Origin of the sequence: Micromonospora sp. NPDC049004 (assembly GCF_040649315.1) — a bacterium.
In the GTDB taxonomy this organism is placed as follows: domain Bacteria; phylum Actinomycetota; class Actinomycetes; order Mycobacteriales; family Micromonosporaceae; genus Micromonospora.
This window is the reverse complement of sequence record NZ_JBEZFG010000014.1, coordinates 1-55,773: the sequence shown is the minus strand read 5'-3', so window position 1 is coordinate 55,773 and position 55,773 is coordinate 1. Positions and strand designations below refer to the sequence as shown.

The following is a 55,773-nucleotide window of genomic DNA, read 5'->3' as shown; positions in this document are numbered from 1 at the left end:
TCATCCAGAACCCGCTCATGCAGAACAAGATGCTCAAGCCGAAGCAGGCTGCCGAGATGGGCATCGCGGACGTGCTGCTGGAGCCGGCCGACTTCCTGGAGCGGTCCCTGGAATGGGCCGCCGGTGTGGTGCGGGGTCAGGTCACCGTGACCCGGCCCGAGGTCGACAAGGACATGTGGGCGGGCGTGCTCTACTTCGCCCGGGAGACGCTGAACCAGCGGCTGCACGGCGCGGTCCCGGCCGCGTACAAGGCCCTGGACCTGCTGGAGACGGCGAAGGACGGCGACTTCGCCGCCGGCACCGCCGCCGAGGACGAGGCCCTCGCTGACCTGGTCTTCTCCGAGGAGCTGCGCAGCGGCCTGTACGCGTTCGACCTGGTGCAGCGGCGGGCCAAGCGGCCGGCCGGCGCACCGGACAAGGGCCTGGCCCGCCCGGTCACCAAGGTCGGCATCGTCGGCGCCGGCCTGATGGCCAGCCAGCTGGCGCTGCTGTTCGCCCGCCGCCTCCAGGTGCCGGTCGTCATGAGCGACCTGGACCAGGCCCGGGTGGACAAGGGCGTCGGCTACGTCCACACCCAGATCGAGAAGGCCGTCACCAAGGGCCGGATGGACAAGGGCACGGCCGCCAAGCTGTACGGCCTGGTCAGCGGCACTGTCGACAAGGGCGCCTTCGCGGACGCCGACTTCGTCATCGAGGCGGTCTTCGAGGACCTGGGCGTCAAGAAGCAGGTCTGGGCCGAGCTGGAGAAGATCGTCTCCCCGGAGGCGGTGCTCGCCACCAACACCAGCTCGCTGTCCATCACCGAGATGGCCGCCGAGCTGGAGCACCCGGAGCGGGTGGTCGGCTTCCACTTCTTCAACCCGGTGGCCGTGCTGCCGCTGCTGGAGATCGTCCGGGGCGAGCGGACCGACGACGCCACCCTCGCCACCGCGTTCGCGGTCGGCAAGCAGCTCAAGAAGTCGAGCGTGCTGGTCTCCGACGCCCCGGCGTTCGTGGTGAACCGGCTGCTCACCCGCTTCCTGGGCACCGTCTTCGCCGCCGTGGACGCCGGCACGCCGCTGGACGTGGCGAACAGCGCACTGGACCCGCTGGGCCTGCCGATGCGCCCGCTCGCCCTGCTTCAGCTGGTCGGGCCGGCAGTGGCGTACCACGTGGGCGGCACCCTGCACGCCGCGTTCCCGGACCGGTTCGGGGTCAGCGAGAACCTCAAGCGGATCGCCGACTCGGGCCAGCCGATCGTGGTCGACGACCAGGTGAACGACGAGGTGGCCAAGCTGCTCGTGGTCGGTGACCAGCCGCTGACCGCCGAGCAGGTACGCCAGAACGCGCTCGACGCGCTCGCGCAGGAGATCCGGCTGATGCTGGACGAGGGCGTGGTCGCCGAGGCGCAGGACATCGACCTGTGCATGATCCTGGGTGCCGGTTGGCCGTTCCACCTGGGCGGCGTCACGCCGTACCTGGACCGGACCGGCACCAGCGAGCGGGTCACCGGCCGGCGGTTCCTGCCGCTCGGAGCGGCGAGCCTGCCCGCCTGACACGTCCCCCGCACCACCGTCGCGGTGGCCGGACCGTCCCTCGTGGACCGGGCCGGCCACCGCGCTCGTTGGTGGCCGGCCACGGCGTGTGCCGGGCCTGGGCTGAGGCAACGCCGGGGCGGTCGCCGGGTTACGATCACGCGCTTTGCACACCCATCCTGGAGCTGACTGATGTCCCAGCCGCCGGCCAACCCCTTCGGCCCGCCGCACGATTCCCCTCACCCGCCGCAGCAGCCGGGCCAGCCGGCCGTGCCGCAGCAGCCGGGCCAGCCGCAGCAGCCCGGCGGTTGGCCGCCGCCGCAGCAGGGCTTCGGGCCGGCTCAGCCGGGCCAGCCGTACGGCGACCCGAACCAGTTCGGCGGCCCGCCGCCGGCGAAGAAGTCGAACGTCGGCAAGATCATCCTGATCGTGCTGGCCGTGGTGCTCGTGCTCTGCCTCGGCGGCGCGGCGATCACCTGGTTCGCGGTCAAGGACGAGGTGGGCGACGTCGTCGACGCCACCAAGACCCGGGTGGTCGCGCCGGCCACCCTCGCCGGCCGGGCGAAGAACACCGACCCGCAGTTGCAGTCGGTCGCCGACCAGATGGTCACCTCAATGAAGGCCGAGGTGCAGAACGAGACCAGCACGATCGGCGCGTTCTACGGTGACCCGGCCAAGCAGGACCTGATCATGGTCACGGCGGTGTCCGGCGTGATGGCCGACCCGAAGAAGGAACTGGACGAGGCCGTCACCGGGCTCTCCAGCGAGCTGTCGGTGACCAACATGGCGGTGGTCGAGGCGGGCCCGCTGGGCGGTGACGCGCGCTGCGGCGACGGCAAGACCGAGGGTGTGCCGCTCGGCGTCTGCGTCTGGGCCGACCGGGGCAGCGTGGGCCTGGTGGTCATGTACTTCAAGTCGGCCGAGGAGACGAAGGCCGAGTTCGTCACCATCCGGGGTCAGATCGAGCAGCGCTCCTGACCCGTGCACGACCGGGGCCCCGGCCACCTCAGGGTGATCGGGGCCCCTGCCGTACCGCACCGATCGCTCAGGAGACCGGTTCGGCGTCACCCGTCGCCGCGACGACAGCCGGTGACGCGGCCCGCTCGGCCGCGCTGCGCAGCACGCAGAACTCGTTGCCCTCCGGGTCGGCGAGCACCACCCAGCCCGAGCCGTCCGGGCGGATCTGGTCGGCGACGTGCACCGCGCCGATGCCGAGCAGCCGCTCGACCTCGTCGGCCCGCGATCGGTCGGCCGGCTCCAGGTCCAGGTGCAGTCGATTCTTCACCGCCTTGCCCTCGGGCACGGCGATGAACAGCACCTCCGGCCCGCCCGGCGGCAGCAGCATCGCCTCCGGGTCGCCCGGGAAGTCGTCGGGCTGCCGGGGGCAGTCGAAGACCTGCGACCAGAAGCCGGCCAGGGCGTACGTGTCGCGACAGTCGAAGCTGATGTTGTGGATCGTCGAACTCACTGTTGGTCCTCCGAAGTGGTGGTGACGACACGTTCCCTGGCGCTGCGCAGCACGCAGAACTCGTTGCCCTCCGGGTCGGCGAGCACCGCCCAGCCCGTGCCGTCGGCATGCCGACGGTCGGCGACCATCGTGGCGCCGAGGCCGAGCACCCGCTCGATCTCCTCGTCGCGGGTCCGGTCGACAGGTTCCAGGCAGATGTGCTGCCGGTTCTTGGTCACCTTGTCGTCGGGCACCGCCTGGAAGAACAGGTTCGGGGTGGCCTCGTCCGGCGGCAGCAGGACCGCCTCCGGATCACCCGGGGCGTCCTCGCCGTGCCGGGCGTAGCCGAGCACCGCCGACCAGAAGCCGGCCAGGGAGTACGTGTCGTGGCAGTCGAAACTGATGTTGCGGATCCGTGGATACACGGGTGGTCCCTCCATGGTCGGATGGGGACGCTCCGCTGCCCGGGGTCAGCCGGCGAAGACCCGGGGTGCGGAGCCCTGATTGGTGGACATCGACGCACCCCCTTTCGCTCTCGAGCTGACGTGGGTGATCTTGCCATCGGGCGAGCGCCGTCCGCAACCCTCGCGGCCGCGCCGACCGCTCAGCCGGCAGCGGGCACCGGGCCGGTCACCGCCGGGGCGTCCGCGGTCGGCAGGGTGACGGTCACCTCCAGGCCGCCGCCGGGCTGGGCGATCACCCGGACGGTGCCGCCGTGCGCCTGGCAGACCGCCCGGACGATGGACAGGCCCAGGCCGGAGCCGCGCGCCCCGGTGCGTTCCCGGCCGCCGCGCCGGAACGGCTCGAACAGCCCGGGCACGTCGGCCTGGTCGACCTCGAACCCGGTGTTGCCCACGACCAGCCACGAGCGGTCGCCGTCGGTGCCGGTACGCACCCAGAGCCGACCGTGCAGGTGGTTGTAGCGGACGGCGTTCTCGATCAGGTTGCCGGCCAGCCGGTCGAGCAGACCCGGATCGCCGACCACCGGCGCGGATTCCAGCGACGTCTGCACGCGCAGGCCGATCCGCTCGACCTCGCGGCGCATCGCGGACAGCGCGTTGGCGGTGCCCGCCGCGAGGTCGCACTCGGTGCGCCGGCCAAGGCGCCGCCCGGCCTGCGCCTCGCTGCGGGCCAGCACCAGCAGGGCGTCCACCAGGCTGTTCGCCCGCTCCGAGGCGTCCCGGACGACTGTCGCCATCCGGCGGTACTCGGCGGCGTCCGCGTCGTCGTCGCTGAGCGTCACGTCGATCTCGGTCCGCATGACGGCGAGCGGGGTCCGCAGCTCGTGCGAGGCGTTGGCCACGAAGCGCTTCTGCGCCTCGAACGCGGACGCGATCCGGTCCAGCATCGCGTCGAACGTCTTGGCCAACTCGGCGACCTCGTCGTCCGCGCCCGAGTAGCCGATCCGCTGGTCCAGCGTCGCCTCACCGAGTCGCTGTGCGGTCGCGGTGACCTGGTGCAGGGGTCGCAGCGCCCGGCCGGCCACGGCGTACGCGCCGGCCACCCCGACCACGCTGATCGCCAACAGCGCGACCAGGCCCTTGGCCAGCAGCTCCCCGGAGGCGGCGTCGACCAGCTCCCGCTGCCACTGGGCGGCGTCCATCCGCCCACCGTCGGAGAGCACCACCGTCGTGCCGGGCAGCAGCTCGTCGGTGGGCCGCAGCGCGTCCCGGACCAGCAGCCAGGCCAGCAGCACCAGGATCGCGCCAGCGCCGACCAGCAGCACCCCGTTGAGCAGCGTCAGCCGCAACCGCAGGGTGGGTCGCAACCGCCCCGGCCGGCTCACGGCAGGACCTCGGCCGTGCGGTAACCCGCCCCCACCACCGTCTCGATCAACGGCGGGTCGCCGAGCTTGCGGCGCAGCGTCATGACCGTCACCCGGACGATGGTGGTGAACGGGTCGGTGTTGGCGTCCCACACCCGCTCCAACAACTCCTCGCTGGACACCACCGCGCCCCGGGCCTTGAGCAGCTCACTGAGCACGCCGAACTCCTTGTTCGTCAGGTCCATCGGCACACCGGCGCGGGTCGCGACCCGGCGGGCCGGGTCCAGCACCAGGTCCGCCAGTTCGAGAACCGGCGGCGCGGCGGGGGTGGCCCGCCGACCCAGCGCCTGCACCCGGGCGACCAATTCGTCGAACGCGAACGGCTTGGGCAGGTAGTCGTCCGCCCCGAGCTGCAACCCCTCCACCCGGTCAGCCACGGTGCCGCTCGCGGTCAGCATCAGCACCCGGGTCAGCGCCCCGGAGGCGGCGAGGTCGGCGCAGATCTGGTCGCCGTGCACGCCGGGCAGGTCGCGGTCGAGCACCACCACGTCGTACCGGGTGACGAACGCCGCCTCGTGGCCGGCGTCGCCGTCGTACGCCACGTCCACCGCCATGCCCCGCTTGCGCAGCCCGCGCGCGATCGCGTCGGCGAGGTTGCGTTCGTCCTCCACCACCAGTACCCGCATCCCGGCCTCCTCGCTGCTGACCACCGACAACCTAGTGCCGGCGGGCAACAATCCTCCCTCGCCGCCCGGACCGACCCCGCCGGTGGTCAGCGGGGCAACCGCCACAGCCCGTACGCGTTGTCGCGCCGCCGGCAGAGCAGCCGCCCGGTGAGGGCCTGACAGTCCCCGGTCGCGTCCCGCAACACGTCGAGCGTCCGGGCCCGGCCACCGGTGACGTCCAGCTCGGCGACGAGCAGACCCCCGTCGGGATGGCGGCGTACGCCGATCAGCGGGCCGCCGCGGGCGAACTGCGCCAGCTCCCACCGACCCAGCTCGGCCAGCACCCGGCCGGTCGGTGGGTCGAGCACGACGATCTCCTCCGCACCCGGCCCGGCGCTGCTCACCGTGGTGGCCACCAGCCGACCGGCGTAGGGCCAGACCCACCCCCAGCGGTCGCTCGCCCAGAGGTCCCGACCGGTGGCGGCGTCGAGCGCCCGCAGCCCGCCGGAACGGGTCTGCACGCAGATGACGACGCCGCAGTCCGACGCGTACAGCGCCTCGCCGGCAGGCACGCGCCACCGCTGGCGCAGGTCGTCGAGCCCGTACGCGGTGGTCGTGGCCGTCGCGCCACCGATGGTGAGCAGCAGGTCGTCCGCCAGTTGCACCGACACGCCGGACGCACCCCCGCCGGCGTCGAGGTCAGCGCGGGCTAGCACCGCGCCGGTGGTCGGGTCGCGGACCTCGGTCGACCCGCGCAGGCGGACGACGAGCAGGCGGTCCACCCCGTGCTCGCCGTCGCGGAGGACGAACATGCCGCCGGGGCTGATCGGCAGCTGCCAGCGCACCGTCCCGCAGCACAGGTCGACCCCGCGCAGGGTGTCCCCCTGGTCGTCACCGGCGGTGGACCACATGAGGAGGTTGCCGTCGGGAAGCGCGGCGGCGTTGCCGGGCTGCTGCCAGCGGTACGTTCCGGTCCGGCGGTCCAGCGCGATCGTGAGCGTCCCCTGATTGTCCGGGCCGACCTCGTGGCCGGTGACCAGCAGCGTCTCGCCCTGCTGCGCGACCCCCCAGTACCGGCCCTCGGTCGGCAACGGCACCTGCCACGCCGGCTCGCCGCCGGGCAGCCGGGTCGCGGTGAGCCGCCGCTGCCCCGTCCCGCCGAGCGGCTCGACGAGGACGAAGAGGTCGTCGGTGACCAGCGCCTCGGCGCCGAGCTCTGCCGGCAGCGTCAGCACCTCGCGCCTGTTGAACGGCCCCGAACCGGCGAGGCCGGCGAGCACCAGCAGCAGAACCAGCGCGCAGCGCAGGGGCCGTTGCCGCGCCAGCGGCGGGCGGGGCAGCCGGATCGGGTCGGGGTCCGGCCCGTGCCGCAGCTCCCCGAGGTCGATCACCGGACCGCTCACCGGGACAACCGCCACAGGGCGCTCGAGCCGTCGAGGCGGCGGCAGAGCAGGACGGGCAGCGCCACCTGGCACCCGCCGACCACGCCCGGGAGCACGTCCAGGAGTCGCGTCCGGCCGGCGGTGAGGTCCAGCTCGGCGACGACGAGCCGGCCGTCGGGGGTCGGCCGTACGCCGATCAGCGGGTCGTCGCGGCGCAGCTGGTCCACCAGCTGCCACCGGCCCAGCTCCGCGCGTTCCCGTCCGGTCCGGGCGTCCCGCACCGCGTACCGCTGCTCGGGCGTGGTCACCAGCAGCATGTCCCGCCGGACGTCGACCAATGTGTCCGGCCCGGGGTCCGACCAGCGAACGGCGCCGGTGGCGGGGTCGATGGCCTGGATGGCGCCGGTCTGCTGGACGGTGCAGAGCAGATCTGCGCACGGCACCGCCCAGGCCACCAGCGGCAGCGAGGACGTCCACACCGGCTCCAGTCCGGGCAGCCGGAAGGCGACCAGCCCGGTGCTGCCGGGCGGAACGAGCAGCACGAGGTCGTCCACCACCTGCACCCGCTGGAACGCCGACCGGGCGCCGGGCAACGTGTCCACACTGCCCACCAGGTCGCCGCTGCCGGCGTCGTACACCTGCAGCTCGCCGGTCGGCTGGACGAACACGATCTGGTCGACCTGGTTGACCGGTCCGTGGTAAGCGGGGCTGCCGGACGCGATGGGCACCGACCAGAGCACCCGGCCGGTGTCGGGCGCCACCCGGGTCACCGTGCCCGGCCCGTCGCCCAGGTCGTTCGCGAGGAGCAGGCCCCCGTCGGCCGTTCGCTGGGCGATCCCCGGCTGGCGCCAGCGCCGCTGACCCGTCCCGGCGTCGAAGGCGGTGGTCTCCAGCACCCCGTCAGCGGTGCTGGCACCCACCGCCAGCAGCATCCCGCGGTCGGCCCAGACCGCCAGGAAGTCACCGCTGCGTTCCAGCGGTGCGCGCCACCGGCGCCGCACGGTGTCCCCGACCCTCGGCCCGGGACGGCTGTACGCGGTCAGGTACCTGTCGCCGACGGGGGTCGACGTGTCGACAACGACGACGGCGTCCTCGGTGAGGTACACCGAGGCGCCCGGCGAGGCCGGCACCGACGTCACGATCCGTTGCCGCACCGGGGTCGCGCCGGCCAGCGTGACGAGGGCCAGCAGCAGCACCGCCGAGCTGCGCAGCCGGCGGCCGGCGGCGCGCGGTCGACGGACCGTCGGCCGCGATTCGGGCTCGTCCCGGACCTCGCCCAGCTCGATGATCGACAAAGATGGTCCCTCCATCACCGGCGGGGTCGGCCGGGGGCCCGGCAAACCGGCCGGGGGCGTACCGGCCCGGCAAAAGCGACGCATCCTCGCCTGTACGATGGCGCGTCGTGGCTGTGCCGGTGGTAGACCCCTCGTTGAATCCCGTGACCGACGCCGAACTGGCCGAGGTCGAGCCGACACGGCGACCTCGACGCCGTCCGGCCCGAGCCGACCTGTTGGCCCTCGGAGCCTATGTGGTGCTGGGCGTCTTCGTCTGCCTCCACTACTGGGGGGACGTGACCGGTCGGGTGTCCTCGCACCTGCCCACCGACCACAGCTGGTTCGAGTGGCTGTTCGCGCACGGCGCGTACTCGGTGCGGCACCTGGAGAACCCGCTGTTCACGGCCCGGCAGAACGCCCCGGACGGGGTGAACATGATGGCCAACACCTCGCTGCTCGGGGTGACCCTGCCGCTGTCGCCACTGACGATGCTGGTCGGCCCCCAGGTCACGTACGCGCTCTACCTGGGTGGCGCGCTGGCGGCCACCGCCGGCACCGCCTACTGGATGCTCTCGCGGCACCTGGTGCGCTCCCGGGCGGCGGCCTTCGTCGGCGGCGCGTTCCTCGGCTTCGCGCCGGGCATCATCCACCACGCCAACGGCCAGCCCAACTTCGTGTCCAACTTCCTGCTGCCGTTGATCGTGGTGCGGGTGCTGCGGATGGGCGAGCCGGGCCGGTGGCGGCGCAACGGGCTGGTGCTCGGGGTGCTGGTGACCTACCAGATCTTCATCAACGAGGAGATGCTGCTGCTCACCGCGCTGGCCTGCCTGGTCGTCGTGCTGGCGTACGCGGTGCAGCGGCCACGGGCGACGCGCGCCGCGGCCGGGACGTTCCTGGCCGGGCTGGGCGTCGCCGGTGGGCTGGCCCTGCTGCTGGCGGCGTACCCGATCTGGTTCCAGTTCAACGGTCCGCAGTCCTACCGTGGGTTGCAGGGTGGCGTCTTCCACAACTGGGGCGAGGACCTGGTCGCCTTCGTGACCTTCGCCCGCGACACCTGGGCGGGCGATCCGGCGGTCGAGCAGACGATCGGCATGACCGAGCAGAACACCTGGTTCGGTTGGCCGCTGGTGCTGCTCTCGGTGGTGGCCCTCGTGCTGCTGGTGCGCCGTTCGCTGGCCGCCCGGATCGTCGCGGTGCTGATCGTGGTCTTCACGGTGGCCTCGATCGGGCCAAAGGTGCGCTTCGACGGGGTGGAGACCGGGGTGCGCGGCCCCTGGTCGTACGTGCCGGACGATCTGCCCCTGGTCGAGATGATGATGCCGACCCGGTTGACCCTGGTGGTCGCCGCCGCGGTGGGCGTACTGCTGGCGCTGACCTGGGACGCCGCGGCCCGCCACGGCCGTCCGGTGGCCGCGCCGGCCCGCGTGCCGGCCCCGCGCGCCGCAGAGCCGGCGACCGCCGCAGAGGCGGCGACGTCCGACGACCAGGGCGCCACCGCGCCGGTCGCGACGCGACGCCGGTGGCTGCGCCCACTGGGGTACGCGGCGGTCACCCTCGCCCTGCTGCCGCTCTTCCCCCGGCCGCTGCCCGCCCAGCAGATCGACCCGCCGCCGCACTTCATCACCGCCGGCGGCTGGCGGCCGTACGTGCCCCAGGGCCGGACCCTCGTGCCGGTGCCGATCCCGAGCAACGTGCACGGCCTGCCCACGCTGCGCTGGAGTGCCCTGACCGGGCAGGAGTTCCCCGTCCCGGGCGGCTACTTCATCGGCCCCAACGAGCTGGGCGAGGGCGTCTTCGGCGCACCGAACCGGCCCACCAGCAGCCTCATCTACTCCACGATGGACGCCGGAGCGGTCCCCGTCCTCACCGACGAGAACCGCCGCCAGGCCGTCGAGGACCTCCGGTTCTGGCGGGCGTCGGTGGTGGTGCTCGGCGCCCACCCGCGCGAGGCGGTGCTGCGCGAACTGGTCACCGCCCTGATCGGGCCACCGCAGCGCGTCGACGACGTCTGGGTCTGGGACGTCCGCGCGCTTGTGGATCAGCGCTAGCCGACCAACGTCCGGACGTCCCACGCCCACCCGCCGTCGACCGGGCGGCCGGGGCCGAGCAGTTCCTCGACGGTCCGGCGGACCGGTTCGTCGTGCGTCGACCGGCCGAGCACCACCACGGCGGCCCGCCAGTGCCGCAGGTCGTCGACGGCCTGACCGCGGTCGGCCTCGGTGAGCACCGGCACCGCGCCGGTCTCGGCGACCCGGCGCAGCAGCACGGCTGTCGGTAGGTCCGGGGCGCCCCAGCGGGCCGCCGGGTCGTCCGGGCCGCTCGGTCCGATGAAGTACCCGCCCGGGGCGCGGAACGCCAGGCCGGTGCGGGCCGACCAGAGCATCACCGGGCTCAGCGCGGCGCCGGTCACCGGGGGCACCGCCACCACGGTCCGCCCCGGAGGCACCAGCTGCCGCCACCCGCCGTCGGCGACGAACCCCGGCACCGGCGCGACCGGCACCGCCCGGATCGGCGTCGGCGTCAGCGGCAGCAGCGCGGCGGCCACCGCGCCCGCCCCCAGCAGTCGTACCGGCAGGCCCGGCACGGTCGGTGACCGGCGGGCCGCCCGCACCCGGTCCACGAAGAGCGCCACCAGGACACCCAGCACCGGCACACAGACCAGCGCGAACCGAGCCGGCACCGCGAGGTCGAGCAGCGGCAGCCCCGCGACCAGCCGGTACGGCCCCGCGACGCCTGTGGCGTTGCCGTCCACCCGCAGGTCGGTGCCGAGCGACAGCAGGGCGAAGACGATGCCGCAGCCGGCCAGCGCGCGGACCAGCGGCCGTCGCCACAGCCAGATCACGGTGACCACGGCGAGCACCAGCAGGCCGGGGCCGAAGAACGAGTTCTCCTCGGTGGGGTTCGGTGCGAGCAGCCCCGGTAGCCAGTCGTCACCGAGCACGGTCTGCCGGGCCGACGCGGTGAACGACGCGGCGTCGAGCTGGAAGCCGTGCGCGGCGAACGCCATTCCGGTGTAGTGCTGCGGCCCGTGGAACTGGAACCACAGGGGGTACGCCAGCAGCGTCACCGCCACCACGGCCGCCACCGCGAGCCGGCCGAGCAGGGTCGGCGCGAGCCGGCGGGCCGCGGCCCGGTCGGCGAGGGCGTAGCCGAGCGCGAACACCCCGGCGGCGAGCGCCAGGAAGACGAGCACCTCCTCGCCGATGAACACCTGCCACACGAGCAGCAGCCCGAGGCCAACGCCGGGCCGCCACACCCCGCGCGGGCCCGACCCGGGACGGAACACCAGGGCGAGGATCGCCGGTAGCAGGAACTGGGCGGCCACGTGCAGATGCGCCCCGGCCTGGGCGATCATGCCGGGGGCGAAGCCACAGACCAGGCCCCCGAGCGCCGCCGCGCAGCGGGCGGTGACCAGTCGACGGCGCAGCAGCGCGTACCAGGCTGTGGCGGTGCCGGCGAGGCAGCAGACCACCGCCACGCAGAACGCCGCCTGCGAGCCGAACAGCAGCGTGACCGGGGCCAGCGGGACACCGAGGCCGAGCACCGAGGTGTTCGCCATCAGGTTGACGCCGTCGGGCGCGTTCAGGGCGGTGCTGTAGAGCGGGTTCTCCCCCGCGACGACGGCGTGCGCCGCGTGGGCCAGCATCCACTCGAAGAGCACCTGGTCGCCGGCCTGGTGGAACAGCCGGCCGGGGCGGCCCCACTGGGTGCTGGTCAGCAGCACCGCGAGCCCCAGGTAGCCGGCGATGACCACCGCGTCCGGGAGCCACGCCGGCCGGGGTCGGCGCGCGGTCGGCGGACCGAGCGTCGCTGCCGCCGTCTCCGCCGGCGACGACGTCGTTCCCGTGGACATCAGACCGAGCGGTCGGTAAGCGTCCGAACGTCCCACACCCAGACGTCCAGCTCCTGTCGGCCGGGGCCGACCAGCTCCTCGACGGTACGCCGCAGCGGTTCGACGTGCTGCTGACGGACCGGCAGCACCAGGATCGCCGCGTGCCAGTGCCGCAGCTCGTCGGTGAAGCGCCGACGCTGCCGGTCGTCCAGCTTGGGGGTCCGGCCGGTGGTCGCGACCTCCTCCAGCAGCTGGCCCACCCCGCTGGGCCGGCCGCCGAACCGACCGGGGTCACCGGTGTTGCCGTTGCGGGGGGCGAGGAAGTAGCCACCCGGGATCTTGAAGTCGAGGTTGGTGGCCGCCGCCCAGCGCATGCCGTGCGTGTTGCCCATGCTGGGCACCGGGATCGGCACGAGCGTCTGGTCCGGGCCGACGTACTGCCGCCAGCGGTCGGCGGTGATGAACTCCGGCACCGGCGGCCGGGAGACCATCCGCAGCGGCATCGGGGCGATCGGCAGCAGCGCGAACGCCAGGCCGGCGGCGGTGAGCGTCCGGACGGTACGCCGGTCGGCCGGGCGCAGCGCCCAGGCCCGCTCGACGGCGAGCGCGAGCAGCAGACCGATGACCACCGTGGTGATCAGGCCGAACCGGGTCGGCACGACCGCGTCCAGCAGGGGCAGGTGCACCAGCAGTTCCCACGGCCCGGTGAGGAGCTCGCGGTCCCACCAGGAGATCCGCTCGCCGAGGGAGAGCAGGGCGAAGAAGCCACCGGTCGCGGCGAGCGCCCGCACGACCATCTCCCGACGCAGCCACACCACTACGGCGACGGCGAGCAGCGACAGGCTCCACCCGAAGAAGGCGTTCTCCTCGGAGTAGTTCGGGGCCAGGTTGACGTTGGCCCGCTGGTTGCCGCCGAGGGTGGCCGAGCCGGGGGCGAAGAAGGCGGCGATGTCGTTGCCGTAGTCCTGCACGGCGTCGCTGAGCCCGTGGTACGCCATCGGCCCGGCGAACTGCACGTACAGCGGGTACGCCAGCAGCGCCCCGGCCAGCAGCGCGCACGCGGCCAGGCCGGCGGCCAGCGGTCGCCACGCCGCCCGCCAGCGGGCCGGTTCCTGCGCCACCACCGCGAGCAGGAAGATCCCGCAGGCCAGCGCCGTGAAGAGCAGGATCTCCTCGTTGATGAACGCCTGGGCGGTGACGAGCAGGGCCAGCAGGGCGCCGTCGAGGACCGGCCGGCGCGAGCGGGTGAGCACCAGCACCCGCCAGACGATGAACGGCAGCAGGAACTGACTGATGATGTTGGGGTGCCAACTGGCGTGCGAGAGCATCGCCGGGGAGAACCCGCAGAACCAGCCGCCCGCCGCGGCGGCGAGCGGCGTACGCACGACGTGGCGGCGGAGCATGAGATACCACGCCATCGCGGTGCCGGCGAGGCCGAGCGTCACCAGCACCACGAAGGACACCGCCGGCCCGAACAGCAGGGTCACCGGCACCATCGGGATGCCCAGCGCCAGCACCGCCGTGTTGGCCATCAGGTTGACGCCGTCGGGATAGTTGAACTGCTCGGTGTAGAACGGGTACTCGCCGTGCAGCACCACTCGCACCGAGTGGGCGAGGAAGAACTGCACCTGGGCCGGGTCTCCGGTGTAGAGCGACGCCACCCGCCCGGCCGGGTCCAGCCAGATCCGGCTGGTCACCCAGAGCGCGGCGAGCAGGAACAGCGCGCCGACCGCCAGGTGCTGCCGTCGCCGGGTCCAGCGGGCCCACCGACGCCGGCGCGGCCCGGCGGTCCCCTCGTCGCCGTCGCCCTGGGCAGGTACGCCGGCCGGGGCGACCTCGACGGGTACGCCGGCCGGGGTGGCAGTGGCGGGCGGCGCTGGCGGGGTCTCGACCGCCGGTGAGGCCTCGGCCGGCGCTGGCGGGGCCTCGGCCGGCGCTGCCGGTGGGGCTTCGGCCGGCGCGGCGGCGACCGCCGTCGTGGCGGGCTCGGGCTCGCGCCCAACGGTGCGTACGCGGGCGCCGGCATGGGAGGCCGGAGCAGCGGTGCCGCCGGGAGCGCCGACGGCCGTGGCCCGGGAAGCGGTGGGAGTGTGGTGGCTCACTGTCTCGTCGGGGCCGGCCGCCTCCGGGTGCGGCGCGGACAGGGCGCGGGACTCGGCAGGCGTCACAGTCGGCGGAGTCTACCCGAGCGGCGAAAAGGCACTAAAGCCCCGGTGACGTCCATTGTGGTGGGTGCGGGACCGGCCAGCGGCGGCGTCGCGTCGGACATCTCGTACTATGGCGCTTTCCCACAACGACGGCGAGGCGATCGGGGGCGGATCAGGTGACTCCGGGCCGCCGGCACGGCAGGGCGCTCAGCGTCCTGCTGACCGCGCTGTTGACCGCCACCGCGTGCGGTCCCGTCGCGGAGCGCACGCCCCGCGACCTGCGGGTGGGGTACGACAGCCTCGACGGCACGCTTGCCGTGTGGCCGCCCCGGGGCGACCTGGCCGGTGACGCGGCGGCGACGGCGGCGGTCACCAGGGCCGTCCGCGACTGGCGCTCACCGGCCGACGACCGGGCGCACCTGCCCTCGTCCGGCATCCTCTTCTCGGGCCGGGTCGACGGGGCGCCGGTGGCCCTGGTCGCGGCCGACGTACCCGGCGAGAGCGCGTCCTGGCTGCTGCAACTCGCCGGCGACGGCGGCCGGTACGCGATCGCCCGCGCCACCGAGTACACCGACCCCGGCTACCTGGTCTACTCCGACGTGCTGCCGGTGCAGACGGCCGGTGGTCGGCGCTATCTGGTCTCCGCCCGCGTGCAGCAGTTGCTCGGCCCGCAGGGCCGGGCGCTGACCGTCGCCGACGGCCTCAGCGCCCCGGTCGACGTGCCGGCCTGCACGGCGGTCGGCGTGACGGCGACCCTGCGGGCCACCGAGTCGCTGCCCCGTGGGCGGGCCGCCGACCGGCTGCTCGACCTGGGCACCGGCACGACCGACCCGCGCTATCCGCTGATCCGTGACGAGTCCGGCGCGGGCCGGCGGGCGCTCACCGGCCTGGACACCTGCGTGCTGGCCGGCGAGCGGGGCCCGTTCGGCAGCATCCCGCGCCGGATCGGCGACCGGGACGCGCCGAAGTCGGTGCCGACCTCCTGGCCGATGGCGAAGCTCTCGGTCCGCTCACTCGGCGAGGTGGCTCTGGGCGGTGGCGAGCCGGCCGAGTTGCAGCAGCTCAGCTGGGACACCGACGCCGGCATGATGACCGCTGTCGTCTACCGGCCGGCAGACGGGAGCGCGCCGGTGGTCTCGCCGGCCGACCGGGCCACGCCGTTGCAGACGTACCAGCTGCCGGTGCCCGGCCAGCCCCTGGTGGTGCTCAGCTGGCGGGCCACCCGGGACAGCTCCCTCTCGGTGCCGCCGGGCACCCCGCTGCTGGTGGAGCGTCCCGGCCTGGTGGTCGTCCCCGAGCCGGACAGCACCCAGACCTACAGCCTGGCCAACACCGACAAGACCCACTACCGCTCGGTAAGCCCCCGCCCCCGCTAACCCCCACACCCCCCAACCGGTCGATCATGAACTGGTGGTGGGCGTTGAATACTTATTCACCCCTTTTGCGAGGGACCACAACTCCATGATCGACCGGTCCGGGGCGGGGAACGCCGGCGGCGGGCGCCCCGTGGGGGTGCCCGCCGCCGGGTCGAGCTGGACAGTCGAGCTAGTTCTGGGCTGCCGTGTCGCTGGGGGTCAGCCGGTCCGGGGTGGCGTCCAGGCCGGAGATCCAGCCGGTGACGTTCCGGGCGACGTCCTGGGCGGTCAGGCCGAGGTCGGCGAGGATCTGTGCACGGGTGCCGTGCGGGTGCCAGTCGGCCGGTACGCCCAGGTCCTTGAGCGGCACCCGGACGTCGGCGTCGCGCATGGCCTGGCCGAGGGCGTCGCCGACACCGCCGACGCGGACGCCGTCCTCGACGCTGACCACGAGCCGGTGCCGGGCGGCCAGCTCGACCAGCTCGGCCGGCACCGGGCGGACCCAGCGGGGGTCGACGACGGTGACCCCGTAGCCGTGCTCGGCGACCCGGGCCGCGACCTCCATGCCCAGCTGGCCGAAGGAGCCGACGGCGACGAGCAGCACGTCGGTACGCGCCGACTCGGCCAGCACGTCGACCGGGCCGACCCGGCGCACGGCCGGCAGGTCCGCGGCGACCGTGCCGGTGGGGAACCGCACGACTGTCGGGCCGTCGTCGACGGCCAGCGCCTCGCGCAGCTCCTCACGCAGCGTGGCGGCGTCCCGGGGAGCGGCGATCCGCAGGCCGGGCACCACACCGAAGACCGACATGTCCCAGATGCCGTAGTGACTGGGGCCGTCCGGGCCGGTGATGCCCGCGCGGTCCAGCACGAAGGTCACCGGCAGCTTGTGCATCGCCACGTCCAGCAGGACCTGGTCGAAGGCGCGGTTGAGGAAGGTGGCGTAGACCGCGACCACCGGGTGCAGCCCACCCAGCGCCAGACCGGCCGCCGAGGTGGCGGCGTGCTGCTCGGCGATGCCCACGTCGTACACCCGCTCGGGGTACTTGCGGGCCAGCTTGGCGATGCCGGTCGGCTCGGCCATGGCGGCGGTGATGCCCACCACGTCCGGGCGCTCGTCGGCGATGGCCAGCAGCTCGTCGGAGAAGACGTGGGTCCACTTCACCGCCGGGGCGGCCAGCAGGGCGCCGGTCTCCACGTCGAAGGCGCCGCCGGGGCCGTGCAGGCAGTCGGCCTCGTCCTCCTCGGCGGGGCGGTAGCCGTAGCCCTTGCGGGTGACCGCGTGCACGATCACCGGGCCGCCGAAGTTCTTCGCCGCGCGCAGCGCCGACTCGACGGCCGCCACGTCGTGCCCGTCCACCGGGCCGACGTACTTGATGCCGAGGTCCTCGAACATGGCCTGGGGGGCGACCGCGTCCTTGATGCCCTTCTTGACCGCGTGCAGCACCTCGTACATCGGCTTGCCGACCAGCGGGGTGGAGCCCAGGGCGTCCTTGACCGTGTCGAGGACCTTCTCGTAGCCGGGGTTGAGCCGCAGCGAGGAGAGGTGGTCGGCCAGACCGCCGATGGTCGGCGAGTAGGACCGCCCGTTGTCGTTGACCACGATGACCAGGGAGTTGCCGGCGGTGGCGATGTTGTTCAGCGCCTCCCAGCACATGCCGCCGGTCAGCGCGCCGTCACCGACCACTGCCACGACGCTGCGCGCCTCACCCCGCAGGGCGTACGCCTTGGCCAGGCCGTCGGCGTAGGAGAGCGCGGTGGAGGCGTGCGAGTTCTCGATGAGGTCGTGCTCGCTCTCGGCCTGGCTGGGGTAGCCGGAGAGGCCACCGCGCTGGCGGAGCTTGTCGAAGCCGGCCTGGCGCCCAGTGATGATCTTGTGAACGTACGCCTGGTGGCCGGTGTCGAACAGGAGCCGGTCCCGGGGGGAGTCGAAGACGCGGTGCATGGCCAGCGTCAGCTCGACCACACCGAGGTTGGGTCCGACGTGCCCGCCGGTGCGGGAGACCTTGGCGATCAGGAAGTCGCGGATCTCCGCGGCGAGCACATCCAGCTCCTCGCCCGACATCCGCTTGACGTCCTGCGGACCGCGGACCGTCCCCAGCAACCGGCCGTGGTTGGCCGTGTCCTCTTCAACACTCATGACCGGAGAGTCTATCGGCCGTCCGACACTCCGCAGCCTGGCCCGAGCCGTACGCACCGCAGTGGGCCGCTGAGCGCCTGGTCAGGGCCGGTCCACATCAGGAGCGTCGACCGGCAGCAGGAGGCCCACCAGCTCGACGTGCTGGGTCATCGGAAACAGGTCGAAGCCGCGCAGCGCGGCCAGCCGCCAGCCCAGCTCGGCGAAGGTGCGCACGTCCCGGGCGAAGGCGGCCGGGTCGCAGGCCACGTACGCGACGGCCCGCGGACCGGCGGCGACGATGTCGCGCACCACCGGGGCGCCCGCGCCGGAGCGCGGCGGGTCGAGCACCACCACGTCGACCGGGCCGGTGATCCGTCGGCGGGCCAGCGCGGTCTCCACCCGGGCGGCGACCACCTCGACCCGGGGCAGGTCGGCCAGGTTCACCCGGGCCGCGTCCGCCCCGGTCGGGCTCGACTCGACAACTGTGACCCGCGCGTCGCCGACCCGGCCGGCGAGGGCCGCCGCGAACAGCCCGGCCCCGCCGTAGAGGTCCCAGGCCACCTCGCCCGGCCGCGGGTCGAGCAGCTCCAGCACGGCAGTGGACAGGGTGTCCGCCGCGGCCGGGTGCACCTGCCAGAAGGCGGACGCGGGCAGCGCCCAGTCCCGTCCGGCGGCCACCTCGCGGACCTCGGTCGGCCCGCTCACCGGCGTGGCCACCCCGTCGCGGACCTCGGCGACGCTCACGTCCCCGCCGGTGCTGGCGACGGTCTCCACCGCCTCGGCCGCCGGCCAGCGCGTGCCGGTCGGGGTGAGCACGGGCAGCTGCTGGATGGCCGGGTGGGCGATCCGGCAGCGATCGATCGGCACGACCTCGTGCGAGCGGTGCTTGAGCAGGCCGGCGCGGTCCGCGGCGTCGACCGCGTAGCGGACCCGCGAGCGCCAGCCCAGCGACCCGCCCGGCAGCGCCTCGACCTGGACGCCCAGCCGGTCCAGCTCGGCGTCGGCGAGCCCGCCGAGGCGGACCAGCTGCTCGCGCACGACCGCGGTCTTCCAGGCCAGCTGCGCGTCCGGGGCGACGTGTTGCAGGTCGCAGCCGCCGCAGGCGCCCGGCCTCGCGTACGGGCAGGGCGGCTCCACCCGGTCCGGTGAGGGGTCCAGCACGGTCACCGCGTCGGCCCGGACGAACCCCCGGTGCACCTCGGTGACCTCGGCGATCACCCGCTCACCGGGCAGCGCGTGCCGGACGAACACCACCTGCCCGTCCACCCGGGCCACGCAGTGCCCGCCGGGAGCTACGGCGTCGACTGTCAGCTCGACCCGCTCCGCCTCCGCCAGGCCCCGTTCGGTAGCCGCCGTCACGGACGGCGTGGTCCGCTCAGTCACGGCCGTTCCCGACCGTTTCGCTGTCCACCGGGCCGGACTCGTCCGGCGGCGGCGCGGTGACCACTGGTGGCACGGTGCCCCGCGGCCCGCGCGCGGGCGTACGGGAGAGCGTGGCGTCCAGCCGGTCCAGGTTCTTGCTGGCGGTCGAGGCGAGCTGCCACGGGACGCTGACCACCATCACCCCCGGTTCGAAGAGCAGTCGACCCTTGAGGCGCAGCGCGCTCTGGTTGTGCAACAGGTTCTCCCACCAGCGCCCCACCACGTACTCGGGGATGAAGACGGTGACGACGTCGCGCGGTGACGAACGACGGGTCGAGGCGACGAAGTCCAGGATCGGCCGGGTGATCTCCCGGTACGGCGAGTCGACAACTGTGAGCGGGATCGCCATCTCCCGCCGCTCCCAGTCGGCCTGCAGGTCGCGGGTGTCCTTCTCGTCCACGTTGACGGTCACCGCGGTCAGCGTGTCGGGCCGGGTGGCCCGGGCGTACGCGATGGCCCGCAGCGTCGGCTGGTGCAGCTTGCTGACCAGCACGATCGCGTGGTTCCGGGCGGGCAGCACGGCCCGGCCCTCGTCCGGCGGGGTCAGCTCGGTGGCGACCCGGTCGTAGTGCCGGCGGATGGCCAGCATCAGCGCGTAGATCACCGCCATCGCCGCGATCGCGATCCAGGCGCCGAGCAGGAACTTGGTGATCAGGACGATCACCAGCACCGTGCCGGTCAGACCCATGCCGAAGGTGTTGATGGCCCGGGAGCGGTGCATCCGCTTGCGCGCCTCCGGGTCCCGCTCGGTGCGCAGGCGCCGGTTCCAGTGTCGGATCATGCCGGCCTGGGAGACGGTGAACGAGACGAAGACACCGACGATGTAGAGCTGGATGAGGCGGGTCACCTCGGCCTGGAACCCGACGATCAGCACGATCGCGAAGAGGGCGAGCGAGGTGATGCCGTTGGAGAAGGCCAACCGGTCGCCCCGGGTGTGGAACTGGCGGGGCAGGTAGCGGTCCTGGGCGAGGATCGAGCCGAGCACCGGGAAACCGTTGAACGCGGTGTTCGCGGCCAGGAAGAGGATGAGCGCGGTCATCCCGGCCACCACGTAGAGCAGGAACGAGCCGGAGCCGAAGACCGTCTCGCCGAGCTGGGTGGTCACCGTCTTCTGCACGTACCCGTCGGGGCCCGAGACGATCTGCAGGGCCGGGTCCTCGACGAACTGCAGGTGGGTCAGCCGGGCCAGCCAGATGATCCCGACGAGCAGGCTCACCGCGATCGCGCCCAGCAGCAGCAGCGTGGTGGCGGCGTTGCGGCTCTTGGGCGCCTTGAACGCGGGCACGCCGTTGGAGATCGCCTCCACGCCGGTGAGCGCGGCGGCGCCCGAGCTGAACGTCCGCAGCAGCAGGAAGACCAGCGCGAACCCGGTCACACTGTGCTCGGCCTGGATGACCAGGTCGGCGCTGGGCGCACGGAGGTCGTCACCCAGGACGAAGACGCGGAACAGACCGGTGAGCAGCATTCCGCCCATCACGATCACGAAGCCGTACGTGGGGATGGCGAACGCGGTGCCCGACTCGCGCAGTCCGCGCAGGTTGACGGCGGTCAGCAGGACCACCGCGAGCACCGCGATCATGACCTTGTGGGTGGCCACGAAGGGCACCACCGAGCCGAGGTTCGCCACGCCGGAGGAGACCGACACGGCCACGGTGAGCACGTAGTCGACAAGCAGGGCACTGGCCACCCCGACCCCGAACTTCGGTCCGAGGTTGACCGTGGCCACCTCGTAGTCGCCGCCGCCGGAGGGGTAGGCGTGCACGTTCTGCCGGTAGCTGGCCACCACCGTGAGCATCACCACGACCACCGCGAGGGCGATCCACGGGGAGAACAGGAACGCCGACGCCCCGGCGATGGAGAGGGTCAGCAGGATCTCGTCAGGCGCGTACGCAACGCTGGACAGCGCGTCGGAGGCGAACACGGGCAGCGCGATGCGCTTCGGCAGGAGGGTGTGCTGCAGTCGGTCGGACCGGAACGGTCGACCGAGGAGCAGTCGCTTCAACAGCGAGGTGGGTCTGGCCACGAACGCCAAGGGTACGACCACCACGGTCCGAACGCGGGGGTGGGCGATCACGGGTGGCAGACAGGACGCGGTACGGTCGGTCCCGCTGTCGACCCGGACGTGGCAGGCTCGGACTCGGAGCCACCGGCGGCGAAAGGGCCAGCGGCAGCGGTACGCACCTTGGGAGGGACAGCGTGCACGTCGTGATCATGGGATGTGGCCGGGTCGGGTCGACCCTCGCCCACAGCCTGGAGTCCCGGGGACACTCGGTGGCGGTGATCGACCAGGACGCCGACGCCTTCCGCCGGCTCGGCCCCGACTTCGCCGGAATCACGGTGACCGGGGCGGGCTTCGACGGCGAGGTGCTGCGCCAGGCCGGCATCGAGCGCGCGGACGCCTTCGCGGCCGTCTCCAGCGGCGACAACTCCAACATCATCTCGGCGCGGTTGGCCCGGGAGACGTTCGGCGTGTCCCGGGTCGCGGCCCGGATCTACGACCAGCGCCGGGCCCAGGTCTACGAGCGGCTGGGCATTCCCACCGTGGCGACCGTGCGCTGGACGGCCGACCGGATGCTGCGGCACCTCGTGCCCGAGGGCAACGTGGAGATCTTCCGCGACCCGACGAGCACCGTGTCGATCGTCGAGGTCCCGGTGCACAAGGAGTGGATCGGCCGGCCGGTGCGCGCCCTGGAGGAGGCATCCGGCGCGCGGGTGGCCTACCTGATCCGCTTCGGCATCGGCACGCTGCCCACCGCGTCCACAGTCGTCCAGGAGGGCGACCAGGTGTTCATGCTGGTCAGCGACGACATCGTGGCGACTGTCACGTCGGTGGCGGCGACCCCGCCGGAAGGGGGGCACTGAGCCATGCGGATCGCCATCGCGGGCGCCGGCAACGTGGGTCGCTCGATCGCTCAGGAGCTGATCGAGAACGGCCACCAGGTGATGCTCATCGAACGGCAGCCGAAGATGCTCCGGCCGGACCGGGTTCCGGCCGCCGAGTGGGTGCTCGCCGACGCGTGCGAGGTCGCCAGCCTGGAGGAGGCCAACGTCGCCGGCTGCGACGTGGTGGTCGCGGCGACCGGCGACGACAAGACCAACCTGGTGCTGTCGCTGCTGGCCAAGACCGAGTTCGCGGTGCCCCGGGTGGTGGCCCGGGTCAACCGGGCGGAGAACGAGTGGCTCTTCACCGAGCAGTGGGGCGTCGACGTCGCGGTGAGCAAGCCGCGGGTGATGGCCGCCCTGGTCGAGGAGGCGGTCACCGTCGGCGACCTGGTCCGGTTGATGACCTTCCGGCAGGGCGAGGCCAACCTCGTCGAGATCACCCTCCCGCCGACCGCGCCCTACGTCGGTCAGCCCCTGCACGCGGTGCCGCTGCCCCGCGACTCCGCCCTGGTGGCGATCCTGCGCGGCAAGCGCGTCCTGGTGCCCAGCCCGGACGATCCCATCGAGGCCGGCGACGAGCTGATCTTCGTCTGCACCGCCGAGGTGGAGGACGACGTCCGCGCGGTCATCCTCGGTCCGGACAGCGTCGAGCGGACCCGCGGCTCCCACTGAGCCGCGGGGCGCGGGCGGCGCTGTCGCTCAGGCGCCCGGCAGCGGGGTGGGTTGCGGCTCCCGGGTGACCCGGCGCACCGTCCAGACGGTGATGAGCAGCAGCAGCGCGTACGGCGGGTAGCCCAGCGCCAGCCGGGCCACGCCCAGCGCCGTGTCCTGGTGGGCCAGGTAGAGTCCGGCCTGCACGCCCACCTTGGCGAGCCACACCACGCCCCAGAGCACGGTCAGCCGGGTGAAGACGCGCACCAGCTTCGGGTCGGCCCGCCACTCGGAGCGGCCCTTGGCGACCAGCACCGACCAGATCCACCCGACGAGGGGCTGGCGGATGGCCGCCGAGATCAGCAGGGCGATGCCGTAGCCGATGCCGTAGAGGATGCCGGGAAGGTAGAAATCCCGCTCGTCACCGGTGCGCCAGGCGATGGCGGCGCCGATACCGACCCCGAACAGCCCGTTGACCGCGTGCCGGATCGGCCGGCGCTGAGCCAGCCGCAACCCGGCGATCAGCAGCGCGACGGCCACCGAGGCGATCACGGCGGGCCGCAGGTCGCCGATGATGTTGGCGAGCACGAAGACGACCACCGGGATGCTGGACTCGACAAGCCCCCGCCAGCCGCCGAGCTGGTCGGCCATCTGCTCGGCGATCGTGGGCAGCGGCTCGTCGTCCTGCGGAGGATCGGTCTCCGGCTGTGCTGCCCGGTGCTGTCCCGTCGTCATGCCCGGCCTTCCGTCCGCGGTGCCGTCACTTCGGCGAGTCCAGCTCGTAGTACGGGTTGTAGATGACCTTGCGGTCGTCGCGCATCGCCACCCGGCCACGCGCGGTCAGGTGCCGCCCCGGCTCGATCCCGGAGATGTGCCGGCGCCCCAGCCAGACCAGGGTGACGACGTCGCTGCCGTCGTACAGGTCGGCCTCGAGGGTGGGCAGGTTGGTGCGCGGCGTGTAGACCACTGTGCGCAGCCGACCGGCCACCGAGACCACCTGGCCCCGGGAGCACTGCTGGGCCAGGACACCGCCGCACTCGGCGCTCTCCTGCCGCAACTCCTGCGCGTCGATCTCGGCCTCGCTGGCGGTGAACCGTTGCAGGATGCGCCGCAGCGACACCCGGCTCTCGTCGGTCGTCATGACCTCCGCGTCACCCTCTCCACGCTCACCGGCTCGCCGCCGGCACCGGCCCAGCTCCGGCGACGCCGGAACCGTCCCGCCAGCGTACGCCGACGGGGCCGGTTCCGGCGGGCCGGTGCGGGCCCGGTCAGACCTGGCGGGGCTCGGCGGCGGCGGAGGTGTCCCCGCCCTCGGCGTCGGCCTGGTCGGCGATCTCGCGGGGCAGGCGCAGCGGCAGCGGCTCACGGACCGGCTTCGCCTCCTGGCCACGGTCGACCACCAGGCCGTCCAGGCACTCGGCGAGCGGCCCGGCGCTGGCCGGATCGGTGGCCACCGGGCCCTGGAAGACGCCCCGGACCATCCAGCGCGGCCCGTCGACGCCGACGAACCGCAGGTTCGTCGGGCCGTCCGGGGTGCGCACCTGGGCGTGCAGCTCCGGGCCGTACTCGCCCTCGACCTCCTGGGCGGCGGCGCCGTCGCGCAGCAGCGACTGCCGGATCTCCTCGCGCACCTCGTCCCAGATCCCCTCGGACCGGGGGGCGGCGAAGACGCCGAGCTGCAGCGCGTTGTCCCCGTGCACCAGCACGACCTGCTGGATCACGCCCTGCGGGTCGGCCTGCACCCGCACCTCCACCTCGGCCACCGCCGGGATGTGCAGGCTGCCGAGGTCGAGGCGCTGCACCTCGTCGTCGACCTCGGAGATGTCGTACGGCCCGCGCACGAGCGCCGGCGCGGACGTCCCGGTGCCCTCGTCGAGGACCTCGGTGGTCCGCTCGTCGCGGGTGTGCCGCCCGGCATCGGCCCGCTTTCGGGAGAAGATCACTGCGCCCACCCTCCGCTGTTCACAATCACCCTGCCACCTCTTCCGTCTGCCCGTGGCCCGGCTCGGCCCGCCGCTGGTCGACCCACTCCTGGCCGGCCGGTGACGGCACCAGCTGAGCGTGCCCGCCGGTCGAGCCGTGCCCGCCGGTCCCGCGCGAGGACCCGGGCAGCTCGGCCACCGGCTCGAACCGCGCCCGCGCGACCCGCTGGATCACGAGCTGGGCGATCCGGTCGCCACGGGAGATCTTCGCGGGCGTGTCCCGATCATGATTGATCAGGTTGACCATGATCTCACCCCGGTAGCCGGCGTCGACCGTACCGGGCGCGTTGAGCACCGTCACGCCGAGCCTGGCCGCCAGGCCGGACCGCGGATGGACCAGGCCCACGTACCCGTCCGGCAGGGCGACGGCCACGCCGGTGGGCACCAGGGCCCGACCGCCGGGCGGCAGCTCCACGTCCGCGGCGGCCACCAGGTCGGCCCCGGCGTCGCCGGGATGGGCGTACGTGGGCAGCGGCAGCTCGGCATCGAGCAGCCGTACGGGCACGGGTACGACGTCGGTCACGGGTCCCCTCTTCGTCCGGTTGTCTCCGGTGACCCTGCCATCCTGCCGGTTGGCCGGCCCGCCGTGCGCCGTACCCTCGCAGGAGTGAGCATGTCGCCCTCTCCGTCCGCCGATCGGCCGCCGGCGCCGGCCCGTCCGGCGTACGCCGAACGGCTGGACCTGCCCTGGTGGCTGTGGCTGACCGGGCTGGTGGCCGCCGCGCTGCTGGCCGTCGAGATCTGGATGGGCGCCGGCGGCGTCCGCGCCTGGCTGCCGTTCGCCGTGCTGTTGCCGCTCACCGCTGCCGGGCTGTGGTGGGTGGGCCGGATCCGCGTCGCGGTCGTCGACGCCGAGCTGCGGGTGGACGACGCCCGCCTGCCGGTGCGCTTCGTGGCCGACGTGATCCCGCTGGACGTCGCCGGTCGCCGCGAGGTGCTCGGTGTGGGCGCGGACCCTCTCGCCTTCGTGGTGCAGCGGCCCTGGATCGGCGGCGCCGTGCAGGTGGTGCTCGACGACCCGGCCGATCCGACCCCCTTCTGGGTGGTGAGCACGAGGCGTCCGGTCGAGCTGGCCGAGGCGGTGCTGGCCGCGCGGGACGCCGGCCGACCCGCCGACCGTACGGCCGGCGAGCCGGGCTGACCGATGCCGACGACCCCGCTCAGGTGCCCGTCGGCGGGCCGGGCAGGGCCGGCGGCGGCGCCGGCCGGGCGATGCCGCGGCGGCGCAGGTCCACCTGGAGCTGGTCGGCCATCTGCCGGGTGGCCCGGCGGTTGAGGAAGCTGGCCACCGCCGCGCCGGTCAGGAACGGCCCGAGGGTGGTGAGGTTGCGCCCGAATCGGCGCAGCAGCATGTCGCGCATCTCCTTGCGGGCTGCGGTGCCGAGCACCGCGCCCACCCCCACGCCGGGCACCATCGGGTTGACCCCGCGCTGGGTGGCCCAGGAGTGCACCAGGGCGACCGCTCGTTGGCTGCCGGCGCCCGGCAGCGACACGCCGTGGAGCTCGTGCAGCTCACCGATCAGTTTCAGCTCCACCGCCACGACGGCGACGGTCTCGGCGGCGAGCAGCACGGGCGCGGAGAGCAGCGTGGGTGCGACGGTCCATTCGACGGCGGCGACTCCCCCGCCGGCCGCGCCGATCCCGGCCGTGGCGCGGGAGGCGTTGCGGATCAGTCGCTCGGCCAGGGCGGCGTCGTCCAGGCCGGGAAAGTGTCGACGCAGGGTGGCCAGGTCCCGCACCGGTACGTGCGGGGCGATCTCGGCCACCGTGTCGGTCATCCAGCGCACGGCGGCGCGGGGCTTGAACAGGTCGGAAATGCCTCGGCTGCGGGCCTGCCCCACCATCCGGGTGAGCAGTTGCCGCCGCCGGGCCGGCTCGATGTCGTCCGCGGTCAACGCCGCGACGGTGGCGCCGAGATCGTCCGCGCCGTCGCCGGTGGTGTCGCCTCGATCGCTCATGGGTCGGACCTCCCGGTGGTGTGGCTACCCGCTACGAGTCAAGCAGGTACCCACCGGCGTTGCATGCCTACACCGGTAGCGGCGGCCCCGATCAGGAGGCCGCCGCCGGTGTCGTGAGTGTCAGACGCACTCTCGGCAGATCAGCTCGCCGTTGCGCTCGACCGCCAGCTGGCTGCGATGGTGAACCAGGAAGCAGCGGGCGCACCGGAACTCGTCCTGCTGCATCGGTAGCACCTTGACAGTGAGCTCCTCGTCGGCCAGGTCGGCACCGGGCAGCTCGAAGCTCTCGGCGACCTCGGCCTCGTCGACGTCCACCGCGCCCGACTGTGAGTCGACGCGCCGGGCCTTGAGCTCTTCCAGGCTGTCCTCGCCGAGGTCGACCTCGTCGCGACGCGGAGCGTCGTAGTCGGTGGCCATCGGATGTCACTCTCCCATATCGATGTTGTCGCTTCCGGTTGTAACGCCGGACGACGCTGTTTCGGTTCCGCTGGCCGGCAACCACTTGTGTCGGGCACCCGACCCGGGGGACCGTACGGGTCGGGACCGCTGGGGCCACTCCCCTGCGAGCGCGGAACCTTACCCCCCCTTGGGCGAGGCATGTATACCGCCCTTGCGGCTGAGATGTACGCCCCCGCACGCCAAGTTGTTCCCAATGTGATTCAGGCGACACGAAGATAGGGGTAGTAGTACCCGGTTCACGGTCGCCGCGCCGGCATGTCGGACTGTTTCCACGCGACGGCCGGACAACCGTTAACCTCAGCGGCGTATTCGACGGCCGGCGGTCAGTGCGATCGTTGGCGGCCGCCGCCACCCACCTGAGGTCTCGGGAGCGCCCAGATGAGTTTTGCGCGAGTGCGGGCACTCGTCGTCGTCGGCCTGCTGGGGGTCCTGGCCCTGGCGTTCGTGATCACCGCGATCGTCCGCGACAGCCAGGGCGAGGCCGGCGCGGCGGGCGGCTGCCCGGACGGTTGGCCGTTGGCCGACGTCACCCTGCACGAGCCCAAGGACGTCAAGATCAACGTCCTGAACGCGACAATCGAGCCGGGCCGGGCCGGCGCCGTCGCGGACGACTTCCGCAACCGCAAGTTCCAGGTCAAGAAGGTCGGCAACGCGCCCAAGGGGATCGACGACGTCGCCGTGCTGCGGTACGGCCCCAAGGGCGTCAGCTCCGCCCACCTGCTCAAGGCGTACTTCCTCAACAACGCCGAGCCGGTCTACGACGAGAAGCGCACGGACGACGTGGTCGACGTGGTGTTGGGCAACGGCTTCCAGCAGCTCGCCACCACCACCGAGGTCAACCAGTCCCTCGGCGACCTGGGCCCACCTGTCGCGCCGGCGGGCTCCTGCCCGTCCCCCGCCGCCAAGAAGTGACGGCGTAACCGGGACGCCCGCGCCGGGCGTCCCGGTCCACGACGGCGGCGCGGTCAGGGGCCGCCGGAGGCGTCCAGGGCGGCCAGCCGGTCGTGCAGCTCGGCGAACAGGGCGGGCGGGGCCGCGATCACCAGGTCCGGGCCGGGCGGGCTACCGGCCAGGCCGGAGACCCGCACGCCCGCCTCGGCGGCCACCAGCCCGCCGGCGGCCAGGTCCCAGGCGGCCAGGCCCTTCTCGAAGTACGCGTCCAGCCGCCCCTCCGCCACCAGGCAGAGGTCCAGGGCGGCCGCTCCCAGGCGGCGGATGTCCCGCACCGACGCGATCAGCCCGGCCACCACCGACGCCTGGTGCGCCCGCCGACCGGCGTCGTAGCCGAAGCCGGTGCCGACCAGAGCCTGCCCGAGGTCCGTCTCGCCGGAACAGCGCAGCCGCACGCCGTCGCGCCAGGCGCCGCCACCGGCGGTGGCGGTCCACTCCTCGCCGGTGTTCACGTTGCGCACCACGCCGGCGACCACCACCCCGTCCACCTCGGCGGCCAGCGACACCGCGCTGTACGGCAACCCGTAGAGGTAGTTCACGGTGCCGTCGATCGGGTCGACGATCCACCGAACACCGCCCGGCTCCGCCGGGCCGGTGGCCTGCGTGCCGTACTCCTCGCCCAGGACCGCGTCCCCCGGCCGCAGCGCGCGCAGGGCGTCGAGGACCTGCCGCTCGACGGCCCGGTCCGCAGCCGTGACCACGTCGGTGACGGTGCTCTTGGTCGCCGCCACGGACACGCCCTCGGCCCGCATCCGGTACGCGGTGGCCGCGGCGTCCCGCGCCACGTCGAGCGCGATCGCCAACAGTTCCCGCGGTGGCGGCGCCGAACGGTCCATTCCAGGGTCCCCTTCCCGTACGACCGGGGCGTTCCGGGCCGTGCGCGAGTATCATCCTTACAAAGTCCACATCTGCGCCGAATCGGCGGTCCCGCCGCCGTTACGCCGTGCGGCGCAGGATGATCGCCGCAGACGGCGTTACAATTCACCCCTGCCCACGCGCCACGGACCGCCGACCACCGGCCGGCCCGGGACACGGGGGTCCCTCAACCACATCGCCCGGCCCGGTTGCCCCACGCTGTGCCGGACGATCCGGCCGTGCCCGCTCTTCGCCTCCGGAAGGTCATTCGTGACAGAACCCCGCCAGCCCGGCGCCGACGTTCGCTCGCTCACCGACACCCTGATCGCCCACGCGCAGAGCGCCGGTGGTCAGCTCACGTCGGCTCAGCTCGCGCGCACCGTCGAGACCGCCGAGGTGACTCCGGCCCAGGCCAAGAAGATCCTGCGGGCGCTCTCCGAGGCGGGAGTGACCGTTGTGGTGGACGGCTCGGCGAGCACCCGCCGCCGGGTCGCCGCGGCCCGCTCGACGACCCCCGCGTCCCGGGCCACCACCGCCAAGACCACCAAGAAGGCCGCCGCGCCCGCCCCGAAGCAGGCGCCCGCCTCCGACGAGGCGCCGTCGACGCCGGCGCCGCGCAAGGTGGCCGCTCGCAAGGCCGCCGGCAGCACCGCCGAGGTCGCCGCCGCAGCGGCCACCCCGGCGAAGGCGACCAAGTCGACCCGCGCCACCAAGGCGACGGTCGCCGCGGCGGCCGGAGCCAAGCCGGTCAAGGCCGGCGGCAAGGCCAAGGGCGAGGGCGCCGAGGGTGAGATCGACCCCGAGGAGCTCGCCGCCGCCATCGAGGACGTGGTGGTGGAGGAGCCGGCCGAGCTGGCCCAGGCCGCCGAGACCGACGCCGCCGCGTCGGCCACCGACAACGACTTCGAGTGGGACGACGAGGAGTCCGAGGCGCTCAAGCAGGCCCGGCGTGACGCCGAGCTGACCGCCTCCGCCGACTCCGTCCGGGCGTACCTGAAGCAGATCGGCAAGGTCCCGCTGCTCAACGCCGAGCAGGAGGTGGAGCTGGCCAAGCGGATCGAGGCCGGGCTCTACGCCGCCGAGCAGCTGCGCGCGGCCGACGAGGGCGAGGAGAAGCTCGCCCGGGAGATGGTCCGCGACCTGGGCTGGATCTCCCGCGACGGCGAGCGCGCCAAGAACCACCTCCTCGAGGCGAACCTCCGTCTGGTCGTCTCCCTGGCCAAGCGGTACACGGGGCGCGGCATGGCCTTCCTGGACCTCATCCAGGAGGGCAACCTCGGCCTCATCCGCGCGGTGGAGAAGTTCGACTACACCAAGGGCTACAAGTTCTCCACGTACGCCACCTGGTGGATCCGGCAGGCGATCACGCGCGCCATGGCCGACCAGGCCCGCACCATCCGTATTCCGGTGCACATGGTCGAGGTCATCAACAAGCTCGGCCGCATACAGCGCGAGCTGCTCCAGGACCTGGGCCGTGAGCCCACGCCGGAGGAGCTGGCCAAGGAGATGGACATCACACCGGAGAAGGTGCTGGAGATCCAGCAGTACGCCCGGGAGCCCATCTCGCTGGACCAGACCATCGGTGACGAGGGCGACAGCCAGCTCGGTGACTTCATCGAGGATTCCGAGGCTGTGGTCGCCGTCGACGCGGTCTCGTTCTCGCTCCTGCAGGACCAGCTCCAGCAGGTGCTGCAGACGCTCTCCGAGCGTGAGGCGGGTGTGGTCCGGCTGCGTTTCGGCCTGACCGACGGTCAGCCGCGGACGCTTGACGAGATCGGTCAGGTCTACGGGGTGACCCGGGAGCGGATCCGGCAGATCGAGTCCAAGACGATGTCCAAGCTGCGTCACCCGTCCCGGTCGCAGGTCCTGCGGGATTACCTGGACTGAGCCGGTTTCGTCAACCGGACGTGTCGTTTTGATCACCTGGTGTGCAACACCAGATGGTGATCGTCCGGATGCACGAATGTGATCGTTGACGTGGCACCCTGGGTTCACGGCACACTGTCCCTGCCATGTGTGACCTCGGTCCCCCGCGGGCACACAGGGAAGGCAGTGCCCGGCACGGGTGTTGCACGATAGGTGAGCAACGACCGAAGAGATTGTTCATCGGTGACGACCAGAGGAGGAAGGCGATGAACTCGACCCTCACGCCGCCGCCCGAGACGGTGGTTCCCCCAGCCGCCGATGAACGGTGCGACCGCTGCAATGCTGCCGGGAAGCTCCGGATCACTCTGGCGGGTGGGAGCGAACTGGTGTTCTGCGGGCACCACGCGAACAAGTACGCGGAGGATCTCGTAAAGATCACCGAGCGGTTCGCGGCGGAGCCCGACTTCAGCTGGCGTGGCGCCGACCTGATGGCGAACTAGATCCGCATATCGACATAGCCGGCCGGAGGCACCCGATGGGTGTCTCCGGCCGGCTATCGCCATCCAGGGGCCACTCGGTGCGCGTGGCCGACTCGATATCGGCGCCATGGGGTCATCCGGCCGCCCCCGATCCCCTCACATCAGCGACACGGTGTCGATCGTGACCGTGGGGGCTTCCGGCACCCGTTCAGAGGGTCTGCACCGTCGCGATGCGTTCCTCGAGCTGTTCGATGGTGGCCTGGGCGCTCGGCGGGCCGCCGCAGAGCCGGCGCAACTCGGCATGGATCTTGCCGTGGGGTTGGCCGGTGCGATGGTGCCGGGCGGCCACGAGAGCGTTCAGTTGGCGCCGGAGCGCCACACGGCGTTGGGCGGCACTCATGGGTACCGGCGGCGCCGCGGAGGGCGCAGCGGCCGGCTGAGCGGCCCCGTCGGCCGTACGACGGCGCTGGGCGGCGAGCTGTGCGGCCTGCCGTTTGGTGAGCAGCAGGGAGACCTGGTCGGCGGTTAGCAGGCCGGGCAGGCCGAGGTACTCCTCCTCCTCGGGGGTGCCGGCCTGGGCGGCGGTCCCGAACGACGCGCCGTCGAAGATCACCTGATCCAGTTCGGCGGTGGCCGAGAGCGCGGCGAACCGCTTCTCCAGCTCCCCGCTGGCCTGGTCGTCGCGCTGCGCGCGTTCCAGCAGCTCGTCGTCGAAGCCGTCGGAGTCCTTGGGTTTGCCGAGGACGTGGTCCCGCTCGTTCTCCATCTCGCTGGCCAGCCCGAGCAGGTGCGGCACGCTGGGCAGGAAGACCGACGCGGTCTCGCCGGGGCGGCGGGCCCGCACGAACCGGCCGATCGCCTGGGCGAAGTAGAGGGGGGTGCTGGCGCTGGTGGCGTAGACACCGACCGCCAGTCGGGGGATGTCGACGCCCTCAGACACCATCCGCACCGCGACCAGCCACCGCTGGTCGGACGCCGCGAACGTCGCGATCCGCGCGGACGCGCCCTGGTCGTCGGAGAGCACCACTGCGGCCTTCTCGCCGGTCACCTGCTCGATGAGCTTGGCGTACGAGCGGGCGGTCTGCTGGTCGGTGGCGATGATCAGACCGCCGGCGTCGGGCATACCGGCGTTGCGCAGCACGGTGAGTCGGGCGTCGGCGGCCCGCAGCACCTGCGGCATCCAGTCCCCCGCCGGGTCCAGGGCGGTACGCCACGCCTGCGCCACCAGATCCTGGGTCATCGGCTCGCCGAGGCGGGCCGCCAACTCGTCCCCCGCGTTGGTGCGCCAGCGGGTCTCCCCGGAGTACGCGAGGAAGAGCACCGGCCGGACGACCCCGTCGCGCAGCGCGTCCGCGTAGCCGTAGACCGAGTCGGCGTGGGAGCGCAGCAGCCCGTCACCGCCCCGCTCGTACGTGACGAACGGGATCGGGTTGTCGTCGGAGCGGAACGGCGTACCGGTGAGCATCAACCGGCGTACGGCGGGCTCGAAGGCGTTCTTGACGCCGTCGCCCCAGGAACGGGAGTCGCCGGCGTGGTGGATCTCGTCGAGGATGACCAGGGTGCGACGGGTCATGGTGCGCCGCCGGTGCACCTGCGGGGCCATTCCCACCTGGGCGTAGGTGACCACAGCACCGTGGAAGTCGGCCGCCGAGTGCACGTCGGCGTTGCGGAACGCGGCGTCGAGCTGGATGCCCACCCGGGCCGCGGCCTCGGCCCACTGGTTCTTCAGGTGCTCGGTGGGCGCGACCACGGTGACCGCCTCGACGGTGCCGTCGCCGAGCAGTTCGGCGGCGATCCGCAGGGCGAAGGTGGTCTTGCCGGCGCCCGGCGTGGCGACCGCGGTGAAGTCCTCGGTACGGCGGCGCAGGTACTCCACCAGGGCCTTGCGCTGCCAGGCACGTAGGGCCGGGAACGTCTCGAGCACCGGCGTCCGGGCTGCCACGCGAAAGCTCCTCTCCGACCGCACGAGGGCGGACACCGGGCGAGGGCCACGAGTACCGCCGCCCATGAAAACGCCTCCGCGCAGAAGCTGCCGCGAAGGCCGACTCAGCATAACCAGCGCGGGCCCGCCGGCCCAGGCGACGCCACGCTGGTCACATCCGACGAACGTTCACCACTCCCGGTCCGTGCGGGGATCGGCACCGTCGGCGCGCGGCGGGCGCAGCGTGGCCACCGGCGCGGACCAGCGTCGACGCAGCGCGATCAGGCGCAGCCCGACCACCAGGACGGCGGCGGCGGTGAGCGGTGCGGGCCCGGTCTGGCCGCTGACGTACAGCAGCACCACCAGGACCGAGCCGGCAAGTGCGGCCAGCGCGTAGATCTCCCGGCGCAGCACGACCGGGATCTCGGCGGTCAGCAGGTCCCGACCGAGCCCTCCGCCGATCGCGGTGAGCATGCCGATCAGGCAGGCGCCGACCGCCGGAACCCGGGCGTCGAGCGCCTTGAGCGTGCCGGTGACGGTGAACAGACCGAGGCCCGCCGCGTCGAGCACCAGCACCGTGGTGCGCAGTCGGGCGAGCTGCGGGTGCAGCCAGAAGACGGCGAGCGCGGTGATCGCCGCGGTGGCGGCGTACCGCCAGTCGGCGAAGGCGAGCGGCGGCACCTCGTCGATGACCAGGTCGCGCAGGATCCCGCCGCCGAGCGCGGCCACGAAGCCCACGAACGCGACCCCGAACAGGTCGAGTCGTTTGGCCACCGCCGCCGAGGCACCGGAGGCGGCGAAGACGGCCACCCCGGTCAGGTCGGCGAGGAGCAGGGCGGTGGAGGTGGTCACCGCCGCAGGCTACGTCGCCGGCCGGAGCGCCGGCCCCGGTTCACTCGCGGTACGAGTCGTAGATCTCCTTGCACTTGGGGCAGACCGGCGAGCCCGGCTTGGCCGCCTTGGTGACCGGGAAGGTCTCCCCGCAGAGCGCGACGACGAAGGTGCCCATGACGGCACTCTCGGCGATCTTCTCCTTGCGGACGTAATGGAACATCTCGGGACCGGTGTCGGCGTCCTTCAGCTCCGGACGCTCGAGAACCTCTGTGCTCACGTCTGCACCTCCGACCGTCAAGTTTGGCAGGTCATCACGGCCGGGTCCACTTGAGCCCGGCCCGGGTCCGACCCCGTACCGTGCCGGTGTGACTGACTTTCGCATCAGCTACGGCACCGAGGTCGCCGAAGCCCTGCGCGACGGCCGACCCGTCGTCGCCCTGGAGAGCACCATCGTCTCGCACGGCCTGCCCCGTCCGCAGAACCTGCGGGTGGCCCGGGAGATCGAGCAGGCGGTCCGGGACGCCGGAGCGGTGCCGGCGACCATCGGCATGATCGGTGGCGAGCTGGTGGTCGGGCTGGACGACGCGCAGCTGACCCGGCTGGCCACCGTCGATGGAGTGACGAAACTCTCCGTCCGCGACCTGGCTGTCGCGGCGGCGACCGGCGCGGACGGCGCCACCACCGTGGCGGCGACCAGCGCGGTGGCCGCCGCCGCCGGAATCGGGGTGTTCGCGACCGGTGGCCTGGGCGGGGTGCACCGGGAGGCGGCGCACACCTTCGACGAGTCGGCGGACCTGGTCACCCTGGCCCAGACCCCGATCACGGTGGTCTGCGCCGGGGTCAAGTCGATCCTCGACGTGGGCGCGACGCTGGAGCGCCTGGAGACCCTCGGGGTGGCCGTCATCGGCTACCGCACCCGCCGGTTCCCCGGCTTCTACCTCACCGACGCGGGCTTCGACCTGGACTGGTCGGTGGACTCGCCGGAGCAGGTCGCCGCCGTGCTGGCCGCCCGGGACGGGCACGCCGTGCACCTCGGGGGCTTGCTCGTCGCCAACCCGCTGCCGGTCGACGAGCAGCTCGACCCGGAGCTGCACGACCGGACCCTCGCCGAGGGCCTGGCCCTGCTGCAGCGGGACGGGATCACCGGCAAGGCCGTCACGCCGTACCTGCTGGCGCACTTCCACTCGGCCACCGAGGGCGCGAGCCTGGCGGTGAACGTCCGGATCATCCTGCGCAACGCCGACCTGGCCGCGCGCATCGCGGTCGCCGCCGTCGCCCGCACCTCCGCCGTACCGGCATGACCCCTCCGGCCCGCGTGGTCGTCGTCGGGGACGTGATCACCGACGTGGTGGCGGTGCTGTCCGGGCCGCTCGCGGCCGGTTCGGACACCGGGGCCGAGATCAGTTTCGGCGGCGGCGGGCAGGCGGCCAACACCGCCGCCTGGCTCGCCGCGCAGGGGGTGGCCGTCACGCTCGTCGGCGCCGTCGGTGACGACGACGCCGGGCGCGACCGGATCGCCGAGCTGGATCGCGCGGGCGTGGACTGCGCGGTCGAGCGGGTGGTGGACGCCCCGACCGGCACGGTGATCGTGCTGGCGACCGACGGCGAGCGGACCATGGTCACGTCGCGGGGCGCGAACCTCGCGTTGAGCGCCGAGCACGTGGAGAAGGCCCTCGCGGCGGTGCCTGACGCGGGGCATCTGCACCTGTCCGCGTACACCCTGTTGGACGCCGGTTCGCGCGGCGCGGGGTTGCGGGCGCTGGCCGCCGCCCGCGAGCGCGGGCTCACCACCAGCGTCGACGCGGCGTCCGCGGCGCCGCTGCGGCGCGCGGGCGCGCGAACCTTCCTGGGTTGGGTACGCGATGTCGACCTGCTGCTGGTCAACGCGGACGAGGCCACGGTGCTGGCCGGCGGGCTGGACCCGGCGGCACAGGGGCGGGCGCTGTCGGCGACGGCTCGGCGGGTGGTGGTCAAGCGTGGCGCGGCGGGAGCGGTCTGGGTCGATCGCACGACGCCGGTCTGCACGGCTGCGGCCCGTCGGGTGGCGGTGGTGGACGTCACGGGAGCGGGCGACGCCTTCGCGGCCGGTCTGCTCACCGCGTGGCTCGCCGGCGCCAGCCCGACCGCGGCACTGAGCCGCGCCACCGACCTCGGCGCGCTGGCCGTCTCCACAGCCGGAGCACGGCCCCAGCCGTAGGGGCCGGAGCACGGCCGCAGGCACCCGCGGCCGTCACGGTCGAGCCCTGGCCCGCTGGGCGGGTCAGGGCTCGACGTCGATGACCTTGTGCGGGCGCTCCTCGGCCGTGAGACTCATCGGCGGCGCCTCGTCCTGCCGCCGGGGATGGAACCGATTGGCCAACCGGTGCTCCTCCTTGGGTGGCCGGTCGTTGGCCAGCAGCACGGCCAGCCACGGAATGAGCACCATGCCGAGGGCGCACAGCGGCAGCCAGACCCAGAGCAGTGGGGCGTTCGCGCCGACCAGGATCGCGCCGGCGACGATGCAGGCCACCCGGATGCCCATCATGAGGACATAGCGGCGCTGACGGCTGGTGAGCTGATCATTCTGGCTGCGCGAGGCATCGGTGATCAGAATCGGCTGGTACGCCTGACGCTTCACCATGAACCTCCTCGAGGGGATTACGCCTCATCCTGTCACCACAAAGGCGTGATCAGCGAAAATTGACCAGGCCCATCCGTGTTACGCGCGTGGTACGCTGCGCGCTGTGGGCAGCAGGTTCAGCTTCACCGACGAGGCGTTGGCCAACCTGAGGGTCTACGACGTCACACCCGGGGAAGTCTGGGAGGCGCTGCACAGCGCCCGGCGGGTCATCCGCCACCTGGGCGACGACGTGATGGTGGTCTACGCCGCCGCCCGCCGGGGTCGCCGACTGGCCGTGCTGCTCGCCGAGGCCGATGGCACCGACAACGACTGGGACATCCTCTCCGCCCGCGAGCTGAGCGACATCGAGTCCAAGCGCTACGACGAGGCCGTGCGGAGAGATCGCCGATGAGGGGGGCCGTGACGATGCACCGTAACGACGCGACCAAGCAGTTCCACAGCGGCGACGACCGGATCGCCGAGTTGATCGACCAGAGTCCGGCGGTGGACCTGCCCACCCCCGACACCGACGTGCCGATGGTGAGTCGATCGGTCCGGCTGCCGCTGGACACCTACGAGCGGGTCCGCGCCGCCGCCGACGCCCGGGGCATCGGGGTCACCACGCTGATGCGGCAGTGGATCGAGGCCGGCCTGGCCGACCTGGACGACTCCGCGACCGTCTCCCTCGCCGACGTCCGGCGGGCGCTGGCGTCGCTCGCCCACCCGACCGCCGCCTGAGCGTCAGCCCTGGGCAGCCTTCGCCGCCGCCTTCATCTGCTGCTTGTACTCCCGCACCCGGCGCAGCGAATCGGCGTCGGTGACGTCGGCCACCGACCGGTACGCGCCGGGATCGCCGTACCCGCCGGCAGCCTCCCGCCAGTCCTGCGGGGTCACCCCGAACCGCTTGCCGAGCAGGGCCACGAAGATCTGCGCCTTCTGCTTGCCGAAGCCGGGCAGCCCGGCCACCCGCCGCAGCAGCTCCGGCCCGTCGGCGACGTCGGCCCACAGCAGCGCGGCGTCGCCGTCGTAGCGCTCCACGAGCGCCTGGCAGACCTCCTGCACCCGGGCGGCCATCGCCTTCGGGAACCGGTGCAGCGCGGGCGGGGTGGCGAAGAGCGCGACCAGGGCCTGCGGGTCGTAGCCGGCCAGCTCCGCCGCGTCCAGGTCGCGGCCGAGCCGCTGGGTGAGGACGTACGGCGAGGAGAACGCCTTCTCCATCGGCACCTGCTGGTCCAGGGTCATGCCGATGAGCAGGGCCAGCGGACTGCGCTCCAGCAGCCGGTTGGCCTCCGGGGCGATGGGCAGCACGAGCGTCATACCTGCCATCTTGCCTGGCGCGCGGAACCGGGCGGTCGCCGACGCTCCGGCAGTCGTCCGGCGGGTGCTGCCGACGCGGGACGGGGCGACCGGCAGGATGAGAGCGTGGACCAACACGACATGCTGCTCTCCCCCGCCGGCGTCGACGCGCTGCGGACCGCGCTCACCCGGACGGGGTTCACCAGCCACGGCATCGCCGAGCGGCTGGGCGCGCAGGCCACCGCTGCGGTCTCCCGCAACGACTACCGGGCCGCGCTGCGCGCCACCGAGGACGGCGATCCGCTCGGCACCCTGATCCGGGTGTTCATCTGCGACCAGACCGAGCCGGAGAGCGCGGTGGCCACCGCCCTGGCACCGCTCAGCCTCGCGGAGGCGATCGCGGGTGGGCTGGTCGAGCGGTACGGCGACGGCCTGCGTGCCGGCGTCGACCTGGAGCCGTACGGCGACGACTGGTGGGTGCTCGCCGACGTGCCGGCCAGCGCCCGACCGGGTCGCCCGCTGCACGCCGAGCACGTGCTGGGCATCGGCGGCGCCACCCAGACCCTGATCGGCGCGACCGTACGCCGGCAGGTGGGCAGCGCGCTGGACCTCGGCACCGGCTCCGGCGTCCAGGCCCTGCACCTGGCCACCCACGCCGACACGGTGACCGCCACGGACCTCTCCGAGCGGGCTCTGCGCTTCGCCGCGACCACCGCCGCCCTCAACGGCCAGGACTGGGAGCTGCTGCGGGGCGACCTGGTCGCACCGGTGGCCGGCCGCCGCTTCGACCTGGTGGTGAGCAACCCACCGTTCGTCGTCGGCCCCGGCACCACCACGCACGTCTACCGCGACTCGGGGCGGGTGGGTGACGCGATCGCCGCCGAGCTGGCCACCGCAGCCCCCGGCCTGCTCACCGAGGGCGGCACCATGCAGTACCTGGCGAACTGGGTGCACGTCGCCGGCGAGGAGTGGGACGAGCGGGTGGCCGGTTGGTTCGCCGGCACCGGCCTGGACGCCTGGGTGATCCAGCGCGAGGTGGCCGACCCGATGGCGTACGTCGACCTGTGGCTCACCGACGTCGGCGAGGGCGCCGACCCGCAGCGGGCCGCCGTCTGGCTGGACTGGTTCGACGCGCACAAGATCGAGGCGATCGGCTTCGGCATCGTGTCGCTGCGCCAAGGCGGGCACGCCGACCCGGTGGTCCGCGTGGAGGACCTGCGTCAGCGGGTCCAGCCACCGCTGGGCGACCAGATCGGCGGCTGGTTCGACCGCCAGGACTTCCTGCGGGTACGCGGCACCGAGGCGCTGCTCGCCGAGCGCTACCGGGCCACCGACGGCCTTCAGCTGCGCCAGGAGGCCACCATGGGCGACGAGGGCTGGGCGGTGGACCGGCAGGTGCTCGCGATGCCGAACGGCCTGCGCTGGACCGAGGAGATCGACCCGCTGGTGCTGGCCCTGGTCGGTGGGGCCGACGGCCGGCTGCCGCTGCGCGACCAGCTCGCCCTGCTCGCGGCGGCCCACGACGTCGAACCCGCGGAGATGGCCGAGGCCGCCGGCCCGATCGTCGCGCACCTGGTGGAGCGCGGCTTCATCGAGCCGGTGACCGGGTGATGCGGACGATGTGCGCGGTGGCGCGCTGATGCGGGCGGTGGTGCAGACCGTCGGGCGGGCCAGCGTGACCGTCGATGGCGAGGTGGTCGGCGCGATCGAGAACGGCCTGCTGGTGCTGCTCGGGGTGACGCACACCGACACGGCGGAGACCGCTCAGACGATGGCCCGCAAGGTCCACGAGCTACGCATCCTGGACGGTGAACGGTCCGCCGCCGACACCGACGCGCCGATCCTGCTGGTCAGCCAGTTCACCCTCTACGGCGAAGCCCGCAAGGGCCGCCGTCCAAGCTGGACCGCGGCGGCCCCCGCCGAGGTGGCCGAACCCCTGGTGACAGCTGTGGTCGACGCCCTACGCCAACGAGGAGCCACCGTCGAGACGGGTCGCTTCCGCGCCCACATGCTGGTGGAGAGCCTCAACATCGGCCCCCAGACCCTCCTTTTGGACCTCTGACCCCGCCCCTGTAGAGGTCAGGAGAAGAGGCCTCGGCGGGTCAGGGACTGGCGGAGCCAGGTGTCCAGTTCGACGGTCCAGTCGGTGTCGTCGGCGGTGGCGTGCTCGACAGTGAACCGGCCGAAGGTGTCCCGGCCCTCGGTGAAGACGCCGCCGCGCTTGTCGACCTCCAGCACCACCTGCATCTGCCGCGCGTCGGCGATGAAGGTGACCTCCAACTGGTTGATCGAGCGGGCGTACTGCGGTGCCGGGTTGAACTCGATCTCCTGGTAGAACGGCAACGTCTGCCGTACGCCGTAGAGGTGCCCACGCTCCACGTCCGCCCGCGCGAACCGGAAGCCGAGGCGCAGCAACGCCTCCAGCAGCCGCTCCTGCGCGGGCAGCGGGTGCACCGACACGGCGTCCAGGTCGCTCGTGTCGACGGCGCGGGCGACCTCCAGCTCGGTCCGCAGGCCCATCGTCATGCCGTGCAGGTGCTGCCCGTACAGCTCGGTGACGGGTGTCTCCCAGGGCACGTCGAACCGGAACGGGAGGTCGTGGCGCTGCCCCGGCTCCAGCCGGAACGCACCGGTGACCCGCTGGCGGTGGAACTCCTGGGTGGTGTCGTAGTCGTTGTCGCCGCTCTCCACCTCGACCCGGGTGACGAGGCCGAGCGTGACGTGGTCGATGTCGACCTGGTGGTCGCCGCCGAGCACGTGGATGTGGCCCTCCAGCTGCCCGCCGGGGCGGCAGTCCGGGTCGGCGAGCACCGTCTCGATCGAGGGGCCGCCGACCCCCATCGCCTTCATGAGCCGCCTGAAGACCACACCGTCCTCCATCGTCGGACCACGCCGACCCGGGGCGGCCGACCGTCCGCAACGTAGCCGGGCCGGGTCCGCAACCGCCGGGATGACACACCGCGGCAACGATCTGGCCGGATTCCTGTCGGGTGCCCGATCGCCTCACTCCCGTTTTACGCCCCGCCCGCCAAGCTGTGTCTCACACCGGCACCACTGGGCCGGAGACACGGCACAGACGTGGAAACGGGGAGAGACAGAGATGGTCCTGCAGATGACGGAACACCGGACGCGCCCGGCAGCCACCAGCACCGAGACCAACGGGTCCGCCGAGGCCCTCACCGACCTGGACGCCACCGACGAGCGCGGCATCTCCACCGACCTGGTCCGGGCGTACCTGAACGGGATCGGCCGGACCAAGCTGCTGACCGCGGCGCAGGAGGTCGACCTGGCCCGGCGGATCGAGGCCGGCCTGTTCGCCGACGAGAAGCTCGCCACCTGCACCCCGGTCTCCGAGGAGCTCCGGGCCGACCTGGAGCTGATCGTCGCCGAGGGCCGCGCCGCCAAGGACCACCTGCTGGAGGCGAACCTGCGGCTGGTGGTCAGCATCGCCAAGCGCTACACCGGACGCGGGATGGCCTTCCTCGACCTGATCCAGGAGGGCAACCTCGGCCTCATCCGGGCGGTGGAGAAGTTCGACTACGCCAAGGGTTACAAGTTCTCCACGTACGCCACCTGGTGGATCCGGCAGGCGATCACCCGTGCCATGGCCGACCAGGCCCGCACCATCCGCATCCCCGTGCACATGGTCGAGCAGGTCAACCGGATGGTCCGGGCCCGCCGGGAGTTGGCGGTGACGCTGGGTCGCGAGCCAGGAGTCGCCGAGGTCGCCCGGGCCCTGGACATCCCCGAGTTCCAGGTCATCGAGCTGATCTCGTACGACCGCGAGCCGGTCAGCCTGGACCAGACCGTCGGCGACGACGGCGAGAGCGCACTCGGTGACTTCGTGGCGTCGGTGGACCCGCGCACCGACCCGGGCGAGGGCGCCGCGCAGGGCGAACTGCGCAACGAGGTGAGCATCGTGCTCGCCACGCTGTCGCAGCGGGAGCAGGCGGTCATCCGGCTCCGGTTCGGGCTGGACGACGGCCGGCAGCGCACCCTGGACGAGGTCGGCCGCGAGTTCGGCCTGTCCCGTGAGCGGATCCGGCAGATCGAGAAGGTGACGTTGCTGAAGCTGCGCGCTCCGGAGCGGGCGCAGCGCCTGGAGGCGTACGCCTGCTGACGCACCGGATGGGAAGGCAGGGCCCCGGCGGTTCGCCGGGGCCCTGCCCGCTGTCGAGGTGCTTGACTGTGGCGCCGACCGACTCCGCGACGAGCGAGGAGAGTGCCGTGAACTGGACGTTGGAAGTGGTGATCGTGCCGGTCTCCGACCTGGACCGGGCGAAGACGTTCTACGCCGACCAGCTCGGGTTCGCCGTCGACCACGACACGGTGATCAGCGACGACGCCCGCATCGTGCAGTTGACCCCGCCCGGCTCCGGCTGCTCGATCGTGATCGGCAAGGGCGTGGTCCCGGAGATGCCGCCAGGCTCGCTGAGGGGCCTGCAACTGGTGGTGCCCGACCTGTTGCGGGCCCACGCGGAGCTGGTCGCCCGTGGCGTGGAGGTCAGCGACATCCAGGTGGTGGGCCAGAACCCGCGCCCGGTGCCGGACCCGCTGGACAACGTCGGCTTCGTCTTCTTCACCGACCCGGACGGCAACGCCTGGGCCGTCCAGCAGATCTCCAGCCGCGCCTGAGCTGCCGCGCTCAGAGACGCCGGGGGCCGGTGTCCGGACGGGCGGCCACGCCGCCCACCCGCACCTGGGCGTGCAGGACCGAGATGCCGTCCGGGCGGGCGAGCACCGGGTTGAGGGTCACCGAGCGCACCCGGGGCTGCTCGTCGGCCAGCTGACCGACCCGCAGCAGCAGGTCGGCCAGGGCCGCCCGGTCCACCGGCGCCGCGCCCCGGTGCCCCCGCAACAGCGGAGCCGCCCGAGGTTCGTCGACCAGCTCGGCGGCGTCGGTGTTTGTCAGCGGCACCGCCCGCCAGGCCCGATCGCCCAGCAGCTCGGTGGCGACCCCGCCGAGACCGAAGCCGACCACCGGCCCGAACGCCGGATCCTCCACCAACTCCACCACGCAGGCCACACCGGGCGGGACCATCGGCTGCACCAGCACGTCCGCGCCGAAGCCGGCGGCCATGTCGGCGTACGCGCGGCGGACGCTCGCCTCGTCGGGCAGATCGAGGCGGACGGCGCCCAGGTCGAGCCGGTGCCGCAGCCCCGCGGCGGCGGCCTTGAGCGCCACCGGGAAACCCACCCGCGTCGCCGCGTCGACAGCCGCGTCGACCGAGGCCACGGGCACCGACGCGACGGTCTCGATGCCGTACGCGGCCAGCAGCGCCTCGACGTCGGTGCCGTCGGCGCGCAGCGCGGCCGCCGCGGCGTCCCGGTCGATCCCGGGCAGCTCGGGCGCGACCCCGGGCGGGCGACGCAGCCACTCGGCGTACCGGTGCACCCGGGCGAGCGCCCGGACGGCCTCCTCCACGCCGCCGTACGCGGGCACCCCGGCGGGCAACCGACCGACGAGGAACGTCGCCACGGTCGGCTTGCCCAGGGCGAGGGCGGCCGGCAACGCGGCGGTGACATCGGCGTCCACCTCGGTGCGCTGGCCGGGCAGCGGCGGGGCGAAGACCACGACGAGTGCGTCCACCCCGTCGTCGGCGGCCGTCTCGGCGAGGGCGGCGGCGAACTCGTCGGCGCCGGCGCTCGGTGCGACGTCCCGCGGGTAGCCGTCGGCGACGGTCAGGCCCTGCCCGACGCACGCCGTGGCGGCCAGGCCGGTCAACGCCGACGAGTTGCCGACCACGCCGACCCGGCCGCCGGCCGGCAGCGGCTGGTTGGCCAGCAACACCCCCACGTCGAGCAGCTCCGGCACGGTGTCCACCCGGATCACCCCGGACTGGGCGAAGAGCGCGGCCACCGCCACCTCGTCCGGGCCGGCCGAGTCGCCCACCCCGGGCGGGCGGGCCGGTGAGGCGAGCGCCACCACCGGTTTCGCCCGGCCGATCCGCCGGGCCAGCCGGGCGAACTTGCGCGGGTTCCCGAACGTCTCCAGGTACAACATGATCACGTCGGTGCCCGGGTCGTCCTGCCAGTACTGCAGCAGGTCGTTGCCCGACACGTCGGCCCGGTTGCCGGCCGACACGAAGCTGGACAGCCCGAGGCCCCGCCGGTCCGCCTCGGCGAGCAGCGCCACCCCGAACGCGCCGGACTGGCTGAAGATGCCCACCCGACCGGCCGGCGGCAGCGCCGGGGCGAGGGTGGCGTTGAGGCGTACCGCCGGGTCGGTGTTGGCCACGCCCAGGCAGTTCGGGCCGACCACGCGCATCCCCGCCGCGTGCGCCGCGCGGACCAGCGCACGTTGCGTGGCCGCGCCCTCACCGCCGGCCTCGGCGAAGCCGGCCGAGATCACGACCAGGCCGTGCACCCCGGCGGCGGCTGCGTCGGCGACCACCGCGGTCGCCGCCTCCGGCGGGACCGCCACCACCGCCAGATCCACCGCCACCCCGGCGTCGACCACCGAGGGGTACGCGGGCAGGCCCCCCACCGTCGACGCGCTCGGGTGCACCGGCACCACCGCGCCGGTGAACCCGCCGTCCCGCAGATGCCCGAGCACTGCCGCGCCGACGCCCTGGCCGGTGGCGCTCGCGCCGTATACGGCGATGCCTCGCGGGGCGAGCAGCCGGGCGATCGAGCGGGCCTCGGTGCGGTGCTCCCGGCCGCGCTGCACCTCCAGGGTCGCCTCCGTCGGGGCGATCGGGAAGCTCAGGTGCACCACGCCGTCGGCGTACGCGCGCTGGACCTGGTAGCCGAAGTCGGAGAAGACCCGCAGCATCGTCCCGTTGGCCGGCAGCACCTCGGCGACGAAACTCATGATGCCGTTACGCCGCGCGGCGTCCGCCAGATGCTCCATCAGCACCGAGCCGATGCCCCGGCCCTGGAAGGCGTCCTCGACCACGAAGGCGACCTCCGCCTCCGGCGCCTGCGGACCGAGCCGCTCGTACCTGCCGACGGCGACGAGCCGGTCCCCGGCCAGCACCACGAACGCCTCCCGGTCGTGGTGGTCCACAGTGACGAACCGGACCAGATCCCGCTCCGGGATGCGCGGGTACGGCGAGAAGTAGCGCAGGTAGCGGGTGCGCTCGGAGAACCGGCTGTGCATCGCCACGACGGCCGGCGCGTCGTCCGGGCTGATCGGTCGCAACTGGACGGTGCTGCCGTCGCTGAGCAGCACGTCCACCGGCTGGTCCACGGTCGTCACAGGAAACGGCCCGGCTCAGTCCCGCGGGTCGTACGGGTCGAGCCCGAGCAGCGGGAAGACGGTCTTACGGGTCGCCGCGATCGCCCGGTCCACCGCGTTCGGCTCGCCCGTCGGCTGCCACGGCTCGTACGACGGGTCCGCGTCGTCGGTCATCCGCAGCGGAATCTCCCGACCCGGCCGACGGGCCGCGGCCAGCTCACGCCAGCCCGGCGGGGTGAGCGTCGCCGGGTCGATCGGAGCGCCGGTCGCCACCGCCAACAGGTGGGTCCAGGCTCGGGGCACGACCTCGACCAGCGCGTACCCGCCGCCGCCGGTGGCCACCCAGCGGCCCTCGCACAGCTCGTCGGCGAGCGCCCGCAACGCCAGGTAGGTGGCGCGCTGCCCGTCCACCGTCAGGTTCAGGTCGGCCAGCGGATCCAGCCGGTGCCCGTCCGCGCCGCACTGACTCACCAGCACCTGCGGCCGGAACGCGCGCAGCACCGACGGCACGATCGCGTGGAACGCCCGCTGCCAGCCGGTGTCGTCGACGCCCGGCGGCAGCGGCATGTTCACCGCGGTGCCCTGCGCGCCCGGCCCGCCGGTCTCGTCCGGAAAACCGGTGCCCGGAAAGAGCGCGAGCGGCGTCTCGTGCAGGCTGACCGTGAGCACCCTCGGGTCGTCCCAGAAGATGTCCTGCACCCCGTCGCCGTGGTGCACGTCCACATCCACGTAGGCGATCCGCTCGGCGCCCAGATCGAGCAGTCGGGCGATGGCCACCGCGGGGTCGTTGTAGACACAGAAGCCGGACGCGCGGGCGGGCATCGCGTGGTGCAGGCCACCTGCCACGTTCACCGCCCGACGCGCGTCACCGCGCCAGACCGCCTCGGCCGCGGCCAGCGTCGCCCCGGCGATCAGCGCACTGGACTCGTGCATCCCCTCGAAGACCGGGTTGTCGGAGGTGCCCAGGCCGTACCCGGCGAAGAGTGGATCACGTGGGGCGGCACGCACGGCGGCCAGGTAGGCCGGGTCGTGCACGCGGGTGAGCGCCGCGTCGTCGGCGGGCTCCGGCTTGACGACGCGCACCCCCTGACGCTCCAGAACGCCCAGCTCCCGGGCGAGCGCGACGGTCAGCTCCACCCTCACCGGGTCGAGCGGATGGTCGCCCATGTCATAGGCGAGCAGCGAGGGGTCCCACACCACTACCGTGTCGTCGGACATGAGCCCATCGTCGCACGAGGACCGTCGTCGGCCCACCGCACGCGCTGGTCAGCGGCCGGGTGTCGGCCCGGCCGCGACCGGGCGGGCCGGGTCGGCCACCCAGTTGCTCCACGAACCCACGTAGAGCGCGGCGTCCGTGCGGCCGGCCAGGTGCAGCGCGAGGACCGCCTGCGCGGCGGTCACCCCGGAGCCGCAGTACGCCCCGACCGCCCGCGCCCCGGTCGCGCCGACCGCGGCGAACCGCTCGCGCAGCACGTCGACGGCCGGAAAACGCCCGTCGGCGCCCACGTACTCGCCGGCGGGCAGGTTGGCAGCGCCGGGCACATGACCGGCGACCGGATCGATCGGCTCGACCTCGCCCGCGTAGCGGGGTGCCGCGCGCACGTCGAGCAGCACTGCGTCGTCGGCGGACGCCAGCGCGGCGGCCTGCCCGGCGTCCAGCACCGGAAGGTCACCGGGGCGCACCTCGACGTCACCGTCGGCCGGGGCGGGCGCGGTGGTCGAGACCTGTCGTCCGGCGGCCACCCAGGCCGGGAAGCCCCCGTGCAGCAGTCGCACCGGCCGGTGCCCGGCCCAGCGCAAGGTCCACCAGGCCCGCGCGGCGGCCAGGCCGTCGCCGCCGTCGTACACCACAACTGGGTGACCGGCGCGGACGCCGGCGGTCCGCAGCGCGGCCTGTAGCGCGCCCGGGTTGGGCAGCGGGTGCCGGCCGCCGGCCCCGGGCGGCCCGCACAGCGCGGTGTCCAGGTCGACGAAGACCGCGCCGGGCAGGTGGCCGGCCAGGTAGTCGTCGCGACCGGGCGGGCCGGTGAGCCGCCAGCGGACGTCGAGGAGGGTGGGCGGGTCGGCGTCGTCGAGCTCGACGGCGAGCCGGTCCACCTCGACGAGCAGTTCCTCGGTACCGGACATGCCGACCATCCAACACCATCCGGGTCACCACCACGCGATTCGGCAGCGGTCGCTCGCCGCGCGGCAGGGTAGCATCGTGCATCGGAGGGCCGCATACCTTATGAAGTCTCACGATCTGGTCGACACGACCGAGATGTACCTGCGCACCATCCTCGAGCTGGAGGAGGAGGGGGTGCCGCCCCTGCGTGCCCGGATCGCCGAGCGCCTCAAGCAGAGCGGCCCCACCGTCAGCCAGACCGTGGCCCGGATGGAGCGCGACGGCCTGCTCACCGTCGAGGGCGACCGGCACCTGACGCTCACCCCGCTCGGCCGGGGCAGCGCCGTCTCCGTGATGCGCAAGCACCGCCTCGCCGAACTGCTGTTGGTCAACGTCATCGGGATGCCCTACGAGGAGGCCCACGAGGAGGCCTGCCGTTGGGAGCACGTGATGAGCGACGCCGTCGAGAAGCGGGTGTACGACCTGCTCAACCGGCCGACCCGCTCGCCGTACGGCAACCCGATTCCGGGCCTGGAGGAGCTGGGCTCCCCCGAGGCTCCGGCCAGCGAGCCGGGCGAGGGTGAGCGCAACCTGGCCTTCCCCGGGCTGTCCGGGCCGGTAGTGGTCCGCCGGATCTGCGAGAGCGTGCAGACCGACTCCGACGTGCTGCGCCAGTTGCACGCCGCTGGCGTCGATCCCGGCGCCACGGTGACCGTGGCTCAGGAGCGCGACGGGGTGTCGATCGACCGCTCCGGTGACCGGGTGCGGCTGCCTCGCGAGGTCGCCTCCCGGGTCTTCGTCGCCGCCAACTGATCGGCCGCACACCCGGGCGTCACAGCGCCCGGGTGTCCACCTTCTTCGCCAGCCCGACCAGGTCCCCGGCCAGCTTGTCGGCGGCCGCGCGGTCGGCGGCACGGGCGCCGGTCCAGGTCAGCGTGGCGAGGCGACCGTCGGCGGCCAGCCAGCCGACCTCCGCGACCGGGCCGTGCCCGCCGGCCGCGGCGGTGGTACGCCGGTACGCCTGCTGACCCAGTCCGGTGACCTTCGCCGCCTTGTCGGGCACCACGTCCGTGCCGAAGGTGGTCTTGTCGATGGTGGTCTCGGACACACTGAGCATCAGCTCCGGCAGCGCCGCGCGCTCGGCCCGGACCACGCACGTGTGCGTGTCACCCCGCTCGCTGGCCGCCGCCACGTCGAAGCGCACCTTGACGAGCTGCTCGATCACCGCGAAGTCCAGCAGCCGGCAGGCGCCCCCCGAGGAGGCCGCCGACACGTCCAGGGCGACCGGCGCCTGCGGCGGCACCGCCACCGGCTCGGCCTCGGCGGCACAGCCGCTCACCAGCAGGCCCGCCAGCCCGGCGACCACGATCCGCCCGCGCACGCTCCACCCTCTCGCCGACCGACGGCGGAAGTGGCCCCGCCGGATGTCCGTCGGACACCGTACGGGGTGTCCGGGTCGGGCGGAAGTCCTCATTCCGAGGGTGGATCGTCCACGTACGGGCAGTGGCGGCAGCCCCGGCCGCAGCACGTGCCGCGGCGAGCGAGGAAGCCGGCGCTGAGCACGAAGAGCCCTGTCGCCGGGTCGAGGTAACCGGCTTCGTCGGCGGCCAGCGCGGCGGCGTGCGCGGCGAGGATCCGGGCCCGCCCGGGGTGCCCGGGCGGCAGCCGGGACGGGTGCGGCTCGGTGAGCGGTCGATCCGCCAGGGGTCGTCGCTCACCGGTCACCAGCAGGGTCCTTCCGGGTCACCCGCAGCAGTCTAGAGGCGCCCCGACGACGGCGACTCAACCGTGCCGGGCCAGGGCGGCGGTCAGCTCGTCGGAGTCCGCGCCGGCGGCCAGCAGCAGCCGCAGCAGCACCCGCGCCTTGTACGGGTCGAGCAAACCGCCGTTACGCAGTCCCCGCCGTTGCAGGTCGGTCTCCGAGCCGACCGCCCCGTACGTGTGGCGCAGCACCGAGCCGGCGCCGCTGCGGCTGGTGAGCACCACCGGGATCCGGTTGGCGAGATCGCCGAGCACCGGAACCAGCGTCGCGGGCACGTGCCCGACCCCGAACCCCGCGACCACCAGGCCGTGGTGGGTGTCCGCGAGGCCGTGCAGGAGCGCGCCGTCGTCGTCCAGGGTGACCACGTACAGCGCCACCCGGGTCGCGTCGAGCCGGTCCGGGTCGACGGGCGGCAACGGCTCGTGGCGCACCGGGCGGGTCAGCACCCGCACCTCCCCCTCGATGACCTGGCCCAGCGGGCCGGTGTTGGGCGAGGTGAACGTGGCGGTGCTGGTGCTGTGGGTCTTGCGCAGCCACCGCGCGGCGTGCACCTCGTCGTTGACGGCGACCAGCACGCCCAGGTCTCGGGTGTCCGGCGCGGCGGCCACCCGCAGCGCCGCGAGCAGGTTCGCCGGCCCGTCCGCGCCGGCCAGGGTGGGGTTGCGCATCGCGCCGGTGAAGACCAGCGGGGCGGCGTGCGGCCAGATGAGGTCGGCCAGGAACGCCGTCTCCTCGAGGGTGTCGGTGCCCTGGGTGACCACGACACCTGTCGCGCCAGCGGACACCGCCCGGGACGCCTCGTCGACCACGGCGAGCAGTTGCCGCGCGGTGAGGTGTGCGCTCGGCACCGCGTGGGTGTCCCGCACGTCCACGGGCACGCCCAGATCCGCCAGCCCCGGGACGGCGGCGGTGAGGTCCGCGCCGGTGAGCCGGGTGACCACGCCGGAACGGCCGGCGTCCACCCCGCCCATCGCGATGGTCCCGCCGAGGGTGATGAGCGCGATGGACACGGTCGAGCCTCCATTCGCCGTCCGCCGCCGGACGGCCCGACGACCGTACCCAGGTCGTTTGTCCGGCCGGCAGTGCCCCGGCCCGCGTTGCGCGGCGACGGCCGGGGCAGCGGAAATGCGGTGTCGGACGGCTCGCGCTGTGGATAGAGTCCGCGGGCCGCCGGCCGGCGGCGCTTAACCCGCACGGACAGGCGGCGACGGTGAGTCAGCAGGTGCAGCAGTCCCCGGCGGTCGAGGCGGGGGCCATCCCGTCGCTGTGGCGCAGCCGGAACTTCCTGCTGCTCTGGGGCGGCCAGACGGTAAGCGAGCTGGGCACCCGCATCGCCAACGTGGCGGTGCCGCTGCTCGCCGCGGACACCCTGCACGCCAGCGTGTTCCAGGTCTCCCTGCTGACCGTCCTGGCCTGGCTGCCGTACCTGCTGTTCTCGCTGCCGGCGGGCATCGTCGCCGACCGGCTCGACCAGCGGCGGCTGATGATCGCGTGCGACCTGGGTCGGGCCGCGCTCCTGCTGTCCCTGCCGGTGGCCGCCCTGGTCGGCCACCTCACCCTGCCCTTCCTGTACGCGGTGGTCGGGCTCGGTGGCGTGCTCACCGTGCTGTTCACCGTGGCGTACAAGACCCTGCTGCCCCGGCTGGTGCCGGCGGACCTGCTGGTGGACGGCAACGCCAAGCTGACCATCAGCCAGGACGCCGCCGAGCTCGTCGGTCCGACGGTCAGCGGCGCGTTGATCGGGCTGGTCGGCGCCGCCCGCACTTTCCTGGCCAACGGGTTCGCCTTCCTGGTCAGCGCGCTGACGCTGATCCTGATCCGGGAGGCGCCGGTGCGCCGCGAGCCGGCTCCCCGCGTACCCCTGCGGGTGGAGTTGACCGACGGGCTCGGCTTCATCCGGCGGCAGCCGATCCTGGTCAGCATCCTGGCCTGCACGACGTGGTCGAACTTCTGGGTGATGGCGTCCGCCTCGATCGAGGTGACCTTCCTGGTGCGGGAGCTGCACGCCGCGCCGGTGCAGGTGGGTCTGGTCTTCTCGGTCAGCGCCGTCGGCGGGCTGGTGGTGGGGGTGCTGGCCGCCCGGCTGTCGGCCTGGCTCGGCTCGGCCCGGGTGATCTGGCTGGCGATGACCGTCCCGGGCCCGTTCTATCTGCTGATGCCGTTGGCCCGACCCGGCTGGGGGCTGCTGCTCTACGGCGTCGGGCTGGCCGCGTTCTCGGCCAACGCGGTGCTGTTCAACGTCGCGGCGATGTCGTACCGGCAGCGGATCACCCCGCCGGCGATCCTCGGCCGGGTCAACGCCGCGTTCCTCTGGATCTGCTTCGGGGTGGTCCCGCTCGGCGCGCTGACCGGCGGGGCGCTCGGCACCACCCTGGGGCTGCGCGGCGCGCTCTGGGTGTGCGTGCTGGGCACCTGGGCGGCGTGCCTGTTCGTGGTCTGCTCGCCGCTGCGACGGATGCGGGACACGCCGCCGCTTGCGTCGTAGAGTCCCGTCGGCTTGAGTCTCCAGCGGAGGGAGACCGCAGGGTGGGGGCATGAGCGGTGACGAGCGTTACACGATCGGCGACCTGGCCCGACGCACCGGGCTGAGCGTCAAGACCATCCGGTACTACGCCGACAGCGGGATCGTGCCGCCGACCGACCGGAGCCCGGCCGGCTACCGCCAGTTCGGCCCGGACGCCGTGGCGCGACTCGAACTGGTCCGGACGTTGCGCGACCTGGGCGTGGACCTGGCCTCCATCCGTCGGGTCGTGGACCGCGAGGTGCCCCTGCACGAGGTGGCCGCCGCGCACGCCGAGGCGCTGGCGGTGCAGGTCCGGGTGCTGCGGCTGCGCCAGGCCGTCCTGACCGTCGCGGCGAGGCGCGAGGCGGGACCGTCCGAGGTGGACGACCTGCACCGGTTGGCCCGGCTCACCGCCCACGAACGGCGGCAACTGGTGGACGACTTCCTGGACAGCGTCTTCACCGGCGACCCGGCGCCGTACCCGGGTGTGCTCGTCTCGATGACACCCGAGCTGCCTGACGACCCGACCACCGAGCAGGTGCGGGCGTGGGTGGAGCTGGCCGACCTGTGCCGGGACCCGACCTTTCGGGCGAGCATGCGGCGGCTCGTTCGCCAGCACGCCGCCGACCACGACGTGCCCGGGCTGCCCCGCCCGGACGCCGTCGCCGTGGTCCGGGACGGGGTGGTGGCCGCCCTGGCCGCCGGCCTCGATCCGGCTGGCCCCGAGGCCGAGCCGGTGGTCGCGGCGGTCACCAGCCGGTACGCCCGTCTGCACGGCCTCCCCGACGACGCCGACCTGCGCCAGCGGTTGCTCGACCGGCTGGTTCTGGCCAACGACCCGCGCCGGGACCGTTACCTCGACCTGCTGTCGGTGATCAACGGCTGGTCGGGTGGCGGCGCGGTCACGCCGGCCGTGGACTGGTTCATCCGCGCCCTGCGCGCCCCGATACCCGCACCGGCCGCATGAGCCAGGGTGTCACCCGAACCACGTGATCGCCTGGCCGTGCCCCCGGGTCCAGGCCAGCGGTCGCCCGTCCAGCGCGAGGACGTTGTGCAGCGCCGCGTCCGGCGAGTCGGGCAGCCCGTCGTAGGGCAGCACCTCCGGGGCCTCGTTCGCGACCCAGTGCCCCGGCAACTCACGCACCAGCCGGACGAACGCCTCCCGACGGGCGACGGGCACCTGGTAGAGCACCGAGGTGTGGAAGATGACAAGCGTCGCGTCGGTCGGCGCCCGCGCCGCCAGCGCCGGCAGGTCGTCCACCAGGTCGCCGCGGATCAGCAGCGGCGGGTCGGCCGCAGCGACCGCCGCGGCGGCGCGCAGTCGGGCCCGCCGGTGCCCGTGCTCCGGCCAGATCAGGGCGTCCAACCAGGACACGTCGTCGGGGTCGGTCACGTCGAGCGGGTTCAGGTCCAGGCCAGCCCGCCACACCACCCGAGGTACGCGGGTCGGCGGCTCGAACCCGCTGGCCGCGCACTCCAGGACCGGCTCGCCGGAGCCGACCCGGTGCTCGCCGTACCGGTAGGCGTACCGGTCGGGGTAGAGGCAGAGGCCGGCGGACGCCCCGACCTCCAGCAGGGCGAGGGGCTGCGGCAGCGCGGCGAGCACCGGCAGCAGGACGGCGCACCTGCCGGCCTCGTTCGTCTGGGTGGACCGGGTCCGCATCTCCGCCTCGACGGCCGGCCAGTGCGCCATCGTGAAGTCGTGGAACGTGGCCGGGTCGTCGACCGGGCCGCCCAACCAACGGACCACGCCGAACAGCAGATTCGGCTGACGCTTGGCCGGCGGGAGCGTGTCGAGGAGGGCGAGCAGGACGCCGTCGTGGGCGACGGCGTCGGACAGTCGCTCGTACGTCGGCGACACCCCGTGTGCCTCGCGGCGCGCGAACTCGACGTACGCCTCTGCGGTTGTCATGCCCTCATCGTCGCAGCCCAGTGTTCGGTGGGTCAGCCCCGTGCTCGTGCGCCGACCCACCGGCCTTCTCGATCCCGGCACCACTCAGGGCAGCTGGCCCGGTCGGTCGACGATCGCGACGCGCAGTAGCGCGACAGTGTTGTACAGGGACTCCTTGCCGTTACGCACCAACGAGTTGCGGGTGCCGAGGTAGACGTGGGAGTCCCGATCGAAGATGAGGTCCAGGTTTCCACCGATCACCCCGGGCATCCGAATCGCCACCCCATGGCGGCCGGCGGCGTCCACCACGTCACCCGAGATGACCACCGCTCCGGGTTGCCGTGCCAGCAGTTCGAACAGCGCCGCGAGCGCTCGGGGTGGCACGTATCCGTCGAGCATCGACCACGCGGTGGTGTACGCCATGCTCTCGCCCCCGTAGACGGCCTCCTCGTCGGCGCCTTCGGGTAGATGCAGGTCGACCGGGTGCGCCCGAAGGTAGCGCAGCAGCTCGTCCGGATCGGTGGGCAGATCGCCGTGGTACGCGGGCGGCTGGAACGCGTCGAGTTCCTTCTCGGGATCGGCGGGATCATCGATGCGGAGCACCCTGAGCTCGCTCCACCCGTTCGGGTCGCTCTCCGGTCGATAGCGCACCTGCGTGTAGGCGACTCCACCGGCCGACTGCCACAGTTGGTTCCGGATGGTCCGGTACGGGCCACTGGCCGGCATGTCCCGGATCGTCGCCAGGGTTTCCGTGAAGACGTACTGCTCGGGCCGGGCGGTGAGTTCCGGCTGTTGCCGAGCGGCGTCGGCCGCCAGGTGGAAGATTTCCGACGCACTGGCCGTGGGCGGCGACTGATCGCCCAGCCTCATGGTCTGGACCGCCAGACCACCGGCGGTCAGCGCGACCGCCAGCCCGGCCGCTCCGGCGAGGCGCCAACCGCGCGGGAACCGGGTACGGCGTCCGGCCGGACGGCCCGCCGACGCCAGCTCGGCCCGTCGGGCGACGTGCGCGCTCAGGTCCCTGAGAAGCTGCTCCTCGAAACCCTGCGGCGACCGTTCAGTCGTGTTCATCGTCAGCTTCGTCTCATCTCAGGCGAGGGTGGTGACCGGGCGGGCGAGCAGGGCGCGGACGAGCCGGCGGGCACGGTGCAGGCGGACCCGGGCGGCGACCGGTGACATCCCGAGCACTGTCGCCGCCTCAGCGACGGTGAGCCCGTCCACGGCGACGAGTTCGACAAGCGTCCGGGTGTCCTCGGGCAGCTCGCTCAGCGCGCGATGGGTGCGGCGGGCCACCGACTCGGCGTCTATCCGCTCCTCGATGCGGGCGATGTCATCGGGGCCGAGGTCCCGTCGTCCGGCCAGTCGGCCGGTCACCCGCAGTCGTTGGGCCGCCCGACGCCGCTCGTCGCCGATGACGTTGCGGGCCACCCCGTACAGCCAGCCGATCTGGCTACCCCGGTCCGGCCGGTAGCCGGCCGCCGACTCGATCACCGCCAGGAACACGTCGGCGGTCAGGTCGGCGGCGAGATGGGGGTCGTCGACCCGCCGCGCCACGAACCGGCCCACCGCCTCCAGGTGCCGCCGGTAGAAGACCTCGAAGGCCGCCGGATCCACTCCGATGCCGGAGATGTCGTCATCGGCTCGGCTCGGCTCATTCACAGGCCGTCCTCTCTCGCGCGTTCACACCTCTTCTTCGTTCGTCGGAGCATGGGTGTTACCGAACTCCGATCAGAGCGAGTCGTTCACAGCTCGTCAGCATCAGGTGATCGAGCCGGCTTTCTGCGGTTGGAGATCTCCTCCAGGTGCTGGAGCTGGTGCTGCCGGACCATCTCGTCCCAGACCTCCTGGTCGTAGTCCGGGTTCGGCGGGATCCACTTGTGCGAATTGTCGCTGTAGTGGAACCGCTCATCTCCCCGCCGGATCAGACTCACCGAACCCAGCCCAAGAAGCGGCGGTGCAGCAGCCCGGCGGGCACCCAGGTCAGGTCCTCGGCCGCCCACACCAGGTAGGACCCCATGTAGAGGGCCAACGACACAGGTGCGCCCTCGAACTCGGCACGAAGCTCCGTGCGTCGGGTCCGGCAGGGCCAAGGGGCACTGCAACCGCCGCAGGTCCACACCGGAAGGACCGGGCCGTGGGTGGTCACGGCAGACCATCCAGGAAGCGCCGGATGGCCGACCGAGCGTGCCAGCGGACCGCCCGTTCCGCCCGATAGCAGGAGTACGGGGACAGCCGCGCCAACCACCAGCGACGGCCGGCGCAGAGGCCGTCAACGCCGGGCAGGTGCACGGACAAGATTCGTCCGACCTGATCCTCGGTCACTCCTGCTCCTCCCCTGGCCAGTGGCCTCGCCGGATCGGGATGCGGTGCCGGGCTCGGCACGGCAGGTCGGCCCCACATCGGCAGATCCGCCGCCACCGCTGCCACGACCAGACCGGCCGATGCCGCCGCGCCAAGGTCAGCGCCACCGCCAGCAGGTAGTCGTCGTACGGCACGTGCTTAGGCACCCGACCTCCACGCGAGTTGTCGCGCCGTCGCCTGGCGTGACCACCTCACCACACACCACTTGGCCATGTCTTGTCAAGCTGCAAGTACCAATAGTCAAGTAGATGTCGCGCTTATTTTCAGGTCGTGAAGCGACCGCGCTTGTACGGGCCTGGCGAGTTGGCCGCCCTGTTCA

The 55,773-nt window shown here is 73.2% G+C and carries 57 protein-coding genes (1 of these 57 only partly in view); 21 read left to right on the top strand and 36 right to left on the bottom strand.

The window, feature by feature from the left end; translation table 11 throughout:
- A protein-coding gene (locus AB0B97_RS30510) for a 3-hydroxyacyl-CoA dehydrogenase NAD-binding domain-containing protein (protein WP_357498542.1) crosses the window boundary here: on the top strand, positions 1–1,535 show its 3' portion. Its footprint begins 526 nt before the window's first position; 1,535 of the gene's 2,061 nt are visible here — the last part of the coding sequence; its start codon lies off the left edge, out of view; the stop codon is at positions 1,533–1,535.
- A 171-nt stretch (positions 1,536–1,706) separates the two neighbouring features.
- Complete coding sequence (locus AB0B97_RS30505; RefSeq protein WP_357498540.1) at positions 1,707–2,492, top strand: hypothetical protein; 786 nt, start codon at positions 1,707–1,709, stop codon at positions 2,490–2,492.
- Positions 2,493–2,559: 67 nt separating this feature from the next.
- Here the strand turns inward: AB0B97_RS30505 and AB0B97_RS30500 are convergent, their stop codons facing one another.
- From AB0B97_RS30500 to AB0B97_RS30475, 6 genes are all read right to left on the bottom strand, one after another.
- Positions 2,560–2,982, bottom strand: a complete 423-nt coding sequence (locus AB0B97_RS30500; protein WP_234590807.1) for a VOC family protein — start codon at positions 2,980–2,982, stop codon at positions 2,560–2,562.
- Positions 2,979–3,401, bottom strand: a complete 423-nt coding sequence (locus tag AB0B97_RS30495) for a VOC family protein (RefSeq protein ID WP_357498538.1) — start codon at positions 3,399–3,401, stop codon at positions 2,979–2,981. Before AB0B97_RS30495 ends, AB0B97_RS30500 begins: the two co-directional genes overlap by 4 nt.
- 164 nt (positions 3,402–3,565) lie before the next feature.
- Positions 3,566–4,747, bottom strand: coding sequence for a HAMP domain-containing sensor histidine kinase (locus AB0B97_RS30490; protein ID WP_357498536.1), 1,182 nt, complete (start codon positions 4,745–4,747; stop codon positions 3,566–3,568).
- On the bottom strand, positions 4,744–5,412 hold the full coding sequence (locus tag AB0B97_RS30485) for a response regulator transcription factor (RefSeq protein ID WP_039907546.1): 669 nt from the start codon (positions 5,410–5,412) through the stop codon (positions 4,744–4,746). Before AB0B97_RS30485 ends, AB0B97_RS30490 begins: the two co-directional genes overlap by 4 nt.
- 86 nt (positions 5,413–5,498) lie before the next feature.
- The gene (locus tag AB0B97_RS30480; RefSeq protein ID WP_357498534.1) at positions 5,499–6,794 is read right to left on the bottom strand and encodes a PQQ-binding-like beta-propeller repeat protein; all 1,296 of its coding nucleotides are present in this window, start codon (positions 6,792–6,794) and stop codon (positions 5,499–5,501) included.
- Complete coding sequence (locus tag AB0B97_RS30475) at positions 6,791–8,083, bottom strand: PQQ-binding-like beta-propeller repeat protein (RefSeq protein ID WP_234590818.1); 1,293 nt, start codon at positions 8,081–8,083, stop codon at positions 6,791–6,793. Before AB0B97_RS30475 ends, AB0B97_RS30480 begins: the two co-directional genes overlap by 4 nt.
- A gap of 98 nt (positions 8,084–8,181) precedes the next feature.
- On the opposite strand from AB0B97_RS30475, the gene AB0B97_RS30470 reads away from it, so the two are divergent.
- The gene (locus AB0B97_RS30470) at positions 8,182–10,095 is read left to right on the top strand and encodes a hypothetical protein (RefSeq protein ID WP_357498635.1); all 1,914 of its coding nucleotides are present in this window, start codon (positions 8,182–8,184) and stop codon (positions 10,093–10,095) included.
- Here AB0B97_RS30470 and AB0B97_RS30465 read toward each other — a convergent pair.
- Both AB0B97_RS30465 and AB0B97_RS30460 read right to left on the bottom strand, forming a co-directional pair.
- Positions 10,092–11,900 carry a hypothetical protein gene (locus tag AB0B97_RS30465; RefSeq protein ID WP_357498532.1) on the bottom strand — a complete coding sequence of 603 codons (1,809 nt, stop codon included), beginning with the start codon at positions 11,898–11,900 and terminating at the stop codon, positions 10,092–10,094. The two genes, AB0B97_RS30470 and AB0B97_RS30465, sit on opposite strands and share 4 nt — an antisense overlap.
- Complete coding sequence (locus AB0B97_RS30460; protein WP_357498633.1) at positions 11,900–13,615, bottom strand: hypothetical protein; 1,716 nt, start codon at positions 13,613–13,615, stop codon at positions 11,900–11,902. Before AB0B97_RS30460 ends, AB0B97_RS30465 begins: the two co-directional genes overlap by 1 nt.
- A gap of 626 nt (positions 13,616–14,241) precedes the next feature.
- On the opposite strand from AB0B97_RS30460, the gene AB0B97_RS30455 reads away from it, so the two are divergent.
- Positions 14,242–15,402 (top strand): hypothetical protein, encoded by a 1,161-nt coding sequence (locus AB0B97_RS30455; protein ID WP_357498631.1) that lies wholly within the window; start codon positions 14,242–14,244, stop codon positions 15,400–15,402.
- A gap of 169 nt (positions 15,403–15,571) precedes the next feature.
- Here the strand turns inward: AB0B97_RS30455 and dxs are convergent, their stop codons facing one another.
- The 3 genes from dxs to AB0B97_RS30440 all read right to left on the bottom strand — a co-directional run bounded on the left by dxs (position 15,572) and on the right by AB0B97_RS30440 (position 20,942).
- On the bottom strand, positions 15,572–17,518 hold the full coding sequence (dxs, locus tag AB0B97_RS30450; protein ID WP_357498530.1) for a 1-deoxy-D-xylulose-5-phosphate synthase: 1,947 nt from the start codon (positions 17,516–17,518) through the stop codon (positions 15,572–15,574).
- An 81-nt stretch (positions 17,519–17,599) separates the two neighbouring features.
- Entirely contained in the window at positions 17,600–18,856 is a 1,257-nt protein-coding gene (locus tag AB0B97_RS30445) for a TRAM domain-containing protein (protein ID WP_357498629.1), read from the bottom strand.
- Between the two features lie 16 nt (positions 18,857–18,872).
- Entirely contained in the window at positions 18,873–20,942 is a 2,070-nt protein-coding gene (locus tag AB0B97_RS30440; RefSeq protein WP_357498528.1) for an APC family permease, read from the bottom strand.
- Between the two features lie 173 nt (positions 20,943–21,115).
- Here AB0B97_RS30440 and AB0B97_RS30435 point away from each other — a divergent pair, with 173 nt between their 5' ends.
- A complete protein-coding gene (locus AB0B97_RS30435; RefSeq protein ID WP_234587934.1) occupies positions 21,116–21,781 on the top strand; it encodes a TrkA family potassium uptake protein in 666 nt (221 codons plus the stop codon).
- A gap of 3 nt (positions 21,782–21,784) precedes the next feature.
- On the top strand, positions 21,785–22,474 hold the full coding sequence (locus tag AB0B97_RS30430) for a TrkA family potassium uptake protein (RefSeq protein WP_234587936.1): 690 nt from the start codon (positions 21,785–21,787) through the stop codon (positions 22,472–22,474).
- Between the two features lie 27 nt (positions 22,475–22,501).
- Here the strand turns inward: AB0B97_RS30430 and AB0B97_RS30425 are convergent, their stop codons facing one another.
- The 4 genes from AB0B97_RS30425 to dut all read right to left on the bottom strand — a co-directional run bounded on the left by AB0B97_RS30425 (position 22,502) and on the right by dut (position 24,958).
- Positions 22,502–23,188 carry a DUF3159 domain-containing protein gene (locus AB0B97_RS30425; protein ID WP_234587938.1) on the bottom strand — a complete coding sequence of 229 codons (687 nt, stop codon included), beginning with the start codon at positions 23,186–23,188 and terminating at the stop codon, positions 22,502–22,504.
- Positions 23,189–23,213: 25 nt separating this feature from the next.
- A complete protein-coding gene (locus tag AB0B97_RS30420; RefSeq protein ID WP_357498525.1) occupies positions 23,214–23,594 on the bottom strand; it encodes an OB-fold nucleic acid binding domain-containing protein in 381 nt (126 codons plus the stop codon).
- A 127-nt stretch (positions 23,595–23,721) separates the two neighbouring features.
- On the bottom strand, positions 23,722–24,396 hold the full coding sequence (locus AB0B97_RS30415) for a DUF3710 domain-containing protein (protein WP_357498523.1): 675 nt from the start codon (positions 24,394–24,396) through the stop codon (positions 23,722–23,724).
- Positions 24,397–24,421: 25 nt separating this feature from the next.
- Positions 24,422–24,958: a dUTP diphosphatase gene (dut, locus tag AB0B97_RS30410; RefSeq protein WP_357498521.1), complete on the bottom strand. Its 537-nt coding sequence runs from the start codon at positions 24,956–24,958 to the stop codon at positions 24,422–24,424.
- Between the two features lie 90 nt (positions 24,959–25,048).
- Between dut and AB0B97_RS30405 the strand changes: the two genes are divergently transcribed.
- Positions 25,049–25,576, top strand: coding sequence for a DUF3093 domain-containing protein (locus AB0B97_RS30405; RefSeq protein ID WP_357498519.1), 528 nt, complete (start codon positions 25,049–25,051; stop codon positions 25,574–25,576).
- A gap of 19 nt (positions 25,577–25,595) precedes the next feature.
- Here the strand turns inward: AB0B97_RS30405 and AB0B97_RS30400 are convergent, their stop codons facing one another.
- A complete protein-coding gene (locus tag AB0B97_RS30400) occupies positions 25,596–26,393 on the bottom strand; it encodes a hypothetical protein (protein ID WP_234587949.1) in 798 nt (265 codons plus the stop codon).
- Between the two features lie 120 nt (positions 26,394–26,513).
- On the bottom strand, positions 26,514–26,810 hold the full coding sequence (locus AB0B97_RS30395) for a DUF4193 domain-containing protein (protein ID WP_007075406.1): 297 nt from the start codon (positions 26,808–26,810) through the stop codon (positions 26,514–26,516).
- A 435-nt stretch (positions 26,811–27,245) separates the two neighbouring features.
- On the opposite strand from AB0B97_RS30395, the gene AB0B97_RS30390 reads away from it, so the two are divergent.
- The gene (locus AB0B97_RS30390; protein ID WP_357498627.1) at positions 27,246–27,764 is read left to right on the top strand and encodes a LytR C-terminal domain-containing protein; all 519 of its coding nucleotides are present in this window, start codon (positions 27,246–27,248) and stop codon (positions 27,762–27,764) included.
- A gap of 53 nt (positions 27,765–27,817) precedes the next feature.
- Here AB0B97_RS30390 and AB0B97_RS30385 read toward each other — a convergent pair whose 3' ends face one another.
- The gene (locus AB0B97_RS30385; protein WP_357498517.1) at positions 27,818–28,639 is read right to left on the bottom strand and encodes an inositol monophosphatase family protein; all 822 of its coding nucleotides are present in this window, start codon (positions 28,637–28,639) and stop codon (positions 27,818–27,820) included.
- Between the two features lie 289 nt (positions 28,640–28,928).
- Here AB0B97_RS30385 and AB0B97_RS30380 point away from each other — a divergent pair, with 289 nt between their 5' ends.
- Together AB0B97_RS30380 and AB0B97_RS30375 are read left to right on the top strand one after the other, a co-directional pair.
- Entirely contained in the window at positions 28,929–30,545 is a 1,617-nt protein-coding gene (locus tag AB0B97_RS30380; RefSeq protein WP_234587952.1) for an RNA polymerase sigma factor, read from the top strand.
- 245 nt (positions 30,546–30,790) lie between these two features.
- A complete protein-coding gene (locus AB0B97_RS30375; protein WP_357498515.1) occupies positions 30,791–31,024 on the top strand; it encodes a hypothetical protein in 234 nt (77 codons plus the stop codon).
- A gap of 187 nt (positions 31,025–31,211) precedes the next feature.
- Here the strand turns inward: AB0B97_RS30375 and AB0B97_RS30370 are convergent, their stop codons facing one another.
- From AB0B97_RS30370 to AB0B97_RS30360, 3 genes are all read right to left on the bottom strand, one after another.
- Positions 31,212–32,945 (bottom strand): DEAD/DEAH box helicase, encoded by a 1,734-nt coding sequence (locus tag AB0B97_RS30370; RefSeq protein WP_234587954.1) that lies wholly within the window; start codon positions 32,943–32,945, stop codon positions 31,212–31,214.
- Between the two features lie 168 nt (positions 32,946–33,113).
- Entirely contained in the window at positions 33,114–33,776 is a 663-nt protein-coding gene (locus AB0B97_RS30365; protein WP_234587955.1) for a trimeric intracellular cation channel family protein, read from the bottom strand.
- A 40-nt stretch (positions 33,777–33,816) separates the two neighbouring features.
- On the bottom strand, positions 33,817–34,035 hold the full coding sequence (locus AB0B97_RS30360) for a DUF3039 domain-containing protein (protein ID WP_007456912.1): 219 nt from the start codon (positions 34,033–34,035) through the stop codon (positions 33,817–33,819).
- A gap of 88 nt (positions 34,036–34,123) precedes the next feature.
- Between AB0B97_RS30360 and AB0B97_RS30355 the strand changes: the two genes are divergently transcribed.
- Together AB0B97_RS30355 and AB0B97_RS30350 are read left to right on the top strand one after the other, a co-directional pair.
- Positions 34,124–35,059 (top strand): pseudouridine-5'-phosphate glycosidase, encoded by a 936-nt coding sequence (locus AB0B97_RS30355; protein WP_357498513.1) that lies wholly within the window; start codon positions 34,124–34,126, stop codon positions 35,057–35,059.
- Positions 35,056–35,955, top strand: a complete 900-nt coding sequence (locus AB0B97_RS30350) for a PfkB family carbohydrate kinase (RefSeq protein WP_357498511.1) — start codon at positions 35,056–35,058, stop codon at positions 35,953–35,955. Before AB0B97_RS30355 ends, AB0B97_RS30350 begins: the two co-directional genes overlap by 4 nt.
- Before the next feature lie 63 nt (positions 35,956–36,018).
- Here AB0B97_RS30350 and AB0B97_RS30345 read toward each other — a convergent pair whose 3' ends face one another.
- Positions 36,019–36,378 (bottom strand): DUF3099 domain-containing protein, encoded by a 360-nt coding sequence (locus AB0B97_RS30345; RefSeq protein WP_234587958.1) that lies wholly within the window; start codon positions 36,376–36,378, stop codon positions 36,019–36,021.
- Between the two features lie 103 nt (positions 36,379–36,481).
- Here AB0B97_RS30345 and AB0B97_RS30340 point away from each other — a divergent pair, with 103 nt between their 5' ends.
- Both AB0B97_RS30340 and AB0B97_RS30335 read left to right on the top strand, forming a co-directional pair.
- Positions 36,482–36,769, top strand: coding sequence for a hypothetical protein (locus AB0B97_RS30340; protein ID WP_357498509.1), 288 nt, complete (start codon positions 36,482–36,484; stop codon positions 36,767–36,769).
- Between the two features lie 14 nt (positions 36,770–36,783).
- The gene (locus AB0B97_RS30335) at positions 36,784–37,095 is read left to right on the top strand and encodes a BrnA antitoxin family protein (protein ID WP_234587992.1); all 312 of its coding nucleotides are present in this window, start codon (positions 36,784–36,786) and stop codon (positions 37,093–37,095) included.
- 3 nt (positions 37,096–37,098) lie between these two features.
- Here AB0B97_RS30335 and AB0B97_RS30330 read toward each other — a convergent pair whose 3' ends face one another.
- A complete protein-coding gene (locus AB0B97_RS30330) occupies positions 37,099–37,674 on the bottom strand; it encodes an HhH-GPD-type base excision DNA repair protein (RefSeq protein WP_357498507.1) in 576 nt (191 codons plus the stop codon).
- A gap of 105 nt (positions 37,675–37,779) precedes the next feature.
- Here AB0B97_RS30330 and AB0B97_RS30325 point away from each other — a divergent pair, with 105 nt between their 5' ends.
- Both AB0B97_RS30325 and dtd read left to right on the top strand, forming a co-directional pair.
- Positions 37,780–39,264 (top strand): methyltransferase, encoded by a 1,485-nt coding sequence (locus AB0B97_RS30325; RefSeq protein WP_357498505.1) that lies wholly within the window; start codon positions 37,780–37,782, stop codon positions 39,262–39,264.
- A 28-nt stretch (positions 39,265–39,292) separates the two neighbouring features.
- Positions 39,293–39,715, top strand: a complete 423-nt coding sequence (gene dtd, locus AB0B97_RS30320) for a D-aminoacyl-tRNA deacylase (protein WP_357498503.1) — start codon at positions 39,293–39,295, stop codon at positions 39,713–39,715.
- Positions 39,716–39,732: 17 nt separating this feature from the next.
- Here dtd and AB0B97_RS30315 read toward each other — a convergent pair whose 3' ends face one another.
- Entirely contained in the window at positions 39,733–40,521 is a 789-nt protein-coding gene (locus tag AB0B97_RS30315; RefSeq protein WP_357498625.1) for a sporulation protein, read from the bottom strand.
- A 232-nt stretch (positions 40,522–40,753) separates the two neighbouring features.
- On the opposite strand from AB0B97_RS30315, the gene sigB reads away from it, so the two are divergent.
- Together sigB and AB0B97_RS30305 are read left to right on the top strand one after the other, a co-directional pair.
- Positions 40,754–41,773 carry an RNA polymerase sigma factor SigB gene (gene sigB / locus AB0B97_RS30310; protein ID WP_305076144.1) on the top strand — a complete coding sequence of 340 codons (1,020 nt, stop codon included), beginning with the start codon at positions 40,754–40,756 and terminating at the stop codon, positions 41,771–41,773.
- 107 nt (positions 41,774–41,880) lie between these two features.
- A complete protein-coding gene (locus AB0B97_RS30305) occupies positions 41,881–42,288 on the top strand; it encodes a VOC family protein (protein WP_357498501.1) in 408 nt (135 codons plus the stop codon).
- A gap of 10 nt (positions 42,289–42,298) precedes the next feature.
- Here AB0B97_RS30305 and AB0B97_RS30300 read toward each other — a convergent pair whose 3' ends face one another.
- From AB0B97_RS30300 to AB0B97_RS30290, 3 genes are read right to left on the bottom strand one after another with little or no spacing between them, the layout of a single operon-like run.
- Positions 42,299–44,854, bottom strand: a complete 2,556-nt coding sequence (locus AB0B97_RS30300) for a GNAT family N-acetyltransferase (protein WP_357498500.1) — start codon at positions 44,852–44,854, stop codon at positions 42,299–42,301.
- A gap of 15 nt (positions 44,855–44,869) precedes the next feature.
- Positions 44,870–46,051: an acetoin utilization protein AcuC gene (locus AB0B97_RS30295; RefSeq protein ID WP_357498498.1), complete on the bottom strand. Its 1,182-nt coding sequence runs from the start codon at positions 46,049–46,051 to the stop codon at positions 44,870–44,872.
- A 48-nt stretch (positions 46,052–46,099) separates the two neighbouring features.
- Positions 46,100–46,960 carry a sulfurtransferase gene (locus tag AB0B97_RS30290; protein WP_357498496.1) on the bottom strand — a complete coding sequence of 287 codons (861 nt, stop codon included), beginning with the start codon at positions 46,958–46,960 and terminating at the stop codon, positions 46,100–46,102.
- Between the two features lie 100 nt (positions 46,961–47,060).
- Between AB0B97_RS30290 and AB0B97_RS30285 the strand changes: the two genes are divergently transcribed.
- On the top strand, positions 47,061–47,750 hold the full coding sequence (locus tag AB0B97_RS30285) for a metal-dependent transcriptional regulator (RefSeq protein ID WP_234587967.1): 690 nt from the start codon (positions 47,061–47,063) through the stop codon (positions 47,748–47,750).
- Positions 47,751–47,769: 19 nt separating this feature from the next.
- Here the strand turns inward: AB0B97_RS30285 and AB0B97_RS30280 are convergent, their stop codons facing one another.
- The 3 genes from AB0B97_RS30280 to AB0B97_RS30270 all read right to left on the bottom strand — a co-directional run bounded on the left by AB0B97_RS30280 (position 47,770) and on the right by AB0B97_RS30270 (position 49,709).
- Positions 47,770–48,318 carry a hypothetical protein gene (locus AB0B97_RS30280; protein WP_357498494.1) on the bottom strand — a complete coding sequence of 183 codons (549 nt, stop codon included), beginning with the start codon at positions 48,316–48,318 and terminating at the stop codon, positions 47,770–47,772.
- 89 nt (positions 48,319–48,407) lie between these two features.
- Positions 48,408–48,662 carry a DUF5522 domain-containing protein gene (locus AB0B97_RS30275; RefSeq protein ID WP_357498492.1) on the bottom strand — a complete coding sequence of 85 codons (255 nt, stop codon included), beginning with the start codon at positions 48,660–48,662 and terminating at the stop codon, positions 48,408–48,410.
- Between the two features lie 57 nt (positions 48,663–48,719).
- Positions 48,720–49,709, bottom strand: coding sequence for an asparaginase (locus AB0B97_RS30270; RefSeq protein WP_357498490.1), 990 nt, complete (start codon positions 49,707–49,709; stop codon positions 48,720–48,722).
- 200 nt (positions 49,710–49,909) lie between these two features.
- On the opposite strand from AB0B97_RS30270, the gene AB0B97_RS30265 reads away from it, so the two are divergent.
- The gene (locus tag AB0B97_RS30265; RefSeq protein ID WP_357498488.1) at positions 49,910–51,184 is read left to right on the top strand and encodes an MFS transporter; all 1,275 of its coding nucleotides are present in this window, start codon (positions 49,910–49,912) and stop codon (positions 51,182–51,184) included.
- 49 nt (positions 51,185–51,233) lie between these two features.
- Complete coding sequence (locus tag AB0B97_RS30260) at positions 51,234–52,169, top strand: MerR family transcriptional regulator (RefSeq protein WP_357498486.1); 936 nt, start codon at positions 51,234–51,236, stop codon at positions 52,167–52,169.
- A gap of 9 nt (positions 52,170–52,178) precedes the next feature.
- Here the strand turns inward: AB0B97_RS30260 and AB0B97_RS30255 are convergent, their stop codons facing one another.
- The 6 genes from AB0B97_RS30255 to AB0B97_RS30230 form a co-directional block, all read right to left on the bottom strand.
- Entirely contained in the window at positions 52,179–53,114 is a 936-nt protein-coding gene (locus tag AB0B97_RS30255) for a DUF2332 domain-containing protein (RefSeq protein ID WP_357498484.1), read from the bottom strand.
- Positions 53,115–53,198: 84 nt separating this feature from the next.
- Positions 53,199–54,164 (bottom strand): CU044_5270 family protein, encoded by a 966-nt coding sequence (locus tag AB0B97_RS30250; RefSeq protein WP_357498482.1) that lies wholly within the window; start codon positions 54,162–54,164, stop codon positions 53,199–53,201.
- Positions 54,165–54,182: 18 nt separating this feature from the next.
- Complete coding sequence (locus AB0B97_RS30245; protein WP_357498480.1) at positions 54,183–54,752, bottom strand: sigma-70 family RNA polymerase sigma factor; 570 nt, start codon at positions 54,750–54,752, stop codon at positions 54,183–54,185.
- Between the two features lie 83 nt (positions 54,753–54,835).
- Positions 54,836–55,024: a hypothetical protein gene (locus tag AB0B97_RS30240; RefSeq protein ID WP_234587981.1), complete on the bottom strand. Its 189-nt coding sequence runs from the start codon at positions 55,022–55,024 to the stop codon at positions 54,836–54,838.
- Between the two features lie 211 nt (positions 55,025–55,235).
- Positions 55,236–55,415 (bottom strand): hypothetical protein, encoded by a 180-nt coding sequence (locus AB0B97_RS30235; protein WP_357498478.1) that lies wholly within the window; start codon positions 55,413–55,415, stop codon positions 55,236–55,238.
- Entirely contained in the window at positions 55,412–55,600 is a 189-nt protein-coding gene (locus AB0B97_RS30230) for a hypothetical protein (protein ID WP_030337387.1), read from the bottom strand. Before AB0B97_RS30230 ends, AB0B97_RS30235 begins: the two co-directional genes overlap by 4 nt.
- Positions 55,601–55,773: the final 173 nt, after the last annotated feature.

Excerpts from the sequence above, each read along its gene's own strand:
- AB0B97_RS30505 (WP_357498540.1), top strand. The coding sequence starts at position 1,707 with ATGTCCCAGCCGCCGGCCAACCCCTTCGGCCCGCCGCACGATTCCCCT.
- AB0B97_RS30495 (WP_357498538.1), bottom strand. The coding sequence starts at position 3,401 with ATGGAGGGACCACCCGTGTATCCACGGATCCGCAACATCAGTTTCGAC.
- AB0B97_RS30485 (WP_039907546.1), bottom strand. The coding sequence starts at position 5,412 with ATGCGGGTACTGGTGGTGGAGGACGAACGCAACCTCGCCGACGCGATC.
- AB0B97_RS30475 (WP_234590818.1), bottom strand. The coding sequence starts at position 8,083 with ATGGAGGGACCATCTTTGTCGATCATCGAGCTGGGCGAGGTCCGGGAC.
- AB0B97_RS30465 (WP_357498532.1), bottom strand. The coding sequence starts at position 11,900 with ATGTCCACGGGAACGACGTCGTCGCCGGCGGAGACGGCGGCAGCGACG.
- dxs (WP_357498530.1), bottom strand. The coding sequence starts at position 17,518 with ATGAGTGTTGAAGAGGACACGGCCAACCACGGCCGGTTGCTGGGGACG.
- AB0B97_RS30430 (WP_234587936.1), top strand. The coding sequence starts at position 21,785 with ATGCGGATCGCCATCGCGGGCGCCGGCAACGTGGGTCGCTCGATCGCT.
- AB0B97_RS30425 (WP_234587938.1), bottom strand. The coding sequence starts at position 23,188 with ATGACGACGGGACAGCACCGGGCAGCACAGCCGGAGACCGATCCTCCG.
- AB0B97_RS30420 (WP_357498525.1), bottom strand. The coding sequence starts at position 23,594 with ATGACGACCGACGAGAGCCGGGTGTCGCTGCGGCGCATCCTGCAACGG.
- AB0B97_RS30405 (WP_357498519.1), top strand. The coding sequence starts at position 25,049 with ATGTCGCCCTCTCCGTCCGCCGATCGGCCGCCGGCGCCGGCCCGTCCG.
- AB0B97_RS30400 (WP_234587949.1), bottom strand. The coding sequence starts at position 26,393 with ATGAGCGATCGAGGCGACACCACCGGCGACGGCGCGGACGATCTCGGC.
- AB0B97_RS30395 (WP_007075406.1), bottom strand. The coding sequence starts at position 26,810 with ATGGCCACCGACTACGACGCTCCGCGTCGCGACGAGGTCGACCTCGGC.
- AB0B97_RS30385 (WP_357498517.1), bottom strand. The coding sequence starts at position 28,639 with ATGGACCGTTCGGCGCCGCCACCGCGGGAACTGTTGGCGATCGCGCTC.
- AB0B97_RS30375 (WP_357498515.1), top strand. The coding sequence starts at position 30,791 with ATGAACTCGACCCTCACGCCGCCGCCCGAGACGGTGGTTCCCCCAGCC.
- AB0B97_RS30350 (WP_357498511.1), top strand. The coding sequence starts at position 35,056 with ATGACCCCTCCGGCCCGCGTGGTCGTCGTCGGGGACGTGATCACCGAC.
- AB0B97_RS30345 (WP_234587958.1), bottom strand. The coding sequence starts at position 36,378 with ATGGTGAAGCGTCAGGCGTACCAGCCGATTCTGATCACCGATGCCTCG.
- AB0B97_RS30335 (WP_234587992.1), top strand. The coding sequence starts at position 36,784 with ATGCACCGTAACGACGCGACCAAGCAGTTCCACAGCGGCGACGACCGG.
- AB0B97_RS30330 (WP_357498507.1), bottom strand. The coding sequence starts at position 37,674 with ATGACGCTCGTGCTGCCCATCGCCCCGGAGGCCAACCGGCTGCTGGAG.
- dtd (WP_357498503.1), top strand. The coding sequence starts at position 39,293 with ATGCGGGCGGTGGTGCAGACCGTCGGGCGGGCCAGCGTGACCGTCGAT.
- sigB (WP_305076144.1), top strand. The coding sequence starts at position 40,754 with ATGGTCCTGCAGATGACGGAACACCGGACGCGCCCGGCAGCCACCAGC.
- AB0B97_RS30295 (WP_357498498.1), bottom strand. The coding sequence starts at position 46,051 with ATGTCCGACGACACGGTAGTGGTGTGGGACCCCTCGCTGCTCGCCTAT.
- AB0B97_RS30290 (WP_357498496.1), bottom strand. The coding sequence starts at position 46,960 with ATGTCCGGTACCGAGGAACTGCTCGTCGAGGTGGACCGGCTCGCCGTC.
- AB0B97_RS30285 (WP_234587967.1), top strand. The coding sequence starts at position 47,061 with ATGAAGTCTCACGATCTGGTCGACACGACCGAGATGTACCTGCGCACC.
- AB0B97_RS30260 (WP_357498486.1), top strand. The coding sequence starts at position 51,234 with ATGAGCGGTGACGAGCGTTACACGATCGGCGACCTGGCCCGACGCACC.
- AB0B97_RS30255 (WP_357498484.1), bottom strand. The coding sequence starts at position 53,114 with ATGACAACCGCAGAGGCGTACGTCGAGTTCGCGCGCCGCGAGGCACAC.
- AB0B97_RS30250 (WP_357498482.1), bottom strand. The coding sequence starts at position 54,164 with ATGAACACGACTGAACGGTCGCCGCAGGGTTTCGAGGAGCAGCTTCTC.